Below are 56,988 nucleotides of genomic sequence, written 5' to 3'. Positions count from 1 at the left end.
GCAGATCGGCGGCGCCGTCGGCCTCGCCATCCTGATCGCCATCGCCAACGCCAACATCGACGGGCTCGCCGGCGACGCCCTCAAGACCAGCATGGCGGACGGCACCCAGACCGCCGTCTACATCGCCGCCGCGGGCATCCTCCTCGGCGCGCTCATCTCGCTCGCCCTCCCCGGCAAGCCCGCCGCCACCACCCAGACCCCCGTCCAGGGGGCCCCGGACCAGCGGGGCGAGGAGCACACCGTCAGCTCCCCCGCGAAGGTGTGACCTCGTCACCACCGCTGGACGGAGGGGAAGCGGCGCACGATCTGCCCGCTTCCCCTCCGTCATGTCCAAGACACCCCGTACGCCCAAGATCCCGCACAGCACCACCCAGCAACCTGGAGGTCCCCATGTCCCTGGACACCGACGTCGCCGTGGTCGGCGGCGGCCCGGTCGGCATGCTGCTCGCCGCCGAGCTCGCCCTGTACGGCGTACGCGCCACGGTCCTGGAACACCTGCCCGAGCCCACCGGGGAGTCCAAGGCCGGCACCCTGCACGCGCGCACCGCGCAGACACTGCACCGGCGCGGCCTGCTGGGCGCCGTACAGCCCGGAGCGCACAAGTCCCTGGGGCATTCCCGCGGGCCGGTGCCGTTCCACTTCGGCGGGATGTTCGAGCTCGACCTGTCGGCGGTCGTCCACGAGGGCCCCGCCATGGTCGGCAGCCCGCAGGCCTACGCCGAGCAGGTCTTCGCCCGCCGGGCCACCGCGCTCGGCACCCGCGTCGAGCGCGACAGCGAGGTGATCGGGCTCCGGCAGCACGAGGACCACGTCACGCTGACCGTCCGCAACGAGGCCGGGACCGAGCGGACGCTGACGGCCGGCTGGGTCGTCGGCTGCGACGGCGCGCGCAGCTCCGTACGCAAACTCAGCGGCATCGACTTCCAGGGCACCCCGGCGACGGTGGGCGCGCTGATGGGCGAGGTCGAGCTGCTCGACCCGTACCGCGCGCCGTCCGGCTGGGAGCGCAACGCCCGCGGCTGGACGCTGATCTGGCTCAACCCGTACGGCCGCAGCCGGGTCTCCACCTATGACTTCCGCGGCCCGCACGCGGACCGCGGCGCGCCCGTCACCCTCGACGAGATGCGCGGCGAGGTCGAGCGCATCGCCGGGTACCCCGTGCCCATGGCCAACCCCCGCTGGCTGACCCGCTTCAGCGACGCGGCCCTCCAGGCCGAGCGCTACCGAACCGGACGGGTCCTGCTCGCCGGCGACGCCGCGCACGTCCACTTCCCGGCCGGCGGCCAGGGCTTGAACCTGGGCCTCCAGGACGCGGTCAACCTGGGCTGGAAGCTCGCCGCGCAGGTGCAGGGCTGGGCCCCCGAGGCGCTGCTCGACACCTACCACGCGGAGCGCCACCCGGTCGCCGCCAAGGTGCTCTACAACGTCCGCGCGCAGGTCGCGCTGATGAACCCGGACCCGCGCACCGACGCGCTGCGCGAGCTCTTCACCGAGCTGATGCACATGCCCCAGGTCAACGAGTACCTCAGCGGAATGATCAGCGGCACCGCGGTGCGGTACGACATCGGCGACCCGGCCGACCCCATGGCGGGGCTGCTCGCCCCCGACATCCCGCTCAAGACCGGCGGCGGCGAGACGGGCCTGGCCGAGCTGCTGCACGGCGGGCGGCCGCTGCTGCTCGACCTCGGCGGGCGCGACGACCTGCTCGAAGCGGCCCGCCCCTGGGCCGACCGCGTCGCCACGGTCTCCGCGGTGACCGACGTACGGACCCCCGGCGCGCTCCTGGTCCGTCCCGACGGCTACACGGCGTGGAGCGCGGCCGGCATCCCGGAGGACGCGCGGACCCTGACGGCGGCGCTGCGCGCCTGGTTCGGCTCGCCGCTCCAGCGGTGAGCCGCGGGAGCCGGCGGTGAACCGGAGAACGCGAAGGGCCCGCCCGGCACATGAGGTGCCGGGCGGGCCCGCCGTCGTGCCGCTCGTCCTACGGAAGCCGGATGGACTGCCCGTGGCTGAAGCGGTTCGCCGGGTCGTACGCGGCCTTGATCTGCTGCAGGCGCGGGTAGTTGGAGCCGTAGTACAGCGTGTACCAGGGCACGCCCGACGTGTTGTGGGCCGGGTCGTTCAGGTCGATGTCGCAGTAGTTGATGTAGCAGCCGTCGGTGACGTCGTTCAGCACGGGGACGCCACCGGTGGCCGCGTACGTCTCCTCGTACAGATCGCGGAGCCAGGAGATGTTGACCGCGTCGTCGGCCGCGGACGGCCAGTAGCTCTGGAAGAGCAGCTTGAAGACCGAGTCCCGGTGCACGGTGGCCGTGGCGCCGGGGCTGACGGTGTTCACGTTGCCGCCGTAGGAGCTGAGCAGCACCATCGCGCCGGGGTTGTGCAGGTCGGTGCGGTTGAGGTGCTTCCAGAAGGCGGCGATCTGCGCGTCGGTCACGTTCTTCTTGTGGAAGGCCGACTTGTAGTCGCCGCGCAGCGTCGGGTCCACCAGGGTGCTGTTGGTGGTGCCCAGGTAGCGGGTGGCCTGCAGCCAGCCCATGCGCTGCGGGGTGAAGTACTCCGGCATCGGGCCGTGCTCGCCCATGGCCTTGGTGACCGGGCCGTGCGGGATGTCGACGCCCTCGGTGACCGCCGCGAGGAAGTCCTCCAGGAGCTGCTCCGCGTTCGCCACGGTGGCGTCCATCTGGGTGAGCAGACCTATCTCGCCATTGGACTTGTGGTTGAGCTTCAGGAAGCTCATCAGGCTTCCGTACTTGCCGCCGGGCGCCCCGTTGGCCACGTGCCAGGCACCGAAGTTGCGGGTGAGGCGGGTGAAGGCCGCCTCGGTGACCTGGTCCCACTTCCAGGAGATCGCGCTGATGAAGACCTCGGCCGGCGGCTTGACGAGCGACTGGTCCGGCGCCGTGCCCGTGGCCTTCGGCGAGCGGAACCAGTAGCGGGTGATGACGCCGTAGTTGCCGCCGCCCGCTCCCGTGTGCGCCCACCACAGGTCGCGGTGGGGGTCGTTCGCCTCGCGGGTCGCGAGGACGGTGCGGGCGGTGCCCGCGGCGTCCACGGTGACGACCTCGACCGCGTACAGGTGGTCGACGATCAGGCCGTGCTCGCGGGCGAGCATGCCCCAGCCGCCGCCGCTGACGTGGCCGCCGGCGCCCACGGAATAGCACATGCCGCCGGGGACGGTCACGCCCCAGACCTTGAACAGCCGCTCGTAGACGTCCAGCAGGGTGGCGCCCGCCTCCACGGCGAAGGCCTTGTACTTCTCGTCCCAGTAGACGGAGGTCATCTCGGACATGTCGAGGACGATCTGCGTGTCCGCGTTGAAGACGAAGTCCTCGTAACAGTGTCCACCGCTGCGCACGGTGAGCTTCTTCCTGGCCCGTGCGGCTTCCTGGACGACCGCGAGGACCTGGGCGGTGGAGTCCACCACCCGCACGCTCTCGGGGCGCCCGGTCCAGCGCTGGTTCATGCCGCGCACCAGGTCCTGGTAGCGCGGGTCGGTCGGGGAGACCTTCGCCGCGGGGAACTCCGCGACCGGTCCGGCCGCGGGACCCGTCGCGGATCCGGCGGCCCGCGCGGTGAGGGCGCCGCCCGCGGTGACCGCCGCGCTCGCGCCGACGACCGCCGCCGCATTGCCCAGCAGCTTCCTGCGACTCCACTGGCCGTTCGATACGTCTGTCATTGCTGTTGGCAAACCTTTCGTGGAATGTGGGTGACCTCGCGGCGCCCTGAGGCGTCAGGAGGACTTCTCGATCCGCTCGGACAGGCGGGGCAGGAGGCGCAGCGCGTTGGTCCGGCCGATGGCCGCACGCTCCTCGTCGGACCACCCAGGGAAGGCGCGGAAGCCCGCGGTGTTCTCCGTGGTGTGCGCGGCGGGCATGAAGGGGAAGTCGCTGCCGAACAGGATGTTCCCGGTGCCCGCGAGCTTGGTGAGCGCCGGAAGGGCGTACTCGGTGGCGGACATCGCGATGTCGTAGTGCAGGCGCCCGAGCGACCCGATGAGGTCCTCGGGCGCGCGCTCCGTGAGGTACGCGCCGATGGTCGGCCCGTACGTCATGCGCTGGGCCAGGAACGGCAGGGTGCCGCCCGCGTGGGACAGGATCAGCTTCAGGTCGGGCAGCCGGTCGAGGGTCCGGTTGAACAGCAGGCTGGCGACCGTGCGGGTGGTCTCGAAGGTGAACTCGTAGAGCGACGGCGGCAGATCGAAGGTGGCGAGGTCCTTCGACGGCGGGGTCATCGGGTGCACGTGGACCGGCAGGCCGCGCTCGGTGAGCTCGGCGAGGAGCGGCTCGAACTCGGGGTCGCCGAGGTAGCGGTCCTCGTAGCTGGTGAGCAGTCCGACGCCGTCGAGCCCCAGCTCGTCGATGGCGTAGGCCAGTTCCTCCCGCGCCGCGGCCACGTCGGGCAGCGGCAGGACCGCGAAGGCGCCGAAGCGGCCGGGGTGCCGGCGGATCAGCTCGGCGAAGTACTCGTTGACCTGGCGGGCGAGCTTGGCGCTCTCGTCGCCCTTGAGGAAGGTCACGCCCGGAGCGGTGATGGACAGTACGGCCGCGTCGATGCCGTGCCGGTCCATGACCTCGAGGCTCTCCTCGGGCGTCCAGGTGGGGTAGTCCACGCCGGGGATGGCCGTCTTCCCGCCGAGCGCCTCGGCGTAGACGGGCGGAATCGCGTGGTGGTGAACGTCGATCAGTCCGTGGGGTTCGTGGGGTCCGGGCATGAGGGGCTCCAGGGTCAATAGTTCGTGAATAGATCGCAGCCTTCGATGAAGGCGTTCACATGGAATTTACGAGAGGTATTCATCGCCGTACTGCGCGGCGACCCTGAGTGCCCGCTCCACGTCCAGCTCATATTGGGAGGCCGGCGGCATCGGAGCATTGTCGTCCGCCGAGACGCCGGCGCCGAGAAAGAATCCGTCCTTACCGCCGGGCATGAACATAATGAGAAGTTTCGACGGCTCGTCACTGACGTTCTTGAACGAATGGACACTGCCGCGAGGCACGTGGATGAAGGAGCCGGAGTTCAGCTTCAGCTGCTCGGTTCCGTCGAACATGTCCACCTTTCCCTCGAGGACGTAGAACGCCTCCTCCTCGTGGTGGTGGATGTGTGGAGGCGGGCCGCCACCCGGTGGGACCAGCGCTTCCATCATGAAGAAGTGCTTTCCGGTGTTGTGCTCGCCCGATTTGACCGTGTACTTGTCGCCGAATGCCCAACGGCTTGGGCCCTCGCCCGGGGGTACGTGCACGATCTTGCGCGACCACTGTTCTTCGAAACTCAAGGCGCCGCTCCGTCCTCTGCTTTTGGCGGGACACCCGTCCTGTCCCGGAATGGCCCAGCAGAGTGTCCGACGGTCGACAGGGCGGGACAACCGCGAACGGGACAGTAAGTCATGTCCAAAGGGATATTCGACGCCATCTGACATAGTCCCGCGGTCGCCTTTGATCCCCTCCACCGGCTTCGGACAGAGTCGGCGGCGGCCGCTTTCCTGAACCCGATCGGAGGCGGCATCACTTCACCCCAGGAGGTACCAGGTGAACGGTGTCCACGAATTCCTCCGCTCCTTGCCCGCCGCGCAGCAGCCGGACTGGGCAGAACACGCGGAGCTCGGGCGGGTACAGGAAGAACTGGCATCCCGGCCCCCGCTCGTCGACGCCGAAGACGTCGACGCCCTGCTCGCCCTGCTCGCCGGGGCCGCGGAGGGCCGCGTCCAGATCATCCAGTCCGGCGACTGCGCCGAGGACTGGGCCGACTCTTCCGCGGACAGCGTGGCCCGCAAGGCCGGCCTGCTGGAAGTGCTCGCCGGCACCATGAAGATGATCTCGCACAAGCCCGTGATCCGGGTGGGCCGGATAGCCGGCCAGTACGGCAAGCCGCGCTCCAACCCGACCGAGATCGTCGGAGGCGTCGAACTCCCCGTCTACCGGGGCCACATGGTCAACGCCCCCGAGCCCGATCCCGAGCTGCGCAAGCCAGACCCCACCCGCATGCTGACGGGCTACGAAGCGGCGCGCGGCGTCATCGAAGGCCTCGGCTGGCACCGGGACGAGCGGAGCCCGCGCCCCGACACCACCGTGTGGACCAGCCACGAGGCGCTGCTGCTCGACTACGAACTGCCCATGATGCGGACGCGGGCCGACGGCCGGGTGCTGCTCGGCTCGACCCACTGGCCGTGGATCGGCGAGCGCACCCGTCAGGTCGAAGGCGCGCACGTCGCGCTGCTGGCCTCGGTGTCGAACCCGGTGGCCTGCAAGGTCGGCCCCGGCATGACGACCGAGGACCTGCTCGCGCTGTGCCTCAAGCTCGACCCGGACAAGACGCCCGGCCGCCTGACCCTGATCGCGCGGATGGGCGCCGACACGGTCGGCGAGAAGCTCCCCGCGCTGGTCGCGGCGGTCCGGGAGGCCGGCCACCCGGTCATCTGGCTGACCGACCCGATGCACGGCAACACCGTCAGCGGCCCCGAGGGCCTCAAGACGCGCCTCGTGAAGACCGTGGTGCGCGAGGTCCTGGAGTTCCACCGCGCCGTCACCGGGGCGGGCGGTGTCGCCGGCGGCATCCACCTGGAGACCACGCCCGAGGCGGTCACCGAGTGCGTCGCCGACCAGGACCGGCTGCACGAGGTCGGCAACAAGTACACGAGCTTCTGCGACCCGCGCCTCAACCCGCGGCAGGCCGTCGCGGTGGCTGCCGCCTGGCTCGGCTGAAGGGGACGGGGACAGTGATGTACGGAGAGGAAACGATGGACAGCGGGATCGCCCTGGTCACCGGCGCGGCCGGCGGCATCGGTGAGGAGGTCGTCCGCACCCTGGCGGAGCGGGGCCTGACCGTGGCGGCCGTGGACCGGCACGCCGAGACGCTCGGCGACACCGTCGCCAAACTGCGCGCCGAGGGCCTGAACGTCGAGGGGTTCACCTGCGACGTGACCGTCTCGTCGCAGGTGGACGGCCTGGTCGACACCGTCGAGCGGGTCCTGGGCCCGGTGGAGTACCTGGTCAACTCGGCCGGCGTACTGCGCCTGGGCCAGGCGGTGTCCCTGTCCGACGACGACTGGGCGGCCACCTTCGCGGTCAACACCACCGGCGTCTTCTTCGTGTCGCGCGCCGTGGTCGGCCGCATGGTGGAACGCCGCTCGGGGGCGGTGGTCACCGTCGCCTCGAACGCCGCCGGCACCCCCCGGACCGGGATGGCCGCCTACGCGGCGTCCAAGGCGGCGACGGCCATGTTCACCAAGTGCCTGGGCCTGGAAGTGGCCCGGTACGGGATCCGGTGCAACGTCGTGGCCCCCGGATCCACCGCCACCCCGATGCTGACCGCCCTCTGGACGGACGGCGGCGCGGACGGCAGCGGCGCGCGGGGCTCGATCGACGGCATCGCCGACGAATTCCGGGTGGGGATCCCCCTCGGCAAGCTGGCCCACCCCCGTGATGTGGCCCAGGCGGTGGCGTTCCTGCTCTCCGACCACGCCTCGCACATCACCCTGCACGACCTCACCGTCGACGGCGGCGCCGCACTCGGCGTCTGAACCGCCGCCGAGCCGGGGCCCGGGCCGACACCCGGAGCCGATACCCGAACCCACACCTAGAGCCCGCACCCAGAACCCACACCCAGAGCCCACACCCAAGCGAGAGGAAGGCGACCATGGCGGGAATTCCGCCCATCGACCCGTACCCCATGCCCTCCGAGGGCGACCTCCCCGTCAACACCGCCGACTGGACGGTCGACCCCGACCGGGCGGTGCTGCTGATCCACGACATGCAGCGCTACTTCCTGCGCCCCTTCCCCGAGGGCGAGGCACCGGTCGGCGACCTGGTGCGCAACGCGACGCTGCTGCGTGAACAGTGCGCCGCCCTCGGCATCCCGGTCGCGTACACCGCGCAGCCCGGCGGCATGTCGGAGCAGGAGCGCGGTCTGCTCAAGGACTTCTGGGGCGCCGGAATGAAGGTCTCGCCCGAGGACCGCCGGGTGGTCGACCCCATCGAACCGGGTCCCTCCGACTGGGTGTTCACCAAGTGGCGCTACAGCGCCTTCTTCAAGTCGGAGCTGCAGGAGCGCATGCGCTCCCAGGGCCGCGACCAGCTCGTCGTCTGCGGTGTGTACGCCCACGTGGGCGTGCTGGCGACGGTCGTGGAGGCCTTCACCAACGACATCCAGTCCTTCCTCGTCGCGGACGCCGTGGCCGATTTCTCCGAGGCACAGCACCGGATGGCCCTGGACTACGTCGCCCAGCGCGCGGGGGTCGTCAAGACCACCAAGTCCGTGCTCTCCGAGCTCACCACGAAGTCCGTGCTCGCCGGACTCGCCACGACGGGCGGTGCCCGGTGATCCCGGACCTGCTGAACCGGGTGCTGACCGGCCACGCACCGGCGTACGCCCTGCTGTACCGGCCCGAGACGACCGGGCAGGAGCTCCTGGAGGTGCTGCTCGGCGAGGTGTCGAGCGTGGACACCCTCGCCGAGGTCCCCGTGCCCGAGGGCCCGGTCACCGGCCCGCGGCACGAGACCCTGGCCGTCATTCCCTACCGGCAGATCACCGAGCGGGGGTTCGCCGGCACCGACGACGGCGAACCGCTGATCACCATGGCGGTCGGCGAGCAGGCGGTCCTCCCGCTGGCCGATGCGCTGCGCAGGCTCCCCGACGAGCCCGTCACCCTGACCGGCGGCCACTTCGACGTGGACGACGACGCGTACGCGGCGATCGTCCGCGAGGTCATCGAGCGCGAGATCGGCAACGGCGAGGGCGCGAACTTCGTCATCAAGCGCTCGTTCGTCGCGGAGATCACCCACTACTCGCCGACCAGCGCGCTCTCCTTCTTCCGGCGGCTGCTGGAGCGCGAGTCGGGCGCCTACTGGACCTTCCTCGTCCACACGGGGGAGCGCACCTTCGTCGGCGCGAGCCCCGAGCGGCACGTCAGCCTGCACGACGGCACCGCCGTGATGAACCCGATCAGCGGCACCTACCGCTACCCGGCCGCGGGTCCCGACCTGCCCGGCGTGATGGCCTTCCTCGCCGACCGCAAGGAGGCCGACGAGCTGTACATGGTCGTGGACGAGGAACTCAAGATGATGGCCCGGATCTGCGAGGGGGGCGGCCGCGTCGTCGGCCCGTACCTCAAGGAGATGGCCCGCCTCGCCCACACCGAGTACTTCATCGAGGGCCAGACCTCCCGCGACGTACGGGAGATCCTGCGCGAGACGATGTTCGCGCCCACCGTCACGGGCAGCCCGCTGGAGAGCGCCTGCAAGGTGATCAACCGGTACGAGCCGGAGGGCCGCGGCTACTACAGCGGCGTCATGGCGCTCATCGGCCGGGACGCCGACGGCGGCCGCACCATGGACTCCGCGATCCTCATCCGCACCGCCGACATAGCGGCCGACGGCCGGGTGCGCATCGGTGTCGGCGCGACGCTCGTACGGCACTCCGACCCGCTGAGCGAGGTCGCCGAGACCCGGGTGAAGGCGGCCGGACTGCTGTCCGCGCTCGAAGCGGGCGGCGCGAGCCGCTTCGCCCGGCACGCCGACGTCCGGGGCGCCCTGGAGGAGCGCAACGAGGGCATCGCCGGATTCTGGCTGCGCAAGACCGCCGAGCGGTCCCTGCCCGTCCCGGAGCTCGCCGGCCGCAGCGTGCTCATCATCGACGCCGAGGACACCTTCACCTCGATGATCGGCCACCAGCTGGCCTCCATGGGCCTGAAGGTGACGGTCAGCCGGTTCGACGAGCAGTACGACACCGACGCCCACGACCTGGTCGTCATGGGACCGGGTCCCGGCGACCCGGGCGAGACCGCACACCCCAAGATCGCGCACCTCAGGGCGGTGGTCTCCCGGCTGCTGGACGAGCGGCGGCCGTTCCTCGCGGTCTGCCTCAGCCACCAGGTCCTCTCCACCCTGCTCGGCCTCGACCTGGTCCGCAGGACCGTGCCCAACCAGGGTGTCCAGCGGCAGATCGACCTCTTCGGTGCGCCGGAGCGGGTCGGCTTCTACAACACGTTCGCGGCGCGGCTGGCCGAGGACAAGTTCGAGCACCCGCAGGCCGGCATCGTCGAGGTCAGCCGCGACACCGAGACCGGTGAGGTGCACGCCCTGCGCGGACAGGGCTTCGCCTCGATGCAGTTCCACGCCGAGTCGGTGCTCACCGAGGACGGCGTGCGGATCACCCGCGACCTGCTGATCGGAGTGGTGCGCTCGTGCGAGCGGTAATCGTCTGGTGGGACCTGAAGGACTCCGTGCAGACCATCGACTCGCTGCGCGGGTTCCTGCGCGAGGAGGCGGTCGACCGGTTCAGTCAACTGGCCGGTCTGCGGCTGAAGTTCTGGATATCCGACCGGGAGACCGACCGGTGGGGCGCGGTACTCCTGTGGGAGTCCGCCGAGTCGGCCGCGCTCGCCGCGGCGCTGCCCAACCGGGCCGCGGAACTCATCGGCTACCCGCCCACCGAGCGTTCCTTCTTCGACGTCGAAGCCACCGCCGAGGGCGTCTTCTCGCTCGACCGGCTCGCCGGCCGAGGCCTGGCCCTCGAGAACTGAGCGGTTCCCCCACCGGGGGAGGGAGGCGGGCCATACGGCCCGTCCCGGGGCGCGCGAGTCCTTCCGCCACGTCTCCGTGGCCGCTCCAGTGGTCACCGCGACCATCGCGGGACTCGGTTCCGGCTCGTACCGGCACGCGCTCCTCGCCCCCGCCGAACCGCCCCGCCGAACCGCCCCGCCGAACCGCCCCGCCGAACCCCGCCCGCCCCGTCCCGCCCGGCCCACCCCACCCCACCCCACCCCACCCCACCCCACCCCACCCCACCCCACCCCTAGGCCTACCTCCACGCCCAAGCCCACGCCCAGCCAGCAAACAAGGAGCCCTGACCGTCCGGTGAATACCCAGGCGAGCACCAGCAACCCCGCCTTCGAGTGGTCCGCACTCGACCAGCAGTCCGTCGAAGTCGCGCGCGCCCTCGCGGTCGACGCAGTCGAGAGGGCCGGACACGGCCACCCCGGCACGGCCATGAGCCTCGCCCCGGCGGCGTACCTCCTCTTCCAGCGGCTGCTGCGCCACGACCCGGCGGCCCCCCGCTGGACCGGTCGCGACCGCTTCGTCCTGTCCTGCGGACACTCCAGCCTCACCCTCTACACCCAGCTCTACCTCTCCGGCTACGGCCTGGAGCTCGACGACCTCAAGGCGCTGCGCACCGAGGGCAGCCTCACCCCCGCCCACCCCGAGTACGGGCACACCCCCGGCGTGGAGACCACCACGGGCCCCCTCGGCCAGGGCCTCGGCAACGCCGTCGGCATGGCCATGGCCGCCCGCCGCGAACGCGGCCTCTTCGACCCGGACGCAGCCCCCGGCACCTCCCCCTTCGACCACACCGTCTGGGTGTTCGCCTCCGACGGGGACCTCGAAGAGGGCATCAGCCACGAGGTCGGCTCGCTCGCCGGACACCAGCGGCTCGGCAACCTCGTCGTGCTCTGGGACGACAACCGGATCTCGATCGAGGACGACACCTCCATCGCCGTGTCGGAGGACGTCCTCGCCCGCTACGCCGCCTACGGCTGGCACGTCCAGCAGGTCGACTGGACCCGGACCGGCTCCTACGAAGAGGACGTTCCGGCCCTGCACGCGGCGCTGGCCGCCGCCCGCGAGGAGACCGGCCGCCCCTCGATCGTCGCGCTGCGCACGATCATCGGCTGGCCGGCCCCCACGAAGCAGAACACCGGCAAGATCCACGGATCCGCGCTCGGCGCCGACGAGGCGGCCGCGGCCAAGGCCGCCATGGGCCTGGACCCGCAGGCCGCCTTCCAGGTCCCCGCCGAGGTGCTCGCCCACGCCCGCGAGGTCGCCGACCGCGGCCGCGCGGCCCGCGCGGAGTGGGACAAGCGCTACCAGGACTGGCGCACCGCCCGGCCCGGGCAGGCGGCCCTCTTCGACCGGGTCGACGCCAAGCGGCTGCCCGAGGCCTGGCAGGAGAGCCTGCCGGAGTTCACCGCGGGCGGCGAGATGGCCACCCGCAAGGCCTCGGGCGAGGTGCTGAACGCGCTGGCCGGCGTACTGCCCGAACTGTGGGGCGGCTCCGCCGACCTCGCCGAGTCCAACAACACCACCATGAAGGGCGAACCCTCCTTCATCCCCTCGGAGTTCGCCACCCAGGCCTTCCCCGGCCACCCCTACGGCCGCACGCTCCACTTCGGCATCCGCGAGCACGGCATGGGGGCCGTCCTGAACGGCATCGCCCTGCACGGCGGGACCCGCCCCTACGGCGGCACCTTCCTCGTCTTCTCCGACTACATGCGCCCCGCCGTCCGCCTCGCCGCCATGATGAAGCTGCCCGTCACCTACGTCTGGACCCACGACTCCATCGGCCTGGGCGAGGACGGCCCCACCCACCAGCCGGTCGAGCACCTCTGGTCGCTGCGCCTGATCCCGGGCCTCGACGTGGTCCGCCCGGCCGACGCCAACGAGACCGCCGCCGCCTGGCGGGCGATCCTGGAGCGGGACGACCGGCCCGCCGGACTCTGCCTGACCCGCCAGAACGTCCCCGTCCTGCCCGACCCCGGCGCCGCGGCCGTCGCCCGGGGCGGATACGTACGGGCCGAAGCCGAGGGCGGGGAGCCCCGGGCGGTCGTCCTGGCCACCGGCAGCGAGGTCCACATCGCCCTCGCGGCACGCGAACTCCTGCAGCGGGAAGGCATCCCGACCCGGGTCGTCTCGCTGCCCTGCCTGGAGTGGTTCGCGGAGCAGCCCCGGGAGTACCGCGACTCCGTCCTCCCGCCGCGGCTGCGCGCCAGGGTCTCGGTGGAGGCGGGCTCCACCCTCGGCTGGCCCACCCTGATCGGCGATGCGGGCGAGGCCGTCGGCATCGACACCTTCGGCGCCTCCGCGCCGTACCCCTCCCTGTACGAGAAGCACGGCCTCACCCCGGAGCGGGTCGCGGCGGCCGTCCGTACCAGCATCGCCCGCGCCGCCGAGCGGCACGCGGCGCCCGGGTCCGAGGGGCCGTCGCCGAAGGAGGGCCCCCGATGACCGAGGTGACCGCGGGAACCCTCGCCGGCACGGGCCGCGCGGCCCGGATCCCGGGCTCGAAGAGCATCACCAACCGCGCGCTGCTCCTCGCGGCGGCGGCGGACGGCACCAGCTGCCTGCGCGCCCCCCTGGTCAGCGAGGACACCACCGCCTTCCGGACCGCCCTGACGGGTCTCGGCGTCCAGGTGACGGCGACCCCCCACGACGAGTTCTGGGAGGTCGGCGGCCTCGCCGGAGGACCGGCCCACGGCGGCCGCGTCTGGTGCGCCGACGCCGGGACCGCGGCCCGCTTCCTGCCGCCCTTCGCCGCGGCCGGCCACGGCTCGTACGTCTTCGACGGCTCGGAGCAGCTGCGCGCCCGCCCGCTCCGCCCGCTCGCCGACGCCCTCGGACGGCTCGGCGCGAGGGTGCGGACCGAGGACGGGGGCACCCTGCCGCTGCGCATCGAGGCCGAGGCGCTCGACGGGGGCGAACTCGCCGTCGACGGCGGGCTGAGCAGCCAGTTCCTGAGCGGGCTGCTCATGGCCGCACCCCTGCTGCGCTCCCCGCTGACCGTGACGGTCGGCGAGCTCGTCAGCCGCCCGTACATCGACATGACCATCGCCCTGATGCGCCGCTTCGGCGCGCGGGTCACCGAGGACGCGCCGGGCGTGTTCGAGATCGGCACCGGCGGATACCGCGCCACCGACCTCGTGATCGAACCGGACGCCTCCACCGCCTCCTACGTCTTCGCGGCCGCGGCCGTCACCGGGCGCTCGGTCACCGTGCCCGGTCTCGGGCGGGACAGCCTCCAGGGCGACCTCGGCTTCGCCGGCGTCCTGCGCACGGCCGGAGCCGAAGTGGAGATCGGCGAGCACGCGACGACGGTCACCGGCACCGGCCGGCTCCGCGGCGGATTCGACGTGGACATGGGCACGATCTCGGACACCTTCATGACGCTGGCCGCGATCGCCCCGCTCGCGGACGCCCCCATCACCATCCGCGGCATCGGGCACGCCCGCCTCAAGGAGTCGGACCGGATCGCGGCGGTCGCCCTGAACCTCTCCGCGTGCGGGGTGCGGACCGAGACCGGGCGCGACTGGATCACCGTGCATCCGGGCGAGGTCCGCCCCGCCCGGATCGCCTGCCACCGCGACCACCGCATCGCCATGGCGTTCTCCGTGCTCGGACTGCGCGCACAGGGACTCCACCTCGACGATCCGGCCTGCGTGGGCAAGACCTTCCCCGGCTTCCACGCCGAACTGGCCCAGCTGTTCCCGAAGACACAAGGAGAACGAGGATGACGGACGTACTCGTCGCCGGCGGCGGCATAGGCGGACTGGCGACGGCGCTGAGCCTGGCGGCCCGGGGCCACCGGGTGACCGTGCTGGAGCGCCGGCCCGGATTCGCCGAGCTCGGCGCGGGAATCCAGCTGGGACCCAACGCCTTCCACGCCCTCGACCGGCTCGGTGTGGGCCAGGCCGTGCGCGACCGGGCCGTCTTCATCGACGAGCTGCGCTTCATGGACGCCACCAGCGGGGAGAGCGTCGCGCGGATGCCGCTGACGGGCGCCTACCGGGAGCGGTTCGGCAACCCGTACGCCGTCGTCCACCGCGGCGACCTCTACCAGCCGCTGCTCGACGCCTGCCGGGCCGCCGACGGAGTCACCCTGCTGGCCGGGCACCCGGTCATCCGGTACGAGCAGACGGCCGACGAGGTCACGGCGATCACCGACACCGGGCAGCGGTTCACCGGGGACGTGCTGATCGGAGCCGACGGCATCCGGTCGGCCATCCGCCGCCAGCTGATCGGAGACGGGGACCCGCGGGTCTCGGGACACACGATCTACCGGTCGGTCATCCCCATGGAGAAGGTGCCCGAGGAGCTGCGCTGGAACAGCGTGACCCTGTGGGCCGGACCCAAGTGGCACTTCGTGCACTACGCGATCGGCGGCGGCGAGTTCCTCAACCTGGCCGCCACCCGCGACAACGGCGCGCGCGAGGCGCTCGTCGGGCTCCCGGTGGACCGGGACCACGTCCTGGGCGAGTTCCCGGAGCTGGGCGACGCGGCCCGGCGGCTGCTCGAGCTCGGCGAGGAGTGGAAGACCTGGGTGCTGTGCGACCGGGACCCGGTCGAGGGCTGGACCGACCGCCGGGTCGCGCTCATGGGTGACGCCGCGCACCCGATGCTCCAGTACGCGGCCCAGGGCGCGTGCATGGCGCTGGAGGACGCGGTCGTGCTCGGCGAGGTGCTGGACCAGGGCAGCCGGGACGGCGGAGATGCCGCCCGGCGCCTCGAGCGGTACAACGAGCAGCGGCGCGAGCGCACGGCGAAGACCCAGCTGGTGGCCCGGGAGATGGGCACGCAGCTCTACCACCCCGCCGGCGAGGAGGCGACGGCCCGCAACCGGATGCTCGCCGGGTACAGCGCGGAGGACCTGTACGACACGGTGGCGTGGCTCCACGGGTCCCGTGACTTCACGGCCGGGCCGGTGCGGTCAGCCGAACTCGTCGAGGGAGGCGTCCGGTGAGCAGGCTGCGCTGGCTGACGGCCGGGGAGTCGCACGGACCGGCCCTGGTGGCGACGCTGGAGGGGCTCCCGGCCGGTGTTCCGGTCACCACCGCCCTGGTGGCCGAACACCTGGCCCGGCGCCGGCTCGGCTACGGGCGCGGTGCGCGGATGACGTTCGAGCAGGACGAGATCACTTTCCTCGGCGGGGTCCGGCACGGCCTGTCGCTGGGTTCTCCGGTGGCGGTGATGGTCGGCAACAGCGAGTGGCCGAAGTGGCAGACGGTGATGTCGGCCGACCCGGTGGACCCGTCGTCGCTGAAGGAGACGGGCCGGGGCGCGCCGCTGACGCGCCCGCGTCCGGGGCACGCGGACCTGGCGGGGATGCAGAAGTACGGGTTCGACGAGGCCCGGCCGGTCCTGGAGCGCGCCAGTGCGCGGGAGACGGCCGCGCGGGTCGCGCTGGGGGCGATCGCCCGGTCCTTCCTGAAGGAGGCCGCCGGGATCGAGATCGTGTCGCACGTGGTGGAACTGGCCGGGGCCAGGGCCCCGCACGGGGTGTACCCGAAGCCGGCCGACGTGGCGGAGCTCGACGCGGACCCCGTGCGGTGCCTGGACGCGGACGCGGGCAAGGCGATGGTCGCGGAGATCGACCGGGCCCACAGGGACGGCGACACCCTGGGCGGTGTGGTCGAGGTCCTCGCGTACGGCGTACCCGTCGGGCTCGGCTCGCACGTCCACTGGGACCGGCGCCTGGACGCGCGGCTGGCGGCCGCCCTGATGGGCATCCAGGCCATCAAGGGCGTCGAGATCGGCGACGGCTTCGAACTCGCCCGGGTGCCCGGCTCGAAGGCGCACGACGAGATCGTCTCCACCCCCGAGGGCCTGAGGCGCACCTCCGGCCGTTCCGGCGGCACCGAAGGCGGGCTGACCACCGGCGAGCCGCTGCGGGTGCGGGCCGCGATGAAACCCATCGCGACGGTGCCGCGGGCACTCGCCACGGTCGACGTGGCCACCGGCGAGGCGACGGTCGCGCACCACCAGCGCTCCGACGTGTGCGCCGTGCCCGCGGCGGGCATCGTCGCCGAGGCCATGGTCGCCCTGGTGCTGGCCGACGCCGTCGTGGAGAAGTTCGGCGGGGACTCGGTCCCCGAGACCCGCCGCAACGTGCGGTCGTACCTCGGCAACCTCCGGTACACCTGACCCTCCCCGGCCGCACGCCGGCCGCGCCCGGGCCGCACCCCGGCCGGCCCCCTACACCCCTTGTGCCGCACGGGGTGTGGGGTCCCGCCACCACCGCCGGCCACGGGCAGGTGGCCGGCGCACCTCCCCCGCGAGGGGGCCTGGGGGCGACGGTATGACTGCATTCGAAGCAGCCTAGGGGGGCCTGTGGTGACCACCGTCATGAACACCATCGTCCGAAGGGAACTGTCCGCCGTGGGTGCGCGGGAGGGCCGCTCCACCGCGGTCCGGATCCGACGCGACCCGCTCCGCGAAATCACCGAGGACCTGTGCGGCACGGTCTTCGCCTCGCTCCGCCGCAAGGACCAGCGGGAGAAGGCCCAGGGGTACGTACGGGGCCTGCTCGCCACCACGGGGCGCAAGTCCATCCGCAGCATCGCCGCCCACGTCGAGGGAGACGCCGCCGAACAGAGCCTGCACCACTTCATCTTCAGCTCCACCTGGGACTGGCAGCCCCTGCGCACCGCGCTGTCGGGCTACCTGGAGCGCACCACCCCGCCGACGGCGTGGGTCGCCCAGCCGATGGCGATCCCCAAGGGCGGCGAGCACTCGGTCGGAGTGGGCCACCACTTCGACCCGCACCAGGGCCAGATGTTCCGCGGCCAGCAGGCGTTCGGCACCTGGTTCACCTCACCCGAGGTGGCCACGCCGGTCGGCTGGAGGCTGTTCGTACCGGACGGCGAGAACGACGCCGGGGCCGCCGCCAACTCCGTGCGGCGCAGCACCGGCAGCCCCGAACCGGCGCACCACACCTCGTACGAGGAGTGCGCGGCCAGCGGTGTCATCGAGACCGTCAAGGCCGCCGCGATGCCGGCCCACCCCGTCGTCCTCGACATCCGCGACATCGGCACCCGCCTGACGATGAACCGCTTCGCCGAGGCCCGGATCCCCGTCCTGGCCCGGATCAGCCCGGTCGGCCGGCTGCTCGTCACCGACCCCGCGCTGCCCGGCTACGGCGCCGGCCCGCTGAACGCCGAGGACATCCTCCAGTCCCTCAAGGGGCTGCGGGCGCCCGTCGAGTGGGCCGACCCGGTCAACCCGTCGGTGCGCCGCAGCACCCTCGCCGTCGCCGTCGGCGTGATGATGCCCGACCCGTCGGCCGCCCGGCGCCGCCAGCTCGTGCTGGTCGGCGAGTGGACCGACCCGCACCGGCTGCCGACCCGGCTGTGGATCACCGATATGACCCGGCTGTCCGTGGCCCGCCTGCTGCGGCTGACCAAGCAGGCCCCGCGGGTGGCGCTCGCCTCCCAGCGCAGCGGACAGGAACTGGGACTGCGGGACTACGCCGGACGTTCGCTGCACGGCTGGCACCGGCACGTCACCCTGGCCTCCATCGCCCACGCCGCCCACAGCCTCGCCGCGGCGCGTCAGTAGCCCCCGGCCCCCCGCCCCCTGCCCCACCCGTCAGACCATGCGTGGAGCGGACCCGGACCCCGACTCGGTGCGCCGTTCGTGCAGGACGTCGCGGGCCTTGCGCAGCCGCAGCGCCATCTGGATCTCCAGGGCCCGGTCCGGCCGTTGCCAGTGCGGGCCGAGCAGTTCCGTGATGCGCGCCATGCGGCGCGAGACGGTGTTGGCGTGGACGTGCAGCGCCTCGGCCGCACGGGTGGGGCTGCCCCCCGACTCGAAGTACGAGTCCAGGGTGCGGGTCAGCTCCGTGAAGCGGGTCCCGTCGTAGTCCAGGACCGGGCCGATCGTCGACCCGATGAACGCCTCGACATCATGGTCGGTGGACAACAGCAGTCCCAGGAAGCCCAGTTCGCTCAGCGAGGCGGTTCCGCCGGCGCCGTCGAGCGCCGTCAGGGCGTCCAGGCAGCGCACGGCCTCCGCGTACACCTGGGCCACTTCGCGGGCGCTGCGCGAGGGCCCGGCGGCCCCGGTGGACACGGGGTGCCCGAGCAGCGGTGACAGTTCGGCCGAGACCTGGCGGGCGGCGGCCCCGGCGTCGGAGCCGGGGACGACGAGGACGATGCACCCGCGGCGCACACCCCCCAGCCCGTTCATCCGGTGGGCGTACGAGGATGCCCAGGCCACCGCCCTGCCCAGCTCCCCGCCCTCCGGCCGGGCCACCACCACCACGTGGGGGCGGTCCAGCTCGATCCCCAGGCGCCGGACGCGATCCAGCAGGTGCCGGTCGGAGCGGGTCGGCCGGTGCCGGTCCAGCAGCTCCTGGAGCAGCTCCTCGTGGACCGGGCCCTCGGCGGCGGCGGTGCCGCGCTGGATCAGGATCAGCGAGGCCACGGTCTGGGCGGCCATCCGCAGGAGCCGTACGTCCTCGACCGTCAGCGGCGCCGATGCGTGCAGCACCAGGACGCCGAGCTCCTCTGCGCCGGCCAGGACCGGGGCCAGCCACACGTCGCCGGGCAGTTCCACGGGCCGCAGCCCGTGGGCCGCCAGGGCCGCCCTGGCGACGGCCTCCTCGTCGAGGTCCGCCGGGAGCTCACCGGTGGAGACCAGCAGCCGCCCACCGGGATCCCGGACCTGGACGACCCCGTCCAGCGCGTCCGCGGTCGCCCGCGCCAGTGCCGACAGGCTCGCCCCGTCCAGTACCAGCCCGGCCAGCCGGGAGTGGCACTCCCACAGGTAACGGACCCGGGTCAGGGTGGAGTTGGTCTGGGATCCGAACCGCTCCAGCTCGGCGACCTCCTGCTGGGTCTGCTCCAGCAGGCGCGCCTTCTCGATGGCGACGGCAGCCAGGTCGGCGAGGGAGAGCAGCAGCCCGATCTCGTCCGGGGTGAAGCGGCGCACGTCCCGGTCGGCGCCGTACAGGGCGCCCAGCGTGGAGTCCCCGTTGCGCAGGGGCACGGCGATGATCGCGCGCAGCCCCTCGGCCCGGGCCACGGTGTCGATGCCGGGGCCGTGCGGGACGGTGTCGTCGTTCAGGTAGTCGGCGCTCCACAGGGGCGCCCGGTGGGTCTGGGCGGCGCTGCCCAGGCCCGAGCCCAGTTCGAGCCCTGTGTTCTGTGTGGTGCTCTCGCCCTCGGAGGTGCGTACGTAGCCGGTGCCGTCGGGGCGGTTGAGGGACACCCAGGCCATGTCGAGGCCGAGCAGTCGCCGGGCCCTGCGGTTGATCACCCGGAGCAGGCCGTCCAGGTCGTACGGTGAGGTCAGATCGTGTGCGGTGTCCACCAGCGCGGCCAGGGACGCCTGTCGCTGCCGACCGAGCGCGGCGTTGCCGCGGACGGCCTCGGCCAGCTCCAGGGCGCGGGTCAGCTCGGCCACCTCCGCCGCACCGGCCCCGGATCTTCGGGCCTCGTGCAGTAGGGCCTCTAAGACCCCGGGCGGAGCCTCCTGCGCGAGCAGTTCCAGCACGGCCAGCGCGCCGGACCCTCCCCGGTGGGCGCCCGTCTCCGGTCCCATACGTGTCTCCCCTCGTCTGACCAGCGCAAATCAAGCCAGCTCCTCGAACCTAGGTTCCGTCCGCCGAAGGGTCAAGCGGCGCCTGGCCTTTGGGGCCGGGAAGGGGGTGTGGGGGAGCCAACACCCCTGCCCTGCCTGCCCGTACGTCAGGGGGCGGGCGGGTGAACCGCCTCCGTCGTGATGATGCGGGGCAGTGCGTACGGATGGTGGGCCGTCAGCCAGGTGATGAGGCGCTCGCGCACGGCGCAGCGGACGGTCCACACGGCGTCGCCGTCCTTCGCCGTGACCACCGCGCGGACCTGGATGGTGTGCGGGGTGGTGTCGGTGACCGCCAGGGAGCCGGTCCGCCCGTCCCATTCCGGGATGTCCGCCAGGATCCGCTGGAGCTGCTCGCGCATCAGCCCCACCGGGGCACTGTGGTCCAGGTGCCAGAACACGGTGCCCGTCATCTGGGCGCCGCCGCGCGACCAGTTCTCGTACGGCTTGCTCGTGAAGTAGGAGACCGGCATCGTGATCCGGCGCTCGTCCCAGGTGCGGACCGTGAGGAAGGTGAGGGTGATCTCCTCCACCGTGCCCCACTCCTTGTCCACCACCACCGTGTCGCCGATCCGGACGGTGTCGCCGAAGGCGATCTGGAGTCCGGCGAAGAGGTTGCCGAGGGCGGCCTGCGCCGCGATGCCCGCCACGATGCCGAGCACGCCCGCCGAGGCCAGCATCGAGGTGCCGACCGTGCGCATCTCGGGGAACGTCAGGAGCATCGCGCCGAGGGCCACGACGATCACCACCGCCGTGACCACCCGCTGGATCAGCGTGACCTGCGTACGGACCCGGCGGACCCTGGCCTGGTCCGAGGCGTCGGCCGCGTAGCGGGCGTACGTGGAGTCCACGATCGCCGTCGTGATGCGGATCAGCAGCCACGCGGCCCCGGCGATCAGGACCAGGGTCAGCACGTGCCCGGGGCCGTCCGCGCGCCGCCGCACGGCCTGGAGCAGGGAGGCGGCCAGGACCACCAGGAACGGCGGACGGCAGCGGCGCAGCAGCCCCCACAGCGGGGTCTCGCTGTGCCGGGCGTCGGCGCGGCGCAGCAGCAGGTCCAGCAGCCAGCCCGCGAGCAGGGTGACGGCCAGGGTGCCGGCGACGGCCGCGATCGGGCGCAGGAAGGAGTCCGTGTCCATGCAGGCCAACGTAACCGGAGGGGCTCGCCCGAAACTGGCACGATGGGGGCATGAACATCATGCTTTTCCATTCGACCTACGGGCTGCGGCCCGCCGTGCGGGAGGCGGCCGACCGGCTGCGCGCGGCCGGGCACCAGGTCCAGGTGCCGGACCTCTTCGAGGGACGCACCTTCGAGACCGTCGAGGAGGGCATGGCCCACCAGGAGGAGATCGGCCGCGACGAGCTGCTCAAGCGGGCGGTACTGGCCTCGGCCCCCTACTCCGACCAGGGCCTCGTCTACGCCGGCTTCTCCTTCGGAGGCTCGATCGCCCAGCACCTGGCGTTCGCCGACGAGAAGGCGCGCGGGCTGCTGCTCCTGCACGGGACGGCCGACCTGGAGGAGAACGCCTACGTCGACGAGCTGCCGGTGCAGCTGCACATCGCCGATCCGGACCCCTTCGAGCCGCACGACTGGCTGACGGCCTGGTACCTGCGGATGCGCAAGGCCGGGGCGGACGTGGAGGTCCACGGCTATCCGGGGGCCGGGCACCTGTTCACCGACCCGGGGCTGGACGACTACGACGCCGAGGCAGCGGAGCAGACCTGGGCGGTGGCCCTGGCCTTCCTCGACGGCCTGTAGAGCGGCCGTCGGAGAGGCGTTCGGACGGAACACGGCAATGGGGCCCCGCACGCGGGGCCCCATCGTCATGAGTGCGTCACATCGTCACATCGTGACGGCGCCGGAGCATCAGGAGCGGTAGGCCGTCCACATGCTCTTCATACGGGCCACCTGGCCCGCGGTGAACTGGTACATGCAGTTGTCGTACGTGTAGTCCATGAAGTTGTGGATCGGGTCGACGCCCGCCTTGCTGGCGCAGGTGTCACGGCCCGTCGGGCACTGGAAGGCCGCGCTCTTCTCGGCCGGGGTGTCCGAAACGGAGTCGCCCGCGCCGTTACAGCCGCCCTGGAAGGTGTGGTACAGACCCATCCAGTGGCCGACCTCGTGGGTCGCGGTGTCGCCCTCGTTGTAGTTGGCGGCGGTGCCGCCCGGCAGCGAGGTGTCCAGGACGACCACGCCGTCCATCGAAGGCTGGGAGGCGTAGGAGCTGGGGAAGGTGGCCCAGCCCAGCAGCCCGCCGGAGAGGTTGGCGGTGTAGAAGTTGAGGGCGCCCGGGCCGCCCTTGCGCAGGGTGCTCTTCATGGTCTTCTCGGCGGTGGAGCCGGAAGCCAGGTTGTACCAGCTCGCGTTGTCCGTGTAGTCGGTGCCCGCCAGGGTGAACTGGTAGGTGCTGTCGACGTTTCCGGTGCCCTGGCCGGCGTAGGCCGCGTTCAGGACCGCCAGCTGCTTGCTGATGTCCGTGGACGTCAGCTTTCCGGTGGTGCCGGAGTGGATGACGTGGAAGTACACGGGGATGCTGGTGGCGGCCTCGGCGGCGCGCAGGCTGCGCCGCTCCTTCGAGATCTTGTCCAGCTTCGCCTTGAGGTCGGCGTCCATGGCCTTGGACTGGGCCTCGGTGACCTCGTTCGGCTCGGCCGCGTGCTGGTCCTTCGGGCGCGCCACACGGGCGTTGGCCGCAGCGCCGGACGCCTCCTCGGCACACACCTCGGCGCCGGTCTTGGCGGCGGCGACCGTGGTGGGGGCGGCGAGCGGGGTGAAGGCCAGGGTGCCGGCGAGTACGGCGGTACCCATCAGGCGGCGGCGAAGAAGGGGGGATATGCGGGCAAGAGCGCGCACGTGTGCTCCTCGCGAGTGGGGGGTTGAGCGGGAGGGATCTCCTCAGCTGGCGGGAATCTTACGTGCGCATGTCATAAACAGGTCAAGTGCTCTACGTAAAAGATTTGTTGCTTCTGATGTCAAAGGGGCGCCTGGTCTACGCCAAGCGCCCCTTCGGACGGGAAATCTGGCGGAGTGTCAGCGCACCGGCCGGTCCGCCCGCTCGACCTTCTGGGTCCCGTTCAGCGTGCGGTACGAGCGTGCCCAGGCGGCCGTGGCGTCCTGGCGCCGCTTGTCCGAGACGACGTAGTAGTCCATCTGGGAACGCTCGGCCGTCACGTCCAGCACGCCGTAGCCGTGGGCGTCCATGTCCAGCCATTTCACGTGCCGGTTGGCGGCCTTGATCGCCGTCTCGGCGACCAGCGAGGCCGTGTCGGCCGGTACGTGCAGCAGGTCGTCGATGTTGTCGGAGGTCACCGACGTCACTACGAACTCCACGCCCGCCGACCGCGACCACGGGTAGGTGGCCGCCGTCACCGGGACGTCGTTCGCCCAGGCCATGTGGATGTCACCGGTCAGGAAGACGGTGTTGCGGACGGACCGGTCCGTCAGGTGCCCCAGCAGCTCCCGGCGGTCGTCCGTGTACCCGTCCCACTGGTCCACGTTGACCGCGAGCCCGCCCGCGGGCAGGCCGAGCAGTTCGGCGAGGGGTCCCAGCAGGTGCGCCGGCAGCGAGCCGAAGGCCACCGGCGAGATCATCACCGAGGTGCCCACCAGCTTCCAGGTGGCCTGGGAGCCGGCCAGTCCGGCCTTCAGCCAGTCCAGCTGGGCCCGCCCGGTGAGGGTGCGCTCCGGGTCGTCCACCGCGCCGCTGCCCGTGCTCGCCTGCTGCGAGCGGAAGGTGCGCAGGTCCAGCAGGTGCAGGTCGGCGAGGGTGCCGAAGCGCAGCCGGCGGTAGACGGTGCCCTCAGTGGAGGTGCGGACCGGCATCCACTCGAAGTACGCCTGCCGGGCGGCGGCCGCGCGGCCCGCGAAGGAGCCCTCGGTGGCGGGATCGTGGTTCTCGGCGCCGCCGGACCAGGTGTCGTTGGCTATCTCGTGGTCGTCCCAGATCGCGATGACCGGGTGGGCCTGGTGCAGGGCCTGCAGGTCCGGGTCGGTCTTGTACTTCCCGTGGCGGGTGCGGTAGTCGGCCAGGGTGAGGATCTCGTGCAGCGGCTCGTGCTGCCGTACGACGTACTTCGCCTCGGGGTAACCGCCGCTCTGGTACTCGTAGATGTAGTCGCCCAGATGCAGGACCGCGTCCAGATCGGCCCGCGCGGCCAGGTGGCGGTACGCGGAGAAGTAGCCGGCCTCCCAGTTGGCGCAGGAGACCACGCCGAAGCGGATCCCGGCGGGCGCGGTCGCGGCGGCGGGGGCGGTACGGGTGCGGCCGGCCGGGGAGACGGTGGCGCCGGCGGTGAACCGGTACCAGTAGGCCGTCTGCGGCCGCAGGCCCCGTACATCGGCCTTGACGGTGTGATCGGAGGCCGCGCTCGCGGTGACGGTGCCGCTCGCGATGACCCGGGAGAAGGCCTTGTCCTCGGCCACCTCCCAGCCCACCGCCACGGCCGGCCCCGCGCCGGAGCCCGGTACGGCCCCGGCGACCGGGGTGACGCGGGTCCACAGCAGGACCCCGTCGGGGAGCGGGTCGCCCGAGGCGACGCCGTGCAGGAAGGAGGGTGCGTCTTCGGTGGTGCCCGTGGCGGCGTGGGCGGCTTCGGCGCCCAGCGCGGCGATCGGGACGAGTGCCGCCGTGGCCGCCGCGGCCAGGACGACCGTACGGCGGCGGGGGGTCGGCGCGATCGCCGATTCCGGGGCGGAAGGGGAGAGTTGACTGGTCACGGATGATCATATTACCGACGGGTATTCGCTCTGGACCAGCCCCGTGAAAGCAACGGACGGGCGAACTCTGGGAGTTCGCCCGTCCGTCGGTGGTTCAGCCTGGAAGCGTCAGCCGGCGATGGCCTTGTCGATCGCCGCCGTGAACGCCTCGGGCGACTGCGGCAGCGGGTCGATCTTCTTGCCGTCCATCTTCAGCGTCGGCGTGCCCTTCACACCGCTCTTGTCGAAGGTCTTCGACATCTCCAGCGCCCACCGGTCGTAGGTGCCCTCGTCGAGCGCCTTCTTGAACTCGGCGTTCCCCTTGAGCGCCGGAACCTGGTCCGCGACGAGGAGCAGGTAGGAGTCCTTGGCGAACTTGTCGTCCTTCTCCTCCGGGTGGTTCGCCGCGGAGTAGAGGGCCGTCTTGTACTCCAGGAACGCCTCGGGGCTGACGTTGAGGGCCGCGCCCAGCGCGCTCAGGGCGTTCTTCGAGCCGCTGCCGGGGAAGCCGTTGTCCAGGAAGGTGGCGCCGATGAACTGGATCTTGTACTTGCCGGCGTCGACGTCCTTCTTGACCTGCGGGCCGACCGCCTGCTCGAAGCTCGCGCAGACCGGGCAGCGCGCGTCCTCGTACAGCTCCAGGGTCTTCTTGGCGTCGGCCTTGCCGACGATCACCGTCGTGCCGTTCTCGCCCGAGGTGTTCTTCGGCGCGACCACGGGGGCGTCGGCGGCCTTCTCCCAGGCGCTCGGCTTGTTGGACTGGACGACGGCGTAACCGACGCCGCCGGCCAGGGCGAGGGCGGCCACGACGCCGCCCGCCACGAACACCTGCCGGCGGACCCTGGCCTTCTTGGCCTGCTGCTCGCGCTCGATGCGCAGCTTCTCGCGGGCCGCCGCCTTGTTCGCCTGGCTGTTGCGTGCGCTCATCGTTCTCTCCGTGGGGGTGTGGCTCCGCGGTGGAGCCGGCTGTCAGGGGGACCGTCCTCGTACGTCAGGCGCGAGCGAACGCGCCGGGCGTGCGAGGAGGTCCCCGCCGTCCCACGGAGTGCACGGGGAAGCGGGTACGGGCCACCGCGCTGCGCAGCGCCGCCCGCGACGAGCGCCGCACCGGAGCGAGGGCGCGCGCCGCACGGGCCGAGGCCATCCGCAGCGGCCGGAAGGCGCAGGCGGACGCGGCGCGCAGCAGCCGGCCGAGCGCCCGCTCCCCGCGGTGCAGCCACAGCGAGGCGAGCAGTCCGACCGACACGTGCGCGCCCAGCAGCAGCCAGGGCGCCCACGGTCCGGGCGCGGCCAGCAGCGCGGCCGGATCGGCGGGCCCGCCCACCTCGGCCAGCGCCCCGCCCACCGGGCTGCCCCCGCAGAAGTCGGCCAGCCCCATGGCCCGCAGCGGACCCGAGACGGGGCCGCCCGCGGGGCCGTAGCAGAGGTGCTGGCCGGAGGTCAGGACGGTGTCGGCGGCCAGTTCCAGGGGGACGAGCAGCCCGGCGATGTGACCGAAGCCACGCTCGCGCCCGGCCAGGGCGAAGGCGATCGCGAAGACCACGACGAAGGCCCCCACCACCAGGGCGGGAGGCAGCGGCACCCGGGACATCAGGACGTGCGAGCCCGTCGAGAGCAGCACGACGACCGCGCTGAACAGCGCGGCCCGCAGCCCTCGGAGACCCACCCCTGATATGTCCATCGTCGCGAGTGTGCCACGAGTCCCTGTGGGGGCGGGCCGGAGGTCCTGCCCTACGGCAGGATCCGGCCGTTGCGGAAGAGGTCCACGAAGATCTGGTGGTCGGCCCGGGCCCGGGCGCCGTAGGCGTGCGCGAAGTCCACCAGCAGGTTCGCGAAGCCCTCCTCGTCGGCGGCGATGGCCGCGTCGATGGCCCGCTCGGTGGAGAACGGCACCAGCGTCTGGCCGCTCTCCTGCGCGTCCGCCGCGCCGTGCATGGTCGCCGTGGCCCGGCCCAGGTCCGCGACCACGGCCGCGATCTCCTCCGGGTCGTCCAGGTCCGACCAGTCCAGGTCCACCGCGTACGGGGAGACCTCCGCGACCAGCTGACCGGCCCCGTCCAGCTCCGTCCAGCCGAGCCACGGGTCGGCGTGCGCCTGCAGGGCCCGCTGGGAGATCACGGTGCGGTGCCCCTCGTGCCGGAAGTACTCGCGCACCGACCGGTCGGTGACGTGCCGGGACACGGCCGGGGTCTGCGCCTGCTTGAGGTAGATCACGACGTCGTTCTCCAGGGCGTCGCTGTGCCCCTCCAGCAGAATGTTGTACGAGGGCAGGCCCGCCGAGCCGATCCCGACGCCCCGGCGGCCCACCACGTCCTTGACCCGGTAGGAGTCCGGGCGGACCAGGGACTCGTCGGGCAGGGTCTCCAGGTACCCGTCGAAGGCGGCGAGCACCTTGTACCGGGTGGCGGCGTCCAGCTCGATGGTCCCGGGGCCGGGGGAGAAGCGGCGCTCGAACTCGCGGATCTCGGTCATCGAGTCGAGGAGCGAGAAACGGGTGCGGCGGCGGGCGGCGCGCAGGGCCTCCAGCAGCGGACCGTCGGCGGTGTCCAGGGTGAAGGCGGGGACCTCGTCGTTCTTGGCGCCCGTCGCCAGCGCGTGGATGCGCTCCCGGTAGGCGGCCGCGTAGATCCGGACCAGCTCGCTGATCTGGTCGTCGCTGAGCGCCTTGGTGTAGCCGAGCAGGGCGACGGAGGCGGAGAACCGCTTCAGGTCCCAGGTGAAGGGGCCGACGTAGGCCTCGTCGAAGTCGTTGACGTTGAAGACCAGCCGGCCCTGGGCGTTCATGTAGGTGCCGAAGTTCTCGGCGTGCAGATCGCCGTGGATCCACACCCGGCCCGTGCGCTCGTCCAGGTACGGGCCGCCGTGCCGCTCGCGCTCCAGGTCGGCGTAGAAGAGGCAGGCGGTGCCCCGGTAGAAGGCGAAGGCCGAGGCCGCCATCTTGCGGAACTTGACCCGGAAGGCCGCGGGGTCGGCGGTGATCAGCTCGCCGAAGGCGATGTCGAACACGTCGAGTATCTGCTCGGCGCGCTGCTCGTCGGTCGTCTCGGGAACCGCCATGGCGGGTGCCTCCAGGTGGCGCGGGGTGGAACGCATATCGGACACGGGTCCTTGGGTCTGCAACGGATGAAGCTACCCCGCCGTGCCCGGGATCTGTCACTCGGGCCACGTAGGATTCATTGCTGCCGCCCCCTCTCTCCCCGCCCGCCCGTCACCCGACCGCCGCCCCTCATCGAGGCACTCCGCGCCACTGTGATCTTCAGGAGCCCCCACCGTGACCAAGACGCCGTTCACGCACCTGCACGTCCACACCCAGTACTCCCTGCTGGACGGTGCCGCGCGGCTGAAGGACATGTTCAACGCGTGCAACGAGATGGGCATGACGCACATCGCCATGTCCGACCACGGCAACCTGCACGGGGCCTATGACTTCTTCCACACGGCGAAGAAGGCCGGTGTGACGCCGATCATCGGCATCGAGGCGTACGTCGCCCCCGAGTCCCGGCGCAACAAGCGGCGCATCCAGTGGGGCCAGCCGCACCAGAAGCGCGACGACGTCTCCGGTTCCGGCGGTTACACCCACAAGACGATCTGGGCGGCGAACTCCACCGGGCTGCACAACCTCTTCCGCCTGTCCTCCGACGCGTACGCCGAGGGCTGGCTCACGAAGTGGCCGCGCATGGACAAGGAGACCATCTCCCAGTGGTCCGAAGGCCTGATCGCCTCCACCGGCTGCCCCTCCGGTGAACTGCAGACCAGGCTGCGCCTCGGCCAGTTCGACGAGGCCCTGAAGGCCGCGTCCGAGTACCAGGACATCTTCGGCAAGGACCGCTACTTCCTGGAGCTGATGGACCACGGCATCGAGATCGAGCGCCGGGTCCGCGACGGGCTGCTGGAGGTCGGCAAGAAGCTCGGCATCCCGCCGCTGGTGACGAACGACTCGCACTACACGTACGCGCACGAGTCGGCCGCGCACGACGCCCTGCTGTGCATCCAGACCGGCAAGAACCTCTCCGACCCGGACCGCTTCCGCTTCGACGGCACCGGCTACTACCTGAAGTCCACGGAGGAGATGTACGCCGTCGACTCCTCGGACGCCTGGCAGGAGGGGTGCCGCAACACCCTCCTGGTGGCCGAGCAGATCGACACCACCGGCATGTTCGAGGCCAAGAACCTCATGCCGAAGTTCGAGATCCCCGAAGAGGGCTACACCGAGATCACCTGGTTCAAGGAGGAAGTGCGGCGCGGCATGGCCCGCCGCTACCCGGGAGGGGTCCCCGACGACCGGCAGAAGCAGGCCGAGTACGAGCTGGACGTCATCATCCAGATGGGGTTCCCCGGCTACTTCCTCGTCGTCGCCGACTTCATCATGTGGGCGAAGAACCAGGGCATCGCGGTGGGTCCCGGCCGCGGCTCCGCCGCCGGCTCGATCGTGGCCTACGCCATGGGCATCACCGACCTCGACCCGATCACCCACGGGCTGATCTTCGAGCGCTTCCTGAACCCCGAGCGCGTCTCCATGCCCGATGTCGACATCGACTTCGACGAGCGCAGGCGCGTCGAAGTGATCCGGTACGTGACCGACAAGTACGGCGACGACAAGGTCGCCATGATCGGCACGTACGGAAAGATCAAGGCGAAGAACGCCATCAAGGACTCGGCCCGGGTCCTCGGCTACCCGTACGCCATGGGCGACCGGCTCACCAAGGCCATGCCCGCAGACGTCCTCGGCAAGGGCATCGACCTCAACGGCATCACCGACCCCTCGCACCCGCGCTACGGCGAGGCCGGCGAGATCCGGGCGATGTACGAGAACGAGCCGGACGTGAAGAAGGTCATCGACACCGCCCGCGGTGTGGAGGGCCTGGTCCGCCAGATGGGCGTGCACGCCGCCGGCGTGATCATGTCCAGCGAGCCGATCGTCGACCACGCACCGGTCTGGGTGCGGCACACGGACGGCGTGACCATCACGCAGTGGGACTACCCCCAGTGCGAGTCGCTCGGCCTGATCAAGATGGACTTCCTGGGCCTGCGCAACCTCACGATCATGGACGACGCCGTCAAGATGGTGAAGGCCAACAAGGGGATCGACCTCGACCTCCTGGGCCTGCCGCTCGACGACCCCAAGACCTTCGAACTGCTCGGCCGCGGCGACACCCTCGGCGTCTTCCAGTTCGACGGCGGGCCCATGCGCTCCCTGCTGCGCCTGATGAAGCCCGACAACTTCGAGGACATCTCCGCCGTCTCGGCCCTGTACCGGCCGGGCCCGATGGGCATGAACTCGCACACGAACTACGCCCTGCGCAAGAACAAGCAGCAGGAGATCACCCCGATCCACCCGGAGCTGGAGGAGCCGCTCAGGGAGATCCTCGGCGTCACCTACGGCCTCATCGTGTACCAGGAGCAGGTCCAGAAGGCCGCCCAGATCATCGCCGGCTACTCGCTCGGCGAGGCCGACATCCTGCGCCGCGTGATGGGCAAGAAGAAGCCCGACGAACTGGCGAAGAACTTCGTCATCTTCGAGGCCGGCGCCAAGGAGAAGGGCTTCAGCGACCAGGCGATCAAGGCGCTGTGGGACGTCCTGGTCCCCTTCGCCGGCTACGCCTTCAACAAGGCCCACTCGGCCGCGTACGGCCTGGTCTCCTACTGGACCGCCTACCTCAAGGCCAATTTCCCGGCCGAGTACATGGCCGGCCTGCTCACCTCGGTCAAGGACGACAAGGACAAGTCCGCGATCTACCTGAACGAGTGCCGCCGGATGGGCATCAAGGTGCTTCCGCCGAACGTGAACGAGTCGGAGGCGAACTTCGCCGCCCAGGGCGACGACGTGATCCTCTTCGGCCTCACCGCCGTGCGCAACGTCGGCACCAACGTCGTCGAGTCGATCATCAAGAGCAGGAAGGCCAAGGGGAAGTACTCCACCTTCCCCGACTTCCTCGACAAGGTCGAAGCCGTCGTCTGCAACAAGCGCACCGTCGAGTCCCTGATCAAGGCCGGCGCCTTCGACGAGATGGGCCACACCCGCAAGGGCCTGGTCGCCCACCACGAACCGATGATCGACAACGTGGTGGCCGTCAAGCGCAAGGAGGCCGAGGGGCAGTTCGACCTCTTCGGCGGAATGGGCGACGAGAGCGCGGGCGACGAGCCCGGGTTCGGCCTCGACGTGGAGTTCTCCGACGTCGAGTGGGAGAAGGCCTACCTGCTCGCCCAGGAGCGTGAGATGCTCGGCCTCTACGTCTCCGACCACCCGCTCTTCGGCCTGGAGCACGTGCTCTCCGACAAGACCGACGCCGGCATCTCCCAGCTCACCGGCGGAGAGCACGGCGACGGCGCGGTCGTCACCATCGGCGGCATCATCTCGGGCCTCCAGCGCAAGATGACCAAGCAGGGCAACGCCTGGGCCATCGCCACCGTCGAGGACCTGGCCGGCTCCATCGAATGCATGTTCTTCCCCGCGACCTACCAGCTCGTCTCCACCCAGCTGGTCGAGGACACCGTCGTCTTCGTCAAGGGCCGCCTGGACAAGCGCGAGGACATCCCCCGGCTCGTCGCCATGGAGATGATGGTCCCGGACCTCTCCAACGCCGGCACCAACGCCCCCGTGATCCTCACCATCCCGACCGTCAAGGTCACCCCGCCGATGGTGACCCGGCTCGGCGAGATCCTGCGTCACCACCAGGGCAACAGCGAGGTGCGGATCAAGCTCCAGGGCCCGCGCACCACCACCGTGCTCCGGCTCGACAAGCACCGGGTCAAGCCCGATCCGGCGCTCTTCGGCGACCTCAAGGTGCTGCTCGGCCCGTCCTGCCTGGCCGGCTAGCCGCCACCCACCCCCGTATGCGGGAAGGCCCGCCCCTGTCGACAGGGGCGGGCCTTCCCGCGCATGAGGCAGCGATGCCGGGGTGGAGGCGTCAGTTGTGGCCGAACTTCTTTTCCTTGCGCTTCCCGGCCATCTGCAGCGGACTCGGGGCAGCCGGGGTCGAGGCCGAGGACGAGGAGTCCATCGAGCTCTTCGCCGGATCCTGTGCAGCCGAGCGCTCTTCGGACTTGGCGGGCTGCTGGCGGTTCTTGTTCTTGGCCATGGGATGCCTCCGTGGGGGGTTTAGGGGCCAGGGCCGCCTTCACACTCACACAGGGCCGTAAACGGCGCATTTTGGATCATTACCGCGCGTAGTCGGGGCTCCTGCCGGGGACCTCTGAGAGATACGCCACGCCGATGATCGAGTTCCGGCCGTCAAGGCCGTTGCCGTCGGGCAGACTCGGGGAAACCGCGAAAGACACAGAGGACCCCCAGGGAAGAGGGTGGTACGCGTGGACCGCTGCGTCGTCCTGGTGGACGCCGGCTATCTGCTGGGCGCCGCCGCGAGCCTCCTCGCAGGAGAGCCGTCCCGCTCCCGGATCACCGTCGACCACGCGGCCCTCATCCAGGGCCTGCGCGAGCGCGCCGAAGCCGACACCGAGCAGCCGCTCCTGCGGATCTACTGGTTCGACGGTGCACCCGACCGGGTGCCCCAGCCCGAGCACCGGCGGCTGCGCGTCATGCCCCGCGTCACCGTCCGCCTCGGCGCCCTGACCCGAAGCGACGGCCGCTGGGCCCAGAAGGGCGTCGACGCGGCCATGCACGCCGAGCTCACCGAGCTCGCCCGCAACCGGGCCTGCTCGGACGTCGTGCTCGTCACCGGCGACGGGGACCTGCTGCCCGGCCTGATGTCCGCCAAGGAACACGGGGTCGCCGTCCACCTGTGGGCCGTCCAGGCCGCCGACGGGGACTACAACCAGTCCGAGGACCTCGTCGCCGAAGCCGACGAACGCCGCGTCCTGGACCGCACCTGGATCACCCGCGCCGTCCGCGCCCGCGACCTCACCGGACTCTGCGCCCCGGCGCCGGCCCCGCGCCCCGAGATCGCCGCCATCCTCTCCGCACCGCTGCCCGAAGCCGCCCTCGCCGAAGCCGCCCGCGGCAACGGCAACGGAAGCCGGCCCGCGGCCCCCGTGGAGCCCGAGGAGGGCGGCGCAGCGGCTGCCGCCGGATCCACCACCGCCAACGGCAGGACCGTCCCGACCCCGAAGGACCTCGCGGGCGCCCTGCGCGCCCCCGGCGCCCCCGGCGCCCCCGCGGCCGCACCCGGGCCCGGCCAGACCCTCGGCGCGGCCCCGGCCGGCAGCGCCCTGCGGTGGTCCTCCGACAAGGGGTGGATCGACCGGGCCGGGCCGCTCGGCGAGCCCGCCGAAACCGCCTCGCTGCCCACCCTCGCCCAGCTCACCTCCGCCGAGCAGCGCTGGGCGGACCGCGAGGAGGACATCACCACGGTCGGCGGCGACCCCTTCGAGGTCGGCCAGGTGTTCGCCCGGCGGTGGATGGAACGGCTCCCCGAGACCGTGCACCTGCAGAAGCTCGCCACCATGTACCCGCGGATCCCGCACCGGATCGACGGGGAGCTGCTGCGCTACGCCGCCCGGTTCGGACTCCTCGCGCACAAGGACGACCAGATCGACGAGCACGACCGCTACGCCATCCGGGCCGGCTTCTGGCGCGAGATCGACGTACGGGCGGCCGCGGAACACGTGGCCGGCGGTGGTGCGCCGGCCGGCCCGGCCGCCGCGGCCGTGGCCGGATCGGCCCCCGTGGCGGCGGCTCCGGCGGCCCCGGCAGCCGAGTAGGGGCTGCAACCCCGTAGGCTGCCTCCTCGTGACAACGGGGACAGCACAGGCGGATACGGGCACGGCAGCGGCCGCGGGAGCGGCCACCGACGTGGTCTGCGCGGTACGTGACCTGGTCAAGACGTATCCCGCCGTACGGGGACGCCGCGGGGCCCCGGCCCTGCCCGAGACCCGTGCCACCGACGGGATCTCCCTGGACGTGCGCCGCGGCGAGATCTTCGGACTGCTCGGCCCCAACGGCGCCGGCAAATCCACCCTGGTCCGCCAGCTCACCGGCCTGCTGCGGCCCGACTCCGGCTCGGTGAACCTGCTCGGCCACGACCTCGTGCGCCACCCCGACCGGTCGGCCCGGCTGCTCTCCTACCTCGGCCAGGAATCCACCGCCCTCGACGAACTCACCGTCTCGCTGGCCGCCGAGACGACCGGCCGGCTGCGCGGGCTCGGCCTGCGCGAGGCGCGGACCGTACGGGACTCCGTACTGGAAGAGCTCGGACTGACCGGGATCGCCGGCCGCCCCCTGAAGAAGCTGTCCGGCGGACAGCGGCGCCTCGCGTGCTTCGCCGCCGCACTGGTGGGGGAGCGGCCCGTCCTGGTGCTCGACGAGCCCACGACCGGCATGGACCCGGTGGCCCGGCGGGCCGTCTGGGCCGCCGTCGACCGGCGCCGCGCCGAGACCGGGGCCACCGTGCTGCTGGTCACCCACAACGTCATCGAGGCCGAGACCGTCCTCGACCGGGTCGCCGTCATCGACCAGGGCCGGGTCATCGCCTGCGACACCCCCGCCGGGCTCAAGGCCCAGGTGTCCGGGGAGGTCCGGCTCGAACTGGTCTGGCGCGAGTCCGCTCCGCTGGGTTTTCCGGAGGTCGCGGAGCTGCGTGAGCTCGCCGTGGAGACGGGGCGGCGCTGGGTGCTGCGGCTCGGGCCCGACCAGGCGCGGTCCGCGGTGGCCGCGGTGACCGGCGGCCCGGCCTTCGCCGCCCTCGACGATTTCACACTGGCCACGCCGAGCCTGGAGGACGTGTACCTCGCGCTGGGCGGGAAGACGAAGGGGCTGGTGAAGTCGTGAGCGACCGTCCGGCAGGCGCTGTCGCGCCGATCGGGGCGTCGATGGCCGACGCGCCCACACATGACGTGCAGATCGCCGCCGCACCCGCGACCGCCGGGAAGGGCGCCGCCTCGCCGAACGCGGTCCGACAGCACCTCGCCGCGCCGCTGGCACCCCGCGCCCGGTTCTTCCCGGCGCTGGCCGCCGTCTACCGGGCCCAGCTGTCCCGCGCGCGGGTCTCGCGGATCCCCCTGCTGTTCGTGGCCACCTTCCAGTCCGTCGGGATCATGATCCTGATGCGGGGCGTGGTCGACGGTGGCTCCGAAGCGCGGGCCGTCGTCGCCGGTTCCTCCGTGCTGGTCGTCGCCTTCGTCGCGCTGAACCTGCTCGCGCAGTACTTCGGGCAGCTCCGGGCCAGCGGCGGGCTCGACCACTACGCCACCCTGCCGGTGCCGCCCGCGTCCGTGGTGCTGGGCGCGGCCGCCGCGTACGCCTCCTTCACGCTGCCCGGCACGCTGGTGACGGCCGTCTTCGGCAGCGTGCTGTTCGGGCTGCCGATGGGCGGACTGTGGATCCTGGCCGCCGTGGTGCCGCTGGCCGGCGCCGCCCTCGCCGGGCTCGGCGCGGCGCTGGGCCTGCTCGCCCCCCGCCAGGAGCTGGCCACCCTCGCCGGACAGCTCGGCATGTCCGCGGCCCTGCTGCTGGGCGTACTGCCGCCCGAGCGGATGCCCGACGTCATCGTCTGGGCGCGTGACCTGCTGCCGTCCACGTACGGCGTGGAGGCCTTCGCCCGGACCTTCGAGCCGCATCCCGACTGGGCGGCGGTCCTCCTCGACCTCGGCGTGTGCGCGGGGGTGGGGGTGCTGTCCCTCGCCCTCGCGACCTGGGCCTACCGGCGGGCAGCGGTCCGCTGACGCCCGCCGGGGCCGATCGTTAAATCAAACACTTCCTGGCACGATGTGGGGGTGACCGAAGCCGTGACCCCCTATGACAAGCCCGACCAGCCGCCGTCGGAGTCCCCTTCGGCTGCGACAGCGGCCGCGGCCGCGCCCGCGTCGGAGCCCGCGTTCTCCCCGTCCGACATCCGCGACGGGGCCGCCATCGCCCTCGTGATCGGCGTGGCCGGCGTGCTGCTCGGACTGCTGTGGGTCTGGCTCGCGCCGAGGGTGCAGTACGTCTCCAACGGCGAGGCCGTGTTCCTGCAGGACACCGAGAGCGAGGCCCGCATCGGGGCCGACGGGACCTTCCTGCTGCTGTCCGTGGCATTCGGCGTGCTGAGCGCGCTGGGCGTCTTCCTGTGGCGCCGCGCCGGGGGCGCCGCGCAGGTGGTCGGGCTCGCGGTCGGATCGGTCTTCGCCGCGCTGGTCGGCTGGCGCGTGGGCCTGTGGCTGGGCCCCTCCGCGGACCTGGTGGCGGCCGCGCGGAAGGCGGGGAAGGGTGTCCCCTTCGAAGCCCCGCTGGAGTTGCTCGCGCACGGGGCGCTGCTCGGGTGGCCGATGGCCGCGGTGATCGTGCACCTGGCGTTGACGGCGCTGTGGGGCACGCGGGATCCCGCCCCGGAGCTCGCGATGTGGCCGTCCGGCTATTACCAGGCCCCTGCGGGCCCCGCCGACTCCCCGGCCCCGGAGCCGTACCCGTCGGCGTCCCCGGACCCGTCCGGTACGGAGCCTCCGCGACCGTAGGCCCGGCCGGGGCGTTACGCGCGGGCGATCGGGGCCGGAGTGGCTGCGGTCAGGGCGATCAGGGTGGCCGGGGCGAGCTCGACCTCCAGGCCGCGGCGGCCCGCCGAGACGCAGATCGTGGGGAAGTCAGAGGCCGAGGCGTCCAGGACCGTGCGCAGGCGCTTGCGCTGGCCCAGCGGGGAGATGCCGCCCAGGACGTAGCCCGTGGTGCGTTCCGCCAGGGCCGGGTCGGCCATCGCCGCACGCTTGCCGCCCACCGCGGCGGCCAGGGCCTTCAGGTCGAGGCTGCCCGAGACCGGGACCACCGCGACCACCAGCGAGCCGTCCACGTCGGCCAGCAGCGTCTTGAAGACCTGGGAGGGGGAGACCCCGAGGGCCTGGGCCGCCTCCTCGCCGTACGACGGGTGGGCCGGGTCGTGCTCGTAGGCGTGCACGGTGAAATCGGCGCCGGCCGCCGTCAGGGCCACGATCGCCGGAGTGCCCGCAGGCTTCTTCTTCGCCATCGGTGCGCCGTCCGTCAGTTCGGGCTCGTCGGGGCGCGGGTGAGGTCCACGGCCGGGAGCGAGGGGAGGTGGCGGATGACGGCCGTCTCGGTGCGCAGCAGCTTCAGCTCCTCCGCGAGGCGGGTCGCCGTGTCCGGGGCCTGGAGCAGGCGCTGCTTCGCCGGGATGTCCAGCACCGCGGCGGCCGCGACCAGGTACGAGACCACCGACGGCTCGTCGGGGAGGTCCATGCCGGTCAGGGACCGTTCGCGGGCTCCGGCCAGCCGCTTCTGGTACGTGCGGAACGCCCGCAGCACGCCCTCCGCCAGCGCGCCCGCGCCGTCGCCCGCGTCCTCGGGGAGCTCCTCCAGCTCCGCCACGAGGTAGGGGCCGGAGGCGTCGACGGACAGCAGCCGGACCCGGACCGTGCCGGTGGCCATCACCTCGAAGCTGCCGTCCTCCCGCTCCCGGATCGAGGCCGCGTCGGCGATGCAGCCTACCCGGTGGAAGGCCTGGACCGGGTCCGCGCCGAAACCGGCGGCCGGCCCGCGTTCGGGCACGGCCGTCTGGTCCGGCAGGCCGGGCGCGGTCGGGGCGACCTCCCGGCCGTCGCGGATCGCGACGACCGCGAAGCGGCGGGGCTCGTCCTCTCCGGCCTTGAGCAGCTCGCGCATCATGGCGCGATAACGCTCCTCGAAGATGTTCAGCGGGAGGACGAGTCCCGGGAACAGCACCGAGTTCAGCGGGAAGAGGGGCAGGCGAACGGTGGTCACGAGGCACAGGGTAGTGGCCGTGGGCCGAGGGGGTGTCCCGGGGATCAGGGCCGGATCGGCCAGGGGCGCCGGGACACCCCCTGCCGTCATCCCCGCCGCAGGACGCGGGAGGCGCCCGCCGCCACGGTCGTGGCCAGGATCCAGCCCAGGATGACCAGGGCCGCCGTGCCCCACTGCCAGCCGCCCCGCAGAATCCACTGGTCCTGCTGGCCCAGGTCGATCACCGGGAGCAGCAGGTCCAGGGCGAACAGCACCGGGTTCCAGTCCGGGTGCTCCTCCGCCTTGAGCGGCGGCGGCCTGCCGTGCACCGTGAAGAGCACGGCCCCGGCCGCCCACAGCACGGCCATCCACAGCGCCGCCCGCCCCGGACGGTAGCCGTAGACCACCGTCCAGTCCTGGAGGTACCCCCACGCGCGCAGCGCCGGCGGCAGCGTCGTGCGCCGGCGCCGCTGTTTGGCCAGCAGCACCTCGCGGGCGTCCGCGTCCTCCCCGGAGGCCCGCAGGACCGCGGCGAGCCGCTCGTACGGTTCCGGGGAGTACTCGGGGGTGGCCGCCTCGACCCACTCCAGCCGGCGGGCCGGCGGGAAGAGGCCCCGGGGCGCGAGGTTCTCATAGGCGAAGCCCTCGATGGACAGCCGGCCCGGGCCCGGCCAGCTCGTGGAGGTGTCCACGAGCTTGACCACCCGCGCCCCCGACAGCACCACCCGCCCCCGCGCCGGCCGCTCGCCGACGAACCGCAGCTCCGGGGTGTGGATGCGGCGCAGCGAGACCTCCTGGTCCTCCGTGAGGGTGAAGCGGGCCCCGTAGAAGTCCACGGCGTCCCCGAAGCGGCCGTCGTCCAGCCGCAGGCCGCCCCGGCACTCGAAGTGCTGCGCGTGCTGTCCCGGTACGGGCGTGTGGCCGAGCCCGTAGGGGGGAGTGGAGGATTCGGAGTCGCCCGGGGTGTGGCCCAGCGCGATCGAGGTCAGGTAGAGCGTGCGCTCCACCGTGAGCTGCGGGGCGTTCAGCGCCCGCTTCCCGTACGGATTGCTCAGGCGGGCCCCGCGCAGGTTCATCGACACGCCGACCTTGGCCCCGCGCAGGCTCAGCTCCCCGTACGTCTGGAGCAGCTCGCCCTGGAAGTCCTGCGCGACCGACATGCCGTCGGCCGCCAGGGCCCGCCCCTTGCCGTCGCGCTGCAGCACCGCCTCGCTGATCAGCAGGTCGGTGCCGATCTGCGCGTCGGTCAGCCGGATCCCGCGGGCCACCCGGCAGCGCGGCAGGTGCAGATCGCCCTCGGTGTGCAGCCGGGCCGCTTCCAGCCGGGGTATCGCGCAGTTGACCAGGCGCAGCGTGCCGAAGCGGCTCTCCGAGAGCTGTACCTCCCCGTCGAAGCGGCAGGACTGGAGCTCCACGTACGGGGTGACCGTGCCCCCGGAGAGGTCCAGGCGGCCGGTGATCCGTACGCCCCGCAACTTCAGCGAGGCCACCCGCCCCGGGACCGGGCCCGGCCCGTGGAGCAGCAACAGCGCCACCACCGCCGCGCGGACGCTGCGCCCGGGGCCCCAGACCCGGTCGGCGTGCGGATCGTCCCGTTCGGCGGTGCGGGTGCTGAGATCGCAGACGCTGCCGGTCCGGAACGCGTCCCACATGAGCCGTTCGGAGCCGGTGAGATCGGCCGGTTCCCCGTCCGGGCGTGCTTCGGCCATGGCGGCCCCCCTCCGCTCGTCGCGCGGACGCCACCGCGCGGTCCCTCCCGCTTGTACGCGCGGACACGCCGCGCGTACCTGCACGCTAGAGGGCCTGTGTGACATCAGGGAACGTCCGTGGCCTGTATCAGCCAGTGATACGGACGAACGGTGGCGCGAGGCGGTCTGAGAGAATTGCCAGGTGATCTCTCGTATCGACCTGCGCGGCGACACCCTCCCCGAGGGTGGCGCCCTGCGCGATCTGCTGCCCCGTGCCGAGTTCGACGTGGAAGCCGCCCTGGAGAAGGTGCGGCCCATCTGCGAGGACGTCCACCATCGTGGAACGGCGGCGCTGATCGAGTACGCGCAGAAGTTCGACGGGGTCGAGCTCGACCGGATCCGGGTGCCCGCCGAGGCCCTGAAGACCGCTCTCGACCAGCTCGACCCGGCCGTCCGCGCCGCCCTCGAGGAGTCGATCCGGCGCGCCCGGATCGTGCACCGCAACCAGCGCCGGACCGAGCACGTCACCCAGGTGGTCCCCGGCGGCACGGTGACCGAGAAGTGGGTTCCGGTGGAGCGCGTGGGGCTGTACGCCCCGGGCGGCCGCTCGGTGTACCCGTCCTCCGTCGTCATGAACGTGGTCCCGGCCCAGGAGGCGGGCGTCGAGTCCATCGCGCTCGCGTCCCCGCCGCAGGCGGACTTCGGCGGCCTGCCCCACCCGACGATCCTCGCCGCGTGCGCGCTGCTCGGCGTCGACGAGGTGTACGCCGCGGGTGGTGCCCAGGCCGTCGCGATGTTCGCGTACGGCACCGAGGAGTGCGCCCCCGCGAACATGGTGACCGGCCCCGGCAACATCTGGGTCGCCGCCGCCAAGCGCTATTTCACCGGCAAGATCGGCATCGACACCGAGGCCGGCCCGACCGAGATCGCGGTCCTCGCGGACTCCACGGCCGACCCGGTGCACGTCGCCGCCGACCTGATCAGCCAGGCGGAGCACGACCCGCTGGCCGCCGCCGTCCTCGTCACGGACTCCGCGGAGCTCGCGGCCGCGGTCGAGAAGGAGCTGGAGCCGCAGGTCGCGGCCACCAAGCACGTCGAGGACCGGATCATGCCCGCGCTGGCCGGCCGCCAGTCCGCGATCGTCCTGGTCGACAGCCTGGAGGACGGCCTCAAGGTCGTCGACGCGTACGGCGCCGAGCACCTGGAGATCCAGACCGCCGACGCGGCCGCCTGGGCCGCCCGCGTGCGCAACGCCGGCGCGATCTTCGTCGGCCCCTGGTCCCCGGTCTCGCTCGGCGACTACTGCGCAGGCTCCAACCACGTGCTGCCCACCGGCGGCTGCGCCTGCCACTCCTCGGGCCTGTCCGTGCAGTCCTTCCTGCGCGGCATCCACATCGTCGACTACACGCGCGACGCCCTCGCCGAGGTCACCCACCACGTGGTGACCCTGGCCGAGGCCGAGGACCTGCCCGCGCACGGCGCGGCTCTGAAGGCACGATTCGGGTGGAAGGTTCCCCAGGCATGACCGGCACCACTGACAGCACCGCCGCCGCGGCCGTCATCGGCATCGACGACCTCCCCATCCGGGACGAGCTGCGCGGCAAGACCCCGTACGGCGCCCCGCAGCTGGACGTGCCCGTCCAGCTCAACACCAACGAGAACCCGTACGGCCTGCCCGAGCCGCTCGTCGCCCGCATCGCCGAGCGCGTCGCCGAGGCCGCCCGCACGCTGAACCGGTACCCGGACCGGGACGCGGTCGAGCTGCGCACCGAGCTGGCCGCCTACCTCACCCGTACCGGCAAGCACCCGGTCGCGCGCGAGAACGTATGGGCCGCCAACGGCTCCAACGAGGTCCTGCAGCAGCTGCTGCAGACCTTCGGCGGGCCCGGCCGCACCGCGATCGGCTTCGAGCCCTCGTACTCGATGCACGCGCTGATCGCGCGCGGCACCGGGACCGACTGGATCTCCGGTCCGCGGAGCGAGGACTTCACCATCGACGTGGAGGCCGCCGAGCGCGCCATCACGGAGCACGCGCCCAACGTCGTCTTCATCACCTCGCCCAACAACCCCACGGGTACCGCGGTCGGGGCGGAGACGGTCCTGGCCCTCTACGAGGCCGCGCAGGCGGCCGGGCCCAGCCTGGTCATCGTGGACGAGGCCTATGTGGAGTTCAGCCACCGGGACTCCCTCCTGCCGCTGATCGAGGGCCGCCCGAACCTGGTGGTCTCCCGGACCATGTCCAAGGCCTTCGGCGCCGCGGGCCTGCGCCTGGGCTACCTGGCCGCGCACCCGGCGGTGGTCGACGCCGTACAGCTCGTACGCCTGCCGTACCACCTGTCGGCCGTCACCCAGGCGACCGCGCTGGCCGCCCTGGAGTTCACCGACACCCTGCTCGGCTACGTCGAGCAGCTCAAGGCCGAGCGCGACCGCCTGGTCACCGAGCTGCGGGGGATCGGCTTCGAGGTCACCGACTCCGACTCGAACTTCGTACAGTTCGGCCGGTTCGAGAACTCCCACACCGCCTGGCAGAAGATCCTCGACCAGGGCGTCCTGGTCCGGGACAACGGCGTACCGGGATGGCTGCGGGTCACCGCGGGCACCCCGGCCGAGAACGACGCGTTCCTGGAAGCGGTTCGCGCACTGAAGAAGGAGCAGCACGCATGAGCCGCATCGGACGGGTCGAACGGACCACGAAGGAGACCTCGGTCCTCGTCGAGATAAACCTCGACGGCACCGGCAAGGTCGACGTCTCGACGGGCGTGGGCTTCTACGACCACATGCTCGACCAGCTCGGCCGCCACGGCCTCTTCGACCTCACGGTCAAGACCGAGGGCGACCTGCACATCGACAGCCACCACACCATCGAGGACAGCGCCCTGGCGCTCGGCGCCGCCTTCAAGCAGGCCCTCGGCGACAAGGTCGGCATCTACCGCTTCGGCAACTGCACCGTGCCGCTCGACGAGTCCCTCGCCCAGGTGACCGTCGACCTGTCCGGCCGCCCGTACCTCGTGCACACCGAGCCCGAGAACATGGCGCCGATGATCGGCTCGTACGACACGACGATGACCCGGCACATCTTCGAGTCCTTCGTCGCGCAGGCCCAGATCGCCCTGCACATCCACGTGCCGTACGGCCGCAACGCCCACCACATCGTGGAGTGCCAGTTCAAGGCGCTGGCCCGGGCCCTGCGCTACGCCGCCGAGTTCGACCCGCGCGCCGCCGGGATCCTGCCCTCCACGAAGGGCGCCCTCTAGCGTGAACGGGCTCAACACGATCCTGATCGTCCTCGGCCTGTTCCTGGCCGGCGGCGTCTACTCCTTCAAGAAGCAGGAGATGCCCGCCTCGGTCATCGCCCTGCTCGCCATCGGCTCCGTGATGTGCCTGGTCGCCGGAGTCCTGCGGATCCAGGGAATTTGGGAATGAGCGCAGTCAGCCCCACCAAGAAGGTCGTCGTCTTCGACTACGGCTTCGGCAACGTCCGCTCCGCCGAGCGCGCCCTCGCGCGCGCCGGCGCGGACGTGGAGATCACCCGCGACTACGACAAGGCCATGGACGCCGACGGACTCCTCGTCCCCGGCGTCGGAGCCTTCTCCGCCTGCATGCAGGGGCTCAAGGACGCGCGCGGCGACTGGATCATCGGCCGCCGGCTCTCCGGCGGCCGCCCGGTCATGGGCATCTGCGTCGGCATGCAGATCCTCTTCGAGCGCGGCATCGAGCACGGCGTGGAGACCGAGGGACTGGACGAGTGGCCCGGCACGGTCGGCCCGCTCCAGGCCCCGATCGTCCCCCACATGGGCTGGAACACCGTGGACGCGCCGGCCGACAGCCAGGCCTTCGCCGGCCTGGACGAGGACGCCCGCTTCTACTTCGTGCACTCCTACGCGGCCCACGACTGGTCGCTGGAAGTCACCAACCCGCTGATCAAGGCCCCCAAGGTCACCTGGGCCACGCACGGCGAGCGGTTCGTCGCGGCGGTGGAGAACGGGGCCCTGTGGGCCACCCAGTTCCACCCCGAGAAGTCCGGGGACGCCGGCGCCCAGCTCCTCACCAACTGGATCGAGACCCTGTGATGACGACGTCGAAGAAGCTCGAACTGCTCCCCGCCGTCGACGTCCGCGACGGCCAGGCCGTCCGCCTCGTGCACGGCGTCTCCGGCAGCGAGACCTCCTACGGCTCCCCGCTCCAGGCCGCCCTCGCCTGGCAGGCCGCCGGCGCCGAATGGCTGCACCTGGTCGACCTGGACGCCGCTTTCGGCACCGGTGACAACCGCGCGCTCGTCGCCGAGATCACCGGAGCCATGGACATCAAGGTCGAGCTGTCCGGCGGCATCCGCGACGACGCCTCGCTCGCCGCGGCCCTCGCCACCGGCTGCACCCGCGTCAACCTCGGCACCGCCGCCCTGGAGACCCCCGAGTGGGCCGCCAAGGCCATCGCCGAGCACGGCGACAAGATCGCCGTCGGCCTCGACGTACGCGGCACCACCCTCAAGGGCCGCGGCTGGACCAGCGAGGGCGGGGACCTCTACGAGACCCTCGCGCGCCTGGACTCCGAGGGCTGCGCCCGGTACGTCGTCACCGACATCGGCAAGGACGGCACCCTCACCGGCCCCAACCTGGAGCTGCTGAAGAACGTCTGCGCCGCCACCGACCGGCCTGTCGTCGCCTCCGGCGGCATCTCCTCCCTCGACGACCTGCGCGCACTGGCCGGGCTCGTCGGGGCCGGCGTCGAGGGCGCCATCGTAGGCAAGGCCCTGTACGCCAAGGCGTTCACGCTCGAAGAAGCCCTGAAGGTGGTCTCCGCATGAGTTCCGAGAACGGTTCCACGAACAGTTCCGACGTCCGTCGCATCTCCTCAGGCGGCGCCTACGAGGACGTACTCGGCTACTCCCGCGCCGTCCAGCTCCCCAACGGGCTGGTCCTGGTCTCCGGGTGCACCGGGGCCGACGCGGGCGGCCCGTACGACCAGACCAAGAAGGCCTTCAGCGTGGCCTTCAAGGCGCTGGAGCAGGCCGGACTCGGCCCCGAGCACGTGGTCCGCACCCGCCTCTACCTCACGCACGCCCGTGACGTGGACGAGGTCGGCCGCGCCCACAGCGAGCTCTTCGACAAGATCCGCCCGGCCTCGACGCTGATCATCGTCAACGGGTTCGTGGACCCGAGCATGGTCGTCGAGGTGGAGGTCGAGGCCTTCGGCCCCGTCGCGGGAGGCTCGGCATGACCCTCGCCGTACGGGTGATCCCCTGCCTGGACGTGGACAACGGCCGCGTGGTCAAGGGCGTCAACTTCCAGAACCTGCGCGACGCCGGCGACCCCGTCGAGATGGCCAAGCTCTACGACGCCGAAGGCGCCGACGAGCTGACCTTCCTCGACATCACCGCCTCCTCCGGGAACCGGGAGACCACCTACGACGTGGTGCGCCGCACCGCCGAGCAGGTCTTCATCCCGCTGACCGTGGGCGGCGGCGTCCGCACCGCCGACGACGTGGACAAGCTGCTGCGGGCCGGCGCCGACAAGGTCGGCGTGAACACCGCGGCCATCGCCCGGCCCGAGCTCATCCAGGAGATCGCGGAGCGCTTCGGCCGCCAGGTGCTCGTCCTGTCGGTCGACGCCCGCCGCACGGCCTCCGGATCCTTCGAGGTGACCACCCACGGCGGCCGGCAGAGCGCCGGCATCGACGCCGTCGAGTGGGCGCACCGCGCGGCCGAGCTGGGCGCCGGGGAAATCCTGTTGAACTCGATGGACGCGGACGGTACCAAGGACGGCTACGACACCGAGATGATCGCGGCCGTGCGCAAGCACGTCACGGTCCCGGTGATCGCCTCGGGCGGCGCGGGCAGGCTCGCGCACTTCCCGCCGGCGATCGCGGCGGGCGCCGACGCGGTGCTCGCGGCGTCGGTGTTCCACTTCGGAGACCTGCGCATCGGCCAGGTCAAGGACGCGCTGAGGGAAGCGGGCCACCCGGTCCGCTGAGGCCGGCTTTTTGCCCGTGGGGGGCTCGCAGTGAACGGGAACGTCTGGCGGGACGCCAATGTCCTGCGCTGGCTGGCCGCCTACGGGGCTTCGCTCGTCGGGGACGGGGTCTACTTCCTCGCCCTCGGCTGGGCGGCCGCCCAGACGGCGGGCCCGGCCGAGGTCGGCCTGGTCATGGCGGTCGGCGCGATACCGAGGGCGCTGCTCATGCTGGGCGGCGGGGTGATCGCCGACCGCTTCGGCCCCCGGCTCGTGGTCATCTCCTCCGACGCGGTGCGGTGCGGGGTCGTCCTGGCCCTGGCGCTCGTCCTCGCCCTCGGCTCCCCGGGCCTGTGGGTCCTGGTGCTCGTCGCGCTGGTCTTCGGCATCGTCGACGCGCTGTTCATGCCGGCCGTCGGCGCGCTGCCGCCGCGGATCGCGGGGCCCGGGCAGCTGGTACGGGTCCAGGGGCTGCGCAGCCTCGCGGAACGCGTCGGGCACACCGCCGGGCCGCCGGTGGCCGGGCTGGCGATGGGTCTGGGCGGGCCGGCGTCGGCCTTCGCGGTGGCCTCGGCGCTGTTCGGGGTGTCGCTGGTGCTGCTGGTGGCCGTACGGATCGCTCCGCTGCCGGCTCCGGATCCCGGCTCGGTGCCGGCTCCCTCCTCCGAGTCCCCCTGGAAGCAGCTCCTCTCCGGACTCGGCTACATCCGGCGGCACGGGCTGATCGGACCCCTGGTCCTGTCCGGGGCGCTGAGCCAGCTGGGCACGTCCGCGCCGATGACGCTGGGGCTGATCCTGGTCTCCGAGGAGCGCGGCTGGGGGCCGGCCGGAGTCGGCTGGATCATCGGCGGGATGGGTGTGGGCGCGGCGTCGAGCGCGCTGGTGCTGACCCTGATCCCCAGGTTCCCGCGGGCCGGGGCGATCCAGAACCTCACCCTGATCATCGGCTCCGCGGGCATCGGTGGCCTCGTGCTGGCGCCGAGCCTGCCGGTGGCGGTGGGGCTGGCCGTGCTGACCGGGCTGGTCTGCGGGATCTGCGGCGGCCTGGCCATCGCCCTCATCCAGACGGCCACGGACCCCGCGTACCTGGGTCGGGTCAGCTCCGTGATGGCCTTCACGGCGGTCGGCCTGGCCCCGCTGGCCTACCCCGCCTTCGGCTTCGCCGCCGATGTGTGGGGGGTGATCCCGGTGTTCCTCGCCGGGGCGGCGGTGAGCATGGTCGGCGCGATAGTCGGCACCTCGGCCCCCGCGGTCCGCCGCGCGGAACTGGCCCTGGCCCCTTCTTGACGCGCCGCTCGCGCGGTGCGGCCCTGGCGGGCCTCCCCGGCTTCGCGCCGCTGCGCCGGGCACCTTTTCGACGCGCCGCTCGCGCGGTGCGGCCCTGGCGGGCCTTCCCGGCTTCGCGCCGCTGCACCGGACTCCGTCCGGCGGTGGCCGGTCGGGGTGCCGCCAGGGCCGCCTGGTGCGGGTGCCGGTGGGCGGGTGCGGCTGAGTTGCCCTGCGGGGCGGAGGTCCCCTACCCGCCCTTCGCCCGTTCCCCGGGGCTGCGCCCCGGACCCGGCGCCTCAAACGCCGGCGAGGATGAAATGGCGCTCCGCGCCATCCAGCCCGCACCGGGCACATCCAGCTCGCGCGGCGAAAATCCAGCCCCTCCGGCGTTTGAGGAGCGGGGGTCCGGGGGCTGGTCCCCGGGAACGGCGCCGCACGCGGCAAGGGGTCCGGGCGTAGCCCGGGGAACGGTGGAAGGGCGGGTAGGGGACTCCGCCCCGCAGGGCCGACCCAGCCGCACCCGCCCACCGGGCCCCGCGCCGATACGGCGGTGGCGAGCACCCCGCCCGGCCCCCGCCGGACGGAGTCCGGCGCAGCGACGCGAAGCCCGCGCAGCGGTGCGAGGGGCGCGTCGAAAAGGTGCGGGGCCGGGCTACATGCCCAGCTGCGCCATCGTGAGCTTCGCGATGGCTTCCTTCGGGCCGTCCAGTTCCACCGCGGCAGCGTCCTGGCGGCCGAAGCAGAACAGGGTCAGCTCTCCCGGCTCGCCGGTCACCGTCACCACCGGCGCGCCCTTGTGGGCCACCGCCGTCTGGCCGTTCGGGCGGCGCAGGACCAGGCCCACCGGGGAGCGGCGGCCCGTCAGGCGGGCCAGCTTCTCCAGGCGGAACCAGAGGGAGTCGGAGAAGACCGGATCCAGGGGGCGCGGGGACCAGTCCGGCTGGGCGCGGCGGACGTCCTCGGAGTGGACGTAGAACTCCACCGCGTTCGCCAGCTCGTCGATCTGCTTCAGCGCGTAGAGGGACATCTTCGGCGGGCCGGTCCGGATCAACTGGATGAGTTCCTCGTACGGCTTGGCCCCGTACTCCTCCATCGCCTTGTCCAGGCGGGCCTTCAGCGCGTTCAGCAGCAGTCCGCCCGCCGCGTCCGGGCGACGCTCCCGGACCACCACGTGCGCGGCGAGCTCCCGCGTCCGCCAGCCGTCGCACAGCGTCGGCGCTTCCGGTCCGGCCGACTCCAACAGGTCGGCCAGCAGCAGTCGTTCACGCTTCGCATGGGTAGACATGCGGGCCAGCCTACGGCCGGAACCCGCCCGGTGCCTGCCCATCAGGCGGACAGGGATCCATGATCGTCCCCCCGGCCCGGCACAATGGCCCCATGAGTACGTCCTCCCTCGATCCCGCCATCGCCGCCCGCCTCAAGCGCTCCGCGGACGGTCTGGTCCCGGCCATCGCCCAGCAGTACGACACCGGTGAGGTGCTCATGCTCGGCTGGATGGACGACGAGGCCCTGCACCGCACCCTGACCACCGGCCGCTGCACGTACTGGTCGCGCAGCCGTCAGGAGTACTGGGTGAAGGGGGACACGTCCGGCCACTTCCAGCACGTGAAGTCCGTCGCTCTCGACTGCGACGCCGACACCGTGCTGGTCAAGGTGGACCAGGTCGGGGCGGCCTGCCACACCGGTGCCCGGACGTGTTTCGATGCCGACGTCCTGCCCCTGGCCGGTCCCTCCGGCCCCACCGCCGAAGCCGAATAGCCGAAGCCGATCATAGGTAAGGTCCCACGCCATGGATCTTGAGACGTTCCGCAAGCTCGCGGCCGACCGCCGCGTCATCCCCGTCAGCCGCAAGCTGCTGGCGGACGGTGACACGCCCGTCGGGCTCTACCGCAAGCTGGCCGCCGAACGCCCCGGGACGTTCCTCCTGGAGTCCGCCGAGAACGGCCGCTCCTGGTCGCGCTACTCCTTCGTCGGCGTCCGCAGCGCCTCCACCCTCACCGTCCGGGGCGGCCAGGCCCACTGGATCGGCACCCCGCCCGTCGGCGTCCCGACCTCCGGCGACCCCCTGGAGGCCCTGCGGCAGACCGTGGAGGCCCTGCACACCCCCCGGGACCTGGCCTCCGGCATGCCGCCCTTCACCGGCGGCATGGTCGGCTACCTCGGCTACGACATCGTGCGCCGCCTCGAGCGCATCGGCGAGCACACCGAGGACGACCTGCAGCTGCCCGAGCTGACCATGCTGCTCACCTCCGACCTGGCGGTCCTGGACCACTGGGACGGCACCGTCCAGCTCATCGCCAACGCCATCAACCACAACGACCTCGCCGCGGGCGTGGACGAGGCGTACGCGGACGCGGTCTCCCGCCTCGACGCCATGGAGGCCGACCTCGCGCGGCCCGCCCCGTACGCGCCGATGCCGCTGCCCGACTCCGAACTCCCGGAGTACTCGGCCCTCTGGGGCGGCGAGAAGTACCAGGCGGCCGTGGAGGACGTGAAGGAGCGGATCAGGGCCGGCGAGGCGTTCCAGGTGGTGCCCTCGCAGCGGTTCGAGACCCCGTGCAGCGCCTCCGCGCTCGACGTGTACCGGGTCCTGCGGGCCACCAACCCCTCCCCGTACATGTACCTCTTCCGCTTCGAGAACGGCTTCGACGTCGTCGGGTCCAGCCCCGAGGCGCTGGTCAAGGTCGAGGACGGGCGGGCCATGGTCCACCCCATCGCCGGCACCCGGCACCGGGGCGCCACCCCGCAGCAGGACAACGAGCTCGCCGACGAGCTGCTGGCCGACCCCAAGGAGCGCGCCGAGCACCTCATGCTCGTCGACCTCGGCCGCAACGACCTCGGCCGGGTCTGCGAGCCGGGATCGGTGGAGGTCGTCGACTTCATGAGCATCGAGCGGTACTCGCACGTCATGCACATCGTCTCCACCGTCACCGGGCGCGTCGCCGAGGGGAAGACCGCCTTCGACGTGCTCACGGCCTGCTTCCCGGCCGGCACCCTGTCCGGCGCGCCCAAGCCGCGCGCCATGCAGATCATCGAGGAGCTGGAGCCCACCCGCCGCGGGCTCTACGGCGGCTGCGTCGGCTACCTCGACTTCGCCGGGGACTCCGACACCGCCATCGCCATCCGCACCGCGCTGCTGCGCGACGGGAAGGCGTACGTCCAGGCCGGCGCCGGGGTCGTCGCCGACTCGGTGCCCGAGCTGGAGGACGCCGAGTGCCGCAACAAGGCGGCCGCGGTGCTGCGCGCGGTGGCAGCGGCCAACCGCCTCCACGGCGCCTGAGCCCGTAGGGGATAGTGGGGTGCGTGAGTGCCGTACCCCCGCCCCGAAACGAACACGCCGATGCCGCCGCCGAGCCCGAGGCCCCCTCGGGCCGCGGCGGCCGCCGCAGCGTGGCCGCCGCCCTGCTGCTCGGCGCGCTCGGCGCCACCGTCGTCCTGCTCGCCTCCGGCCGCGTCTGGGCCCGGGGCGTCGCCGCCATCGGCGGCGGCTCGCTGCCGGTGACCGCCGACGGGCGGGCCGTCACCGGCCTGCCCGCCGCCCTGGCCATCGTCGGGCTCGCCGCCCTGGTCGCCGTCTTCGCCGTCCGCGGCAGGAGCCGGCTGCTGGTCTCGGCGCTGCTCGCGCTGAGCGGCCTGGGCGCGGGCGCCGCCGCCCTGGCCAACGCGGACGGCCGGCGCGCACTGGACGCGCAGGCGGCCCGTACGACGGCGGACACCGCGGCCCACGTGGCCGGCCTGACCCAAACGGCATGGCCCTACGTGACGGCCGTCGGCGGGGCGCTGATCCTGCTGGCCGGACTGCTCGCGCTGCGCTTCGGGAGCACCTGGCCCACGATGGGCGGCCGCTACGAGCGCGACGGCAGCCCGCGCCCCCGCAAGGCGGCCGTGGTGGACCCGGACCGGCCGGAGGACTTGTGGAAGGCTCTGGACCGGGGCGAGGACCCCACCGGCCCGGACTCGGACCGCTGACCCCGTACCCCACCCCCTGAACCCGGAGCCGACCCCGTGAACGAGGTCGCCGCCTGGTACGGGACAATGACCATCGAGCGTTCAACACAGCCCGTCGACACAGCACGTGCGGCGTGCGACGGAGCACACCCGAGTACGAGGAGCAACTCATGGCGGGCACTAGCCACGGACACACCCCGGCCGCCTGGACCGGTGTCATCATCGCGGTCATCGGTTTCTGCATCTCCGGCGCCTTCATGGTGCTGGCGAACCCGCTGGGCTTCTACGCGGGCCTCGTCGTCGTCGTCCTCGGCGGTGTCGTGGGCGCGGCGATGAAGGCCGCGGGCATGGGCGCGCCGAAGGCCGCGCACCAGGACCTCTCCGAGGTCATCGCCGCGAACCGCCTCGCCGCCAAGGTCTGACCGGGCGGTACCCGGTACGCGGGTTTTCGAAAGGCGCGGCCCTGTCGGGCTGCGCCTTTTGTCATGAGCGGAGAGAATCAGCGGGTGGACGCCTCCCCAGGAACGACCGACCTCGCACCGCCTCCCGCGCCCGCGACCCGGGCCGGCCGGCTGGTGCGTCCGGCGCTCACGCTGGCCGCGGCCGCCGCGGCCCTCGCGTACGTGGGGACCGTGGACCCCAACGAACCAGGCCACTACCCGGCCTGCCCGCTGTTCCGGCTGACCGGGGTCCTGTGCCCGGGTTGCGGAGGGCTGCGCAGCGCGCACGCGTTCGCCCATGGCGATCTCGTGACAGCATTCGGGGCAAATGCCCTGGCGGTCGCCGGCTACTTCTTCTTCGCCGGCTTCATGATCCTGTGGCTGGTTCGCGCCTATCGGGGGGTACCGGCCCGGAGGCTCGTCGTACGGCCGTTGTACTGGTGGGGGATGGGCGCGGTGGCCCTGACCTTCTCCGTTGTCCGGAACCTGCCCGTGGGCTCTTTCCTGGCGCCCTGAGGTATAGCTGAAGTAAAGATTCCAGATGTCCATTTAATGGGACGCCGTCAACCGCGTGCGGAGGGCAAGGCGTCCTGCGGATACCATTTGAACTGCTGACCTTGCAGTTGTACGTGTCTGCAAGGCGGCCGACCGTCATCGACCCGGAAGGGGGCCGCTCGCGTGAGTGTGCTCGACGAGATCATCGAAGGGGTCCGCGAAGACCTTGCCGAACGGCAGGCGCGCGTCAGCCTCGACGAGCTCAAGGAGCGTGCCGCCAAGGCGCCCCAGGCCAAGGACGGCGTCGCTGCCCTGCGCGGCGACAGCGTCAAGGTGATCTGCGAGGTCAAGCGCTCCAGCCCCTCCAAGGGTGCGCTGGCAGCCATCGCCGATCCGGCCGGGCTCGCCGCCGACTACGAAGCGGGCGGTGCGGCGGTCATTTCCGTCCTCACCGAGCAGCGTCGTTTCGGTGGCTCGCTGGCCGACCTGGAGGCCGTCCGCGCCCGCGTGGACATCCCGATCCTGCGCAAGGACTTCATCGTCACGGCGTACCAGCTGTGGGAGGCCCGCGCCTACGGCGCCGACCTCGTGCTGCTGATCGTCGCGGCCCTGGAGCAGGAGGCCCTCGTCTCCCTCATCGAGCGGGCCGAGTCCATCGGTCTCACCCCGCTCGTCGAGGTCCACGACGAGGAGGAAGTGGAGCGCGCGGTCGCCGCCGGCGCCAAGATCATCGGCGTCAACGCCCGCAACCTCAAGGACCTCAAGGTCGACCGCTCCACCTTCGAGCGCGTCGTCGGAGAGATCCCGGCCCACATCGTCAAGGTTGCCGAGTCCGGCATCCGCGGGCCGCACGACCTGATCGCCTATGCGAACGAGGGCGCCGACGCCGTCCTCGTCGGGGAGTCCCTGGTGACCGGCCGCGACCCGAAGTCGGCCGTGGCCGACCTCGTCGCCGCCGGCGCCCACCCCGCCCTGCGCCACGGGCGGAGCTGACCCGCACCCATGGCCCGAAACCGCCCCTCCGTCCGCACCCGACCGGGCTCCGGCCTGGCCGGTGTGCCGACGGCGCACGCGCCCCTGGCGCGCGGCTGCCGCCCTCGCGGCTGCCGCGCCCCGGCCCGGCGCGTGCGCGGGCGGCGGGTCCGGTACGTGATCGGCTCCGAGCCCGGTCAGGTCAACGGCATGCGATGGCGACCCCCAGTCGCGTCGTAACGAGGCCCGCCGGACGGTGTACGTCGTACACCCGTGTCCGTCGGCGTCCCCTCACGGTCCGTCCCCCGAGCCGCCGGCTCCGGGACGGGCCGCTCCGCACCGTCGTGCGCCCATGCCCCAGCGGGGTGTGCGCATCTCGGGCGGACGGCGCAATACGGTGAAGACATCCGCGTCGCATCCGTAGGAGTACCTGGGCATGTCCAGCGCCAGCAGTTTCTTCATCCCGGACCCCGAGGGTCACATCCCCAACGCCGAGGGCTACTTCGGCGACTTCGGCGGCAAGTTCATCCCGGAGGCGCTCGTCGCCGCCGTGGACGAGGTCGCCGTCGAGTACGAGAAGGCCAAGGGCGACCCGGCCTTCGCGGCCGAGCTCGACGACCTGATGGTCAACTACACCGGCCGCCCCAGCTCCCTCACCGAGGTGCCCCGGTTCGCCGAGCACGCCGGCGGCGCGCGGATCTTCCTCAAGCGCGAGGACCTGAACCACACCGGCTCGCACAAGATCAACAACGTGCTGGGCCAGGCGCTGCTCACCAAGCGCATGGGCAAGACCCGCGTCATCGCCGAGACCGGCGCCGGCCAGCACGGCGTGGCCACCGCCACCGCCTGCGCCCTGTTCGGTCTCGAGTGCACCATCTACATGGGTGAGATCGACACCCAGCGCCAAGCCCTGAACGTGGCCCGGATGCGCATGCTGGGCGCCGAGGTCATCGCGGTGAAGTCCGGCTCCCGGACCCTGAAGGACGCCATCAACGAGGCGTTCCGCGACTGGGTCGCCAACGTGGACCGCACCCACTACCTCTTCGGCACGGTCGCGGGTCCCCACCCCTTCCCCGCCATGGTCCGCGACTTCCACCGGGTCATCGGTGTCGAGGCCCGCCGCCAGATCCTGGAGCGCGCCGGACGGCTGCCCGACGCCGTCGCGGCGTGCGTCGGCGGCGGTTCCAACGCCATCGGCCTCTTCCACGCCTTCATCCCGGACGCCGACGTCCGCCTGGTCGGCTTCGAGCCCGCCGGACACGGCGTGGAAACCGGTGAGCACGCGGCCACCCTGACCGCGGGCGAGCCCGGCATCCTGCACGGATCGCGCTCCTACGTCCTGCAGGACGAGGAGGGCCAGATCACCGAGCCGTACTCCATCTCGGCCGGTCTGGACTACCCGGGCATCGGCCCCGAGCACTCCTACCTCAAGGACGCGGGCCGCGCCGAGTACCGCGCGGTCACCGACGACCAGGCGATGCAGGCCCTGCGGCTGCTCTCGCGCACCGAGGGCATCATCCCGGCCATCGAGTCGGCGCACGCCCTCGCGGGCGCCCTGGACCTGGGCAAGGAGCTGGGCAAGGACGGTCTGCTCGTCGTCAACCTGTCCGGCCGCGGCGACAAGGACATGGACACCGCCGCCCGCTACTTCGACCTGTACGACGCAGACGCCTCCGAGGGGGAGACCAAGTGAGCGGCACCATCGAACTCCTGTCGGCGACCCTCGCGAAGGCGAAGTCCGAGGACCGCGCGGCCCTCGTCGCCTACCTCCCGGCCGGCTTCCCGACCGTCGACGGCGCCATCGAGGCCGTCAAGGCCGTCATCGCCGGCGGCGCGGACGTGGTCGAGATCGGCCTCCCGCACAGCGACCCGGTCCTGGACGGCGCGATCATCCAGACCGCCGACGACATCGCCCTGCGCGGCGGCGTCAAGATCGCCGACACGCTGCGGACCGTCCGCGAGGCGTACGAGGCGACCGGCGCCCCGATCCTGGTCATGACGTACTGGAACCCCATCGACCGCTACGGCGTCGAGCGGTTCACCGCCGAGCTCGCCGAGGCCGGCGGCGCGGGCTGCATCCTGCCCGACCTGCCGGTCCAGGAGTCCGCGCTGTGGCGCGAGCACGCGGCCAAGCACGGTCTGGCGACCGTCTTCGTCGTGGCCCCCAGCAGCAAGGACGAGCGCCTCGCCACCATCACGGCGGCCGGTTCGGGCTTCGTCTACGCCGCTTCGCTCATGGGCGTCACCGGCACCCGGGAGTCCGTCGGCAACCAGGCCGCCGACCTGGTGCGCCGTACCCGCGCCACCAGCGACCTGCCGGTCTGCGTGGGACTGGGCGTCTCCAACGCCGCCCAGGCCAAGGAGGTCGCCGGCTTCGCCGACGGCGTGATCGTCGGCTCCGCCTTCGTGAAGCTGCTGCTCGACGCGCCGGACCTGCCCGCCGGGCTGGCCGCCGTCAAGGCACTGGCGGGCGAGCTCGCCGAGGGCGTGCGCCGGAGCTGACGGGCGGCGCGTTCGATACGGCAGCCGGACCCCTGAGCGGGTTCTGTAGCCCGATCGGGTGGAAGTAGGGGCAGGGAGGCACGAGAGTGCCTCCCTGCTTCGTTTGGCCGAACGTGAGCGACATGAACGACGGTGCGAACCGCGATGCGACGAAACGATCGGCCCGCGAGCGACTCCAGGTGGAGCGCGAGAAGCAGAAGGCGAGGGACAAGCGCCGGCGCACCCTCGTCGTGTCGGCGGCGGTGGTCGGCGTACTCGGGCTGGCGGCCGTCGTCGGCCTGATCGCGGCGAACACGGGCAAGGGCGGATCCTCCGCCAAGGGCGGCCCGCTCGTCGCCCCGTCCGGGGCCACGGGCAAGGACGCGCTCGCCATCCAGACCGGCAAGGACGCTGCCCCCTCCACGCTGACCGTGTGGGAGGACTTCCGCTGCCCGGCCTGCAAGGCCTTCGAGACCAACTACCGGGACACCATCCACGAGCTCGAGGCCAAGGGCCTCCTCAAGGTCGAGTACCACCTCGTCACCCTGATCGACGGGAACATGGGCGGCACCGGCTCGCTCAAGAGCGCCAACGCGGCCGCCTGCGCACAGGACTCCGGGAAGTTCGCCCCGTACCACGACCTGCTCTTCGACAACCAGCCCGAGGAGACCAACGACGCCTTCGGCGCCAACGCCAAGCTGCTGGAGCTGGCCGGGAAGGTCGACGGACTGGACACCGCCGCGTTCCGCACGTGCGTCGAGGACGGGACGCACGACAGCTGGGTGAACAAATCGCAGGAGGCCTTCCGTGCGGGCGAGTTCCGCGGGACCCCGACCGTGCTGCTCGACGGCAAGGACATCTTCGGGGACCAGGCCAACCCGCTGACCCCGCAGAAGCTGAAGGAGAAGGTGGAGGCCGCCGGCAAGGGCGGCCCGGGCGCGGCGAAGGGCTCCCCGTCCCCGTCGGCATCCGGCTCCCCGGCCAAGTCCAACTCCAAGTCCGGATCCGGATCCAAGCCGGGGTCCGCGTCGCCGTCCGCGTCGGGCTCGGCGAAGGCCTCCTCCGGCCGCTCGGGCGCCCCCTCGGGTGCCTCCTCGTCCCCGGCCGCGCGCTCGGCGGGCCGGTCGGGCACGGCCGGGTCGGGCTCCGCCGACGCCTCCCCGGACCACGCGGGCATGCCGATGGGGCACTGACGCCAGTCTCGATTCGGGAGCAGCTTGCCGGGCGGGTTGCGGTCCCCACCGTCCGGCAAGGTAGCGTCGGCTCTTGCCATGAACCTTGCCTTCATTCCCAGTCCGTCGACGGGCGTGCTCCATCTCGGGCCGATCCCGCTGCGCGGCTACGCGTTCTGCATCATCATCGGCGTCTTCGTCGCCGTCTGGCTCGGCAACAAGCGCTGGATCGCGCGCGGCGGTAAGCCGGGCACGGTCGCGGACATCGCCGTGTGGGCGGTGCCGTTCGGCCTGGTCGGCGGTCGCCTCTACCACGTGATCACCGACTACCAGCTCTACTTCGGCGAGGGCCGCGAGTGGGTCGACGCCTTCAAGATCTGGGAGGGCGGCCTCGGCATCTGGGGCGCCATCGCGCTGGGCGCCGTCGGTGCCTGGATCGGCTGTCGCCGGCGGGGCATCCCGCTGCCGGCCTGGGCCGACGCCCTGGCCCCCGGCATCGCGCTGGCCCAGGCCTGCGGACGCTGGGGCAACTGGTTCAACCAGGAACTGTACGGCCGCGCCACCGATCTGCCGTGGGCGGTGGAGATCAGCGACGGCCCGAACCGGGTCGCCGGGACCTACCACCCGACCTTCCTCTACGAGTCCCTCTGGTGCGTCGGTGTCGCCCTGCTGGTGATCTGGGCCGACCGCCGCTTCAAGCTCGGCCACGGGCGGGCGTTCGCGCTCTACGTCGCCGCCTACTGCGTGGGACGCGGCTGGATCGAGTACATGCGGGTCGACGAGGCCCACCACATCCTCGGCCTGCGGCTCAACGTCTGGACCTCGATCGTCGTCTTCGTGCTCGCCGTGGTCTACCTGGTGCTGTCGGCCAAGCTGCGGCCGGGCCGCGAAGAGGTCGTCGAGCCGGACACCGACGCTGACGCCGTGGCCGGCGCCAAGGACGGGGACACCCCGGCCGGGGACGGCGAAGCCGACGTGGCCAAGTCCGCGGACAAGGCCGCCGCCAAGACCGAGGACAAGCCCGCGGGCGACGTCGCCGCAGAGGGCGGCGACGACGTCACGGCCGACGCCGAGGGCGGAGCCGACGGCAAGGCCGAGGCCCCCGGGGCCAAGAAGCTCTGACCGGAGCAACGGTCGAAC

At 72.2% G+C, this 56,988-nt stretch carries 52 protein-coding genes and 1 pseudogene (1 of these 53 running past the window's edge); 38 read left to right on the top strand and 15 right to left on the bottom strand.

The features are described from left to right. Positions 1–265: the 3' end of an MFS transporter gene (locus ACFWBW_RS12500; protein WP_385370994.1), read on the top strand. Its footprint begins 1,232 nt before the window's first position; 265 of the gene's 1,497 nt are visible here — the last part of the coding sequence; the start codon falls outside the window, past its left edge; it ends in the stop codon at positions 263–265. Positions 266–390: 125 nt separating this feature from the next. After that, positions 391–1,893, top strand: a complete 1,503-nt coding sequence (locus tag ACFWBW_RS12495) for an FAD-dependent monooxygenase (RefSeq protein ID WP_385370991.1) — start codon at positions 391–393, stop codon at positions 1,891–1,893. An 88-nt stretch (positions 1,894–1,981) separates the two neighbouring features. On the opposite strand, the gene ACFWBW_RS12490 is transcribed toward ACFWBW_RS12495, so the two are convergent. From ACFWBW_RS12490 to ACFWBW_RS12480, 3 genes are all read right to left on the bottom strand, one after another. After that, entirely contained in the window at positions 1,982–3,679 is a 1,698-nt protein-coding gene (locus ACFWBW_RS12490; protein WP_385370989.1) for an FAD-binding oxidoreductase, read from the bottom strand. Between the two features lie 54 nt (positions 3,680–3,733). After that, positions 3,734–4,714 carry an amidohydrolase family protein gene (locus ACFWBW_RS12485; RefSeq protein ID WP_385370987.1) on the bottom strand — a complete coding sequence of 327 codons (981 nt, stop codon included), beginning with the start codon at positions 4,712–4,714 and terminating at the stop codon, positions 3,734–3,736. Between the two features lie 66 nt (positions 4,715–4,780). Then, positions 4,781–5,272, bottom strand: coding sequence for a cupin domain-containing protein (locus ACFWBW_RS12480; RefSeq protein WP_385370985.1), 492 nt, complete (start codon positions 5,270–5,272; stop codon positions 4,781–4,783). Positions 5,273–5,525: 253 nt separating this feature from the next. On the opposite strand from ACFWBW_RS12480, the gene ACFWBW_RS12475 reads away from it, so the two are divergent. From ACFWBW_RS12475 to ACFWBW_RS12430, 10 genes are all read left to right on the top strand, one after another. Next, entirely contained in the window at positions 5,526–6,698 is a 1,173-nt protein-coding gene (locus ACFWBW_RS12475) for a 3-deoxy-7-phosphoheptulonate synthase (RefSeq protein ID WP_385370983.1), read from the top strand. Between the two features lie 35 nt (positions 6,699–6,733). Further along, a complete protein-coding gene (locus tag ACFWBW_RS12470; RefSeq protein WP_385370981.1) occupies positions 6,734–7,516 on the top strand; it encodes a 2,3-dihydro-2,3-dihydroxybenzoate dehydrogenase in 783 nt (260 codons plus the stop codon). Between the two features lie 116 nt (positions 7,517–7,632). Next, positions 7,633–8,316 (top strand): isochorismatase family protein, encoded by a 684-nt coding sequence (locus ACFWBW_RS12465; protein ID WP_385370980.1) that lies wholly within the window; start codon positions 7,633–7,635, stop codon positions 8,314–8,316. Then, positions 8,313–10,190, top strand: coding sequence for an anthranilate synthase family protein (locus ACFWBW_RS12460; RefSeq protein WP_385370978.1), 1,878 nt, complete (start codon positions 8,313–8,315; stop codon positions 10,188–10,190). The genes ACFWBW_RS12465 and ACFWBW_RS12460 overlap by 4 nt, the downstream gene beginning before the upstream one ends. Further along, entirely contained in the window at positions 10,178–10,516 is a 339-nt protein-coding gene (locus ACFWBW_RS12455; protein ID WP_385370976.1) for a hypothetical protein, read from the top strand. Before ACFWBW_RS12460 ends, ACFWBW_RS12455 begins: the two co-directional genes overlap by 13 nt. 334 nt (positions 10,517–10,850) lie before the next feature. Next, on the top strand, positions 10,851–12,995 hold the full coding sequence (gene tkt, locus ACFWBW_RS12450) for a transketolase (RefSeq protein ID WP_385370974.1): 2,145 nt from the start codon (positions 10,851–10,853) through the stop codon (positions 12,993–12,995). Beyond that, on the top strand, positions 12,992–14,278 hold the full coding sequence (aroA, locus tag ACFWBW_RS12445) for a 3-phosphoshikimate 1-carboxyvinyltransferase (protein WP_385370972.1): 1,287 nt from the start codon (positions 12,992–12,994) through the stop codon (positions 14,276–14,278). Before tkt ends, aroA begins: the two co-directional genes overlap by 4 nt. Further along, positions 14,275–15,504: a 3-hydroxybenzoate 6-monooxygenase gene (locus ACFWBW_RS12440; protein ID WP_385370970.1), complete on the top strand. Its 1,230-nt coding sequence runs from the start codon at positions 14,275–14,277 to the stop codon at positions 15,502–15,504. Before aroA ends, ACFWBW_RS12440 begins: the two co-directional genes overlap by 4 nt. After that, a complete protein-coding gene (gene aroC, locus ACFWBW_RS12435) occupies positions 15,501–16,685 on the top strand; it encodes a chorismate synthase (RefSeq protein ID WP_385370968.1) in 1,185 nt (394 codons plus the stop codon). Before ACFWBW_RS12440 ends, aroC begins: the two co-directional genes overlap by 4 nt. 201 nt (positions 16,686–16,886) lie before the next feature. Continuing rightward, complete coding sequence (locus tag ACFWBW_RS12430; RefSeq protein WP_385370966.1) at positions 16,887–18,098, top strand: IS701 family transposase; 1,212 nt, start codon at positions 16,887–16,889, stop codon at positions 18,096–18,098. A 30-nt stretch (positions 18,099–18,128) separates the two neighbouring features. On the opposite strand, the gene ACFWBW_RS12425 is transcribed toward ACFWBW_RS12430, so the two are convergent. Both ACFWBW_RS12425 and ACFWBW_RS12420 read right to left on the bottom strand, forming a co-directional pair. Continuing rightward, positions 18,129–20,084: a GAF domain-containing protein gene (locus tag ACFWBW_RS12425; protein WP_385370964.1), complete on the bottom strand. Its 1,956-nt coding sequence runs from the start codon at positions 20,082–20,084 to the stop codon at positions 18,129–18,131. A gap of 146 nt (positions 20,085–20,230) precedes the next feature. Next, the gene (locus tag ACFWBW_RS12420) at positions 20,231–21,259 is read right to left on the bottom strand and encodes a mechanosensitive ion channel family protein (protein WP_385370961.1); all 1,029 of its coding nucleotides are present in this window, start codon (positions 21,257–21,259) and stop codon (positions 20,231–20,233) included. 50 nt (positions 21,260–21,309) lie between these two features. Between ACFWBW_RS12420 and ACFWBW_RS12415 the strand changes: the two genes are divergently transcribed. Next, complete coding sequence (locus tag ACFWBW_RS12415; protein ID WP_385370960.1) at positions 21,310–21,879, top strand: dienelactone hydrolase family protein; 570 nt, start codon at positions 21,310–21,312, stop codon at positions 21,877–21,879. A 108-nt stretch (positions 21,880–21,987) separates the two neighbouring features. Here the strand turns inward: ACFWBW_RS12415 and ACFWBW_RS12410 are convergent, their stop codons facing one another. The 5 genes from ACFWBW_RS12410 to ACFWBW_RS12390 form a co-directional block, all read right to left on the bottom strand. Continuing rightward, positions 21,988–22,929: a M43 family zinc metalloprotease gene (locus ACFWBW_RS12410; RefSeq protein ID WP_385371050.1), complete on the bottom strand. Its 942-nt coding sequence runs from the start codon at positions 22,927–22,929 to the stop codon at positions 21,988–21,990. Positions 22,930–23,151: 222 nt separating this feature from the next. Then, positions 23,152–24,837 carry an alkaline phosphatase D family protein gene (locus ACFWBW_RS12405; RefSeq protein ID WP_385370958.1) on the bottom strand — a complete coding sequence of 562 codons (1,686 nt, stop codon included), beginning with the start codon at positions 24,835–24,837 and terminating at the stop codon, positions 23,152–23,154. A 108-nt stretch (positions 24,838–24,945) separates the two neighbouring features. After that, positions 24,946–25,743 (bottom strand): DsbA family protein, encoded by a 798-nt coding sequence (locus ACFWBW_RS12400; protein WP_385370956.1) that lies wholly within the window; start codon positions 25,741–25,743, stop codon positions 24,946–24,948. 64 nt (positions 25,744–25,807) lie between these two features. Next, positions 25,808–26,497: a hypothetical protein gene (locus ACFWBW_RS12395; protein WP_385370954.1), complete on the bottom strand. Its 690-nt coding sequence runs from the start codon at positions 26,495–26,497 to the stop codon at positions 25,808–25,810. Between the two features lie 50 nt (positions 26,498–26,547). Continuing rightward, a complete protein-coding gene (locus tag ACFWBW_RS12390; RefSeq protein WP_385371048.1) occupies positions 26,548–27,873 on the bottom strand; it encodes a DUF2252 domain-containing protein in 1,326 nt (441 codons plus the stop codon). 214 nt (positions 27,874–28,087) lie between these two features. On the opposite strand from ACFWBW_RS12390, the gene dnaE reads away from it, so the two are divergent. Continuing rightward, the gene (gene dnaE, locus ACFWBW_RS12385) at positions 28,088–31,633 is read left to right on the top strand and encodes a DNA polymerase III subunit alpha (RefSeq protein WP_385370952.1); all 3,546 of its coding nucleotides are present in this window, start codon (positions 28,088–28,090) and stop codon (positions 31,631–31,633) included. 91 nt (positions 31,634–31,724) lie between these two features. Here dnaE and ACFWBW_RS12380 read toward each other — a convergent pair whose 3' ends face one another. After that, a complete protein-coding gene (locus ACFWBW_RS12380) occupies positions 31,725–31,895 on the bottom strand; it encodes a hypothetical protein (RefSeq protein WP_385370950.1) in 171 nt (56 codons plus the stop codon). Between the two features lie 229 nt (positions 31,896–32,124). On the opposite strand from ACFWBW_RS12380, the gene ACFWBW_RS12375 reads away from it, so the two are divergent. The 4 genes from ACFWBW_RS12375 to ACFWBW_RS12360 are packed head-to-tail and all read left to right on the top strand — an operon-like array spanning position 32,125 to position 36,201. Next, positions 32,125–33,474, top strand: a complete 1,350-nt coding sequence (locus ACFWBW_RS12375; protein ID WP_385370948.1) for an NYN domain-containing protein — start codon at positions 32,125–32,127, stop codon at positions 33,472–33,474. 28 nt (positions 33,475–33,502) lie between these two features. Beyond that, positions 33,503–34,540 carry an ABC transporter ATP-binding protein gene (locus tag ACFWBW_RS12370; protein ID WP_385370946.1) on the top strand — a complete coding sequence of 346 codons (1,038 nt, stop codon included), beginning with the start codon at positions 33,503–33,505 and terminating at the stop codon, positions 34,538–34,540. 41 nt (positions 34,541–34,581) lie between these two features. Beyond that, on the top strand, positions 34,582–35,433 hold the full coding sequence (locus ACFWBW_RS12365; protein ID WP_385371046.1) for an ABC transporter permease: 852 nt from the start codon (positions 34,582–34,584) through the stop codon (positions 35,431–35,433). A 51-nt stretch (positions 35,434–35,484) separates the two neighbouring features. Continuing rightward, positions 35,485–36,201, top strand: coding sequence for a hypothetical protein (locus tag ACFWBW_RS12360; protein WP_385370944.1), 717 nt, complete (start codon positions 35,485–35,487; stop codon positions 36,199–36,201). 14 nt (positions 36,202–36,215) lie between these two features. Here the strand turns inward: ACFWBW_RS12360 and ybaK are convergent, their stop codons facing one another. The 3 genes from ybaK to ACFWBW_RS12345 all read right to left on the bottom strand — a co-directional run bounded on the left by ybaK (position 36,216) and on the right by ACFWBW_RS12345 (position 39,144). Beyond that, entirely contained in the window at positions 36,216–36,704 is a 489-nt protein-coding gene (gene ybaK / locus ACFWBW_RS12355) for a Cys-tRNA(Pro) deacylase (RefSeq protein WP_385370942.1), read from the bottom strand. Positions 36,705–36,718: 14 nt separating this feature from the next. Then, on the bottom strand, positions 36,719–37,456 hold the full coding sequence (locus ACFWBW_RS12350) for an LON peptidase substrate-binding domain-containing protein (RefSeq protein WP_385370940.1): 738 nt from the start codon (positions 37,454–37,456) through the stop codon (positions 36,719–36,721). A gap of 86 nt (positions 37,457–37,542) precedes the next feature. Continuing rightward, entirely contained in the window at positions 37,543–39,144 is a 1,602-nt protein-coding gene (locus ACFWBW_RS12345; RefSeq protein ID WP_385370938.1) for an oxidoreductase, read from the bottom strand. A 181-nt stretch (positions 39,145–39,325) separates the two neighbouring features. On the opposite strand from ACFWBW_RS12345, the gene hisD reads away from it, so the two are divergent. From hisD to ACFWBW_RS12300, 9 genes are read left to right on the top strand one after another with little or no spacing between them, the layout of a single operon-like run. Beyond that, on the top strand, positions 39,326–40,648 hold the full coding sequence (gene hisD, locus ACFWBW_RS12340; protein WP_385370936.1) for a histidinol dehydrogenase: 1,323 nt from the start codon (positions 39,326–39,328) through the stop codon (positions 40,646–40,648). After that, positions 40,645–41,787 (top strand): histidinol-phosphate transaminase, encoded by a 1,143-nt coding sequence (locus ACFWBW_RS12335; protein WP_385370934.1) that lies wholly within the window; start codon positions 40,645–40,647, stop codon positions 41,785–41,787. The genes hisD and ACFWBW_RS12335 overlap by 4 nt, the downstream gene beginning before the upstream one ends. Beyond that, on the top strand, positions 41,784–42,377 hold the full coding sequence (hisB, locus tag ACFWBW_RS12330; protein ID WP_215035049.1) for an imidazoleglycerol-phosphate dehydratase HisB: 594 nt from the start codon (positions 41,784–41,786) through the stop codon (positions 42,375–42,377). The genes ACFWBW_RS12335 and hisB overlap by 4 nt, the downstream gene beginning before the upstream one ends. A gap of 1 nt (position 42,378) precedes the next feature. Further along, the gene (locus ACFWBW_RS12325; RefSeq protein ID WP_266909496.1) at positions 42,379–42,546 is read left to right on the top strand and encodes a hypothetical protein; all 168 of its coding nucleotides are present in this window, start codon (positions 42,379–42,381) and stop codon (positions 42,544–42,546) included. Then, positions 42,543–43,193: an imidazole glycerol phosphate synthase subunit HisH gene (gene hisH, locus ACFWBW_RS12320; protein ID WP_385370932.1), complete on the top strand. Its 651-nt coding sequence runs from the start codon at positions 42,543–42,545 to the stop codon at positions 43,191–43,193. Before ACFWBW_RS12325 ends, hisH begins: the two co-directional genes overlap by 4 nt. Further along, complete coding sequence (gene priA / locus ACFWBW_RS12315; protein WP_385370929.1) at positions 43,193–43,927, top strand: bifunctional 1-(5-phosphoribosyl)-5-((5-phosphoribosylamino)methylideneamino)imidazole-4-carboxamide isomerase/phosphoribosylanthranilate isomerase PriA; 735 nt, start codon at positions 43,193–43,195, stop codon at positions 43,925–43,927. The genes hisH and priA overlap by 1 nt, the downstream gene beginning before the upstream one ends. Continuing rightward, positions 43,924–44,340: a RidA family protein gene (locus ACFWBW_RS12310; RefSeq protein WP_385370927.1), complete on the top strand. Its 417-nt coding sequence runs from the start codon at positions 43,924–43,926 to the stop codon at positions 44,338–44,340. Before priA ends, ACFWBW_RS12310 begins: the two co-directional genes overlap by 4 nt. Continuing rightward, positions 44,337–45,092: an imidazole glycerol phosphate synthase subunit HisF gene (gene hisF, locus ACFWBW_RS12305; protein WP_327307203.1), complete on the top strand. Its 756-nt coding sequence runs from the start codon at positions 44,337–44,339 to the stop codon at positions 45,090–45,092. Before ACFWBW_RS12310 ends, hisF begins: the two co-directional genes overlap by 4 nt. A 30-nt stretch (positions 45,093–45,122) precedes the next feature. Next, entirely contained in the window at positions 45,123–46,358 is a 1,236-nt protein-coding gene (locus tag ACFWBW_RS12300) for an MFS transporter (RefSeq protein ID WP_385370924.1), read from the top strand. Positions 46,359–46,992: 634 nt separating this feature from the next. On the opposite strand, the gene ACFWBW_RS12295 is transcribed toward ACFWBW_RS12300, so the two are convergent. After that, a complete protein-coding gene (locus ACFWBW_RS12295; RefSeq protein WP_385370922.1) occupies positions 46,993–47,625 on the bottom strand; it encodes a TIGR03085 family metal-binding protein in 633 nt (210 codons plus the stop codon). Between the two features lie 92 nt (positions 47,626–47,717). Between ACFWBW_RS12295 and hisI the strand changes: the two genes are divergently transcribed. From hisI to lgt, 11 genes and pseudogenes are all read left to right on the top strand, one after another. Further along, on the top strand, positions 47,718–48,098 hold the full coding sequence (gene hisI, locus ACFWBW_RS12290; RefSeq protein WP_254383608.1) for a phosphoribosyl-AMP cyclohydrolase: 381 nt from the start codon (positions 47,718–47,720) through the stop codon (positions 48,096–48,098). 31 nt (positions 48,099–48,129) lie between these two features. Further along, positions 48,130–49,620, top strand: coding sequence for an anthranilate synthase component I (locus ACFWBW_RS12285; RefSeq protein WP_385370919.1), 1,491 nt, complete (start codon positions 48,130–48,132; stop codon positions 49,618–49,620). 14 nt (positions 49,621–49,634) lie between these two features. Then, entirely contained in the window at positions 49,635–50,309 is a 675-nt protein-coding gene (locus tag ACFWBW_RS12280) for a TIGR02234 family membrane protein (protein WP_385370917.1), read from the top strand. A gap of 149 nt (positions 50,310–50,458) precedes the next feature. Continuing rightward, positions 50,459–50,710, top strand: a complete 252-nt coding sequence (locus ACFWBW_RS12275) for an HGxxPAAW family protein (protein WP_385370915.1) — start codon at positions 50,459–50,461, stop codon at positions 50,708–50,710. Between the two features lie 63 nt (positions 50,711–50,773). Beyond that, complete coding sequence (locus ACFWBW_RS12270) at positions 50,774–51,244, top strand: DUF2752 domain-containing protein (RefSeq protein WP_385370913.1); 471 nt, start codon at positions 50,774–50,776, stop codon at positions 51,242–51,244. 162 nt (positions 51,245–51,406) lie between these two features. Further along, positions 51,407–52,216 (top strand): indole-3-glycerol phosphate synthase TrpC, encoded by an 810-nt coding sequence (gene trpC, locus ACFWBW_RS12265; RefSeq protein ID WP_243330285.1) that lies wholly within the window; start codon positions 51,407–51,409, stop codon positions 52,214–52,216. Between the two features lie 9 nt (positions 52,217–52,225). Then, a complete protein-coding gene (trpM, locus tag ACFWBW_RS12260) occupies positions 52,226–52,435 on the top strand; it encodes a tryptophan biosynthesis modulator TrpM (protein ID WP_266877044.1) in 210 nt (69 codons plus the stop codon). 196 nt (positions 52,436–52,631) lie between these two features. Then, positions 52,632–53,888, top strand: a complete 1,257-nt coding sequence (gene trpB, locus ACFWBW_RS12255; RefSeq protein ID WP_385370911.1) for a tryptophan synthase subunit beta — start codon at positions 52,632–52,634, stop codon at positions 53,886–53,888. Beyond that, positions 53,885–54,697 carry a tryptophan synthase subunit alpha gene (gene trpA / locus ACFWBW_RS12250; protein WP_266909508.1) on the top strand — a complete coding sequence of 271 codons (813 nt, stop codon included), beginning with the start codon at positions 53,885–53,887 and terminating at the stop codon, positions 54,695–54,697. The genes trpB and trpA overlap by 4 nt, the downstream gene beginning before the upstream one ends. Positions 54,698–54,819: 122 nt before the next feature. Then, a pseudogene (locus ACFWBW_RS12245) lies at positions 54,820–55,605 on the top strand (DsbA family protein); the annotation flags it as partial. Positions 55,606–55,947: 342 nt separating this feature from the next. Continuing rightward, positions 55,948–56,970, top strand: a complete 1,023-nt coding sequence (lgt, locus tag ACFWBW_RS12240) for a prolipoprotein diacylglyceryl transferase (protein WP_385370909.1) — start codon at positions 55,948–55,950, stop codon at positions 56,968–56,970. Positions 56,971–56,988: the final 18 nt, after the last annotated feature.

The organism is Streptomyces sp. NPDC059957 (genome assembly GCF_042730015.1).
GTDB lineage: Bacteria > Actinomycetota > Actinomycetes > Streptomycetales > Streptomycetaceae > Streptomyces.
This window is presented reverse-complemented; position numbering and strand designations above follow the sequence as displayed.

Coding starts and splice junctions, on each gene's coding strand:
- ACFWBW_RS12470 (WP_385370981.1), top strand. CDS start 6,734: ATGGACAGCGGGATCGCCCTGGTCACCGGCGCGGCCGGCGGCATCGGT.
- lgt (WP_385370909.1), top strand. CDS start 55,948: ATGAACCTTGCCTTCATTCCCAGTCCGTCGACGGGCGTGCTCCATCTC.
- ACFWBW_RS12395 (WP_385370954.1), bottom strand. CDS start 26,497: ATGGACATATCAGGGGTGGGTCTCCGAGGGCTGCGGGCCGCGCTGTTC.
- ACFWBW_RS12380 (WP_385370950.1), bottom strand. CDS start 31,895: ATGGCCAAGAACAAGAACCGCCAGCAGCCCGCCAAGTCCGAAGAGCGC.
- hisB (WP_215035049.1), top strand. CDS start 41,784: ATGAGCCGCATCGGACGGGTCGAACGGACCACGAAGGAGACCTCGGTC.
- ACFWBW_RS12285 (WP_385370919.1), top strand. CDS start 48,130: ATGGATCTTGAGACGTTCCGCAAGCTCGCGGCCGACCGCCGCGTCATC.
- ACFWBW_RS12485 (WP_385370987.1), bottom strand. CDS start 4,714: ATGCCCGGACCCCACGAACCCCACGGACTGATCGACGTTCACCACCAC.
- ACFWBW_RS12270 (WP_385370913.1), top strand. CDS start 50,774: ATGAGCGGAGAGAATCAGCGGGTGGACGCCTCCCCAGGAACGACCGAC.
- ACFWBW_RS12295 (WP_385370922.1), bottom strand. CDS start 47,625: ATGTCTACCCATGCGAAGCGTGAACGACTGCTGCTGGCCGACCTGTTG.
- ACFWBW_RS12390 (WP_385371048.1), bottom strand. CDS start 27,873: ATGGCGGTTCCCGAGACGACCGACGAGCAGCGCGCCGAGCAGATACTC.
- priA (WP_385370929.1), top strand. CDS start 43,193: ATGACGACGTCGAAGAAGCTCGAACTGCTCCCCGCCGTCGACGTCCGC.
- trpB (WP_385370911.1), top strand. CDS start 52,632: ATGTCCAGCGCCAGCAGTTTCTTCATCCCGGACCCCGAGGGTCACATC.
- ACFWBW_RS12465 (WP_385370980.1), top strand. CDS start 7,633: ATGGCGGGAATTCCGCCCATCGACCCGTACCCCATGCCCTCCGAGGGC.
- ACFWBW_RS12495 (WP_385370991.1), top strand. CDS start 391: ATGTCCCTGGACACCGACGTCGCCGTGGTCGGCGGCGGCCCGGTCGGC.
- ACFWBW_RS12420 (WP_385370961.1), bottom strand. CDS start 21,259: ATGGACACGGACTCCTTCCTGCGCCCGATCGCGGCCGTCGCCGGCACC.
- ybaK (WP_385370942.1), bottom strand. CDS start 36,704: ATGGCGAAGAAGAAGCCTGCGGGCACTCCGGCGATCGTGGCCCTGACG.
- ACFWBW_RS12490 (WP_385370989.1), bottom strand. CDS start 3,679: ATGACAGACGTATCGAACGGCCAGTGGAGTCGCAGGAAGCTGCTGGGC.
- ACFWBW_RS12425 (WP_385370964.1), bottom strand. CDS start 20,084: ATGGGACCGGAGACGGGCGCCCACCGGGGAGGGTCCGGCGCGCTGGCC.
- ACFWBW_RS12345 (WP_385370938.1), bottom strand. CDS start 39,144: ATGGCCGAAGCACGCCCGGACGGGGAACCGGCCGATCTCACCGGCTCC.
- ACFWBW_RS12310 (WP_385370927.1), top strand. CDS start 43,924: ATGAGTTCCGAGAACGGTTCCACGAACAGTTCCGACGTCCGTCGCATC.
- ACFWBW_RS12400 (WP_385370956.1), bottom strand. CDS start 25,743: ATGAGCGCACGCAACAGCCAGGCGAACAAGGCGGCGGCCCGCGAGAAG.
- hisH (WP_385370932.1), top strand. CDS start 42,543: ATGAGCGCAGTCAGCCCCACCAAGAAGGTCGTCGTCTTCGACTACGGC.
- hisI (WP_254383608.1), top strand. CDS start 47,718: ATGAGTACGTCCTCCCTCGATCCCGCCATCGCCGCCCGCCTCAAGCGC.
- ACFWBW_RS12365 (WP_385371046.1), top strand. CDS start 34,582: ATGGCCGACGCGCCCACACATGACGTGCAGATCGCCGCCGCACCCGCG.
- trpM (WP_266877044.1), top strand. CDS start 52,226: ATGGCCCGAAACCGCCCCTCCGTCCGCACCCGACCGGGCTCCGGCCTG.
- ACFWBW_RS12410 (WP_385371050.1), bottom strand. CDS start 22,929: ATGGGTACCGCCGTACTCGCCGGCACCCTGGCCTTCACCCCGCTCGCC.
- ACFWBW_RS12440 (WP_385370970.1), top strand. CDS start 14,275: ATGACGGACGTACTCGTCGCCGGCGGCGGCATAGGCGGACTGGCGACG.
- aroA (WP_385370972.1), top strand. CDS start 12,992: ATGACCGAGGTGACCGCGGGAACCCTCGCCGGCACGGGCCGCGCGGCC.
- hisF (WP_327307203.1), top strand. CDS start 44,337: ATGACCCTCGCCGTACGGGTGATCCCCTGCCTGGACGTGGACAACGGC.
- ACFWBW_RS12430 (WP_385370966.1), top strand. CDS start 16,887: ATGAACACCATCGTCCGAAGGGAACTGTCCGCCGTGGGTGCGCGGGAG.
- ACFWBW_RS12275 (WP_385370915.1), top strand. CDS start 50,459: ATGGCGGGCACTAGCCACGGACACACCCCGGCCGCCTGGACCGGTGTC.
- ACFWBW_RS12415 (WP_385370960.1), top strand. CDS start 21,310: ATGAACATCATGCTTTTCCATTCGACCTACGGGCTGCGGCCCGCCGTG.
- ACFWBW_RS12335 (WP_385370934.1), top strand. CDS start 40,645: ATGACCGGCACCACTGACAGCACCGCCGCCGCGGCCGTCATCGGCATC.